Source organism: Pseudomonas sp. CG7 (genome assembly GCF_023701885.1).
Classification (GTDB): domain Bacteria; phylum Pseudomonadota; class Gammaproteobacteria; order Pseudomonadales; family Pseudomonadaceae; genus Aquipseudomonas; species Aquipseudomonas zanjanensis.
This window is the reverse complement of sequence record NZ_JABAEE010000002.1, coordinates 140,402-198,072: the sequence shown is the minus strand read 5'-3', so window position 1 is coordinate 198,072 and position 57,671 is coordinate 140,402. Positions and strand designations below refer to the sequence as shown.

The window sequence follows — 57,671 nt, the reverse complement described above, 5'->3', positions numbered from 1 at the left end:
TATGTGGAGGGCTTCGGCCTGCCATTGGTAGAGGCCATGCAACGCGGCTTGCCAGCGATGGGCAGCGACATTGAAGTGTTTCGGGAAATCGGCGGTGATTTCATGGCCTACTTCGATCTCGACGACCCCCAAAGCCTGGCGAACCTGGTCATCGACATGGAGCGCACCGGGCTATTCCCGGCCAAGCGCAACCTGGATCAATGGCAATGGCTGAGCTGGCGCCAGGCCAGTGAGCAATTGGTGGAGCGAATCGAGGGCCACATTATTGATGAAGCGATCGTCGACAGGGAAACAACATGCGGATAGCCCTCAACGCACGGATTCTCCAGGCGCCCCGCACCGGCATCGGCCACTACGTAGCGGAACTGGCGACTGCCTTGGCGCGGGAGCCGGACGTACAGTTGTCGTTGTTCCACGGCTGGGGCTGGAGCCCGCAGTTGCCACCAACAGCCAAGCCAGGCTATTCCAAGCTGAGCCCGTTGCTGCGACGGGTTCCGGGCGCCTATCAGGCACGGCGCTGGCTGGAGCAGAAACGCTTCGATCAAGGCCGTTCGAAGGCTATCGACCTGTATCACGAACCCAGCCTGTGGCCGTTGGCTTTCGAAGGGCCGACGGTGATCACTCTCCATGACCTCACGCACCTGCGCTACCCCGAGACGCAGCCCCCGGCACGCCTGAAGGAAATCGAGCGACGGCTCAGCCGCGCGGTGGAACAGGCGCAGCTGATTCTGACCGATTCGCAGTTCATCGCCGATGAAGCCCAACAGTATTTCGGTCTTCCCGCCGAGCGCCTTAGGGTCGCGCCGCTTGGGGTGGCGGCACGTTTCCACCCGCGCGAACCGGAAGCGATCGACAGCGTGCTCAAGGCCCATGGGCTGGAGCACGGCCGATATTTTCTCTGTGTCGGCACCCTGGAGCCACGCAAGAACCTGTCATTGGCCTTGCGCGCCCATGCCGGGCTTCCTGAGTCCATACGTCAGGCTTTTCCTTTGTTCATTGTAGGAATGAGCGGATGGCAACAGGCACAGCTCAATGATGAGTTGAAACGCGCCCTGGCTGATGGTCATGTCTGTCTGGCGGGTTACCTGCCTGATGAACAGGTCGCCCAGTTGTTGGCGGGGGCACGGGCACTGATTTTCCCGTCGTACTACGAAGGTTTTGGCCTGCCGGTACTCGAAGCCATGGCCAGCGGCACGCCGGTGATGACCACCCGCTGCTCGGCGATGCCGGAAGTGGCCGGGGCGGCTGGCATTTATTGCGAGCCCGACGATCCGCAAGGCATGCGCGACGCCATGGCGCGGTTGATTGAAGATCGTCTGCACTGGCAGGCGTGTCGGGAAGCGGGATTACAACAGGCTGCGCTGTTTTCCTGGGAGCGCTGTGCAAAGGTCACGGCCCACGCGTATCGCCAGGTTTTGGGAGGCTGAATGCGAGTCCTGCACTTTTATAAAAGTTATTTGCCTGACTCCATGGGCGGCATTGCACAGGTCATTTTCCAACTGTGCGACAGCACCGACCGGTTGAGTATCGATAACACCGTGTTGGCCCTGAGCGGGCAGCCGGCGCCGGCGCCGATCAAGATCCAACAGCATGTCGTGCACCAAGCCCGAATGGACTTCCAACTGGCGTCCACCGGTTTCTCCTACAGCGTTTTCAAGAAATTCCGTGAGCTGGCCGCCGAAGCGGACATCATTAATTTCCACTTTCCTTGGCCGTTCATGGACCTGGTGCACTTTTGCAGTGCCGTGAAAAAACCCTACGTCGTAACCTACCATTCGGACATCGTTCGCCAGCGGCAACTGCTCAAGCTTTATCGGCCTCTGATGAAACGTTTCCTGGACGGCGCCGATCGCATCGTCGCGGCTTCGCCTAACTATGTGCATACCAGCAATGTGCTCAAGGAATACAGCGCCAAGACCCGGATCATCACCTACGGCCTGAACAAGACGAGTTATCCACAGCCTGATGCCGAGCGCATGGCGGGATGGAAGGCAAAACTGGGCGAACGCTTCTTTTTGTTCGTGGGGGTGATGCGGTACTACAAAGGCCTGCACATTCTGCTCGCCGCCCTCAAAGGTGTGGATTACCCCGTGGTCATCGTGGGTGCCGGGCCTCTGGAAAAACAACTGCATGCCCAAGCCGCGGATCTGGGCTTGCGCAATTTGCATTTCCTCGGCCGCCTCGGGGACGAAGCCAAGGTTGCATTGCTGGAACTGAGTTATGCCATCGTATTCCCTTCGCATCTGCGCTCTGAAGCCTTTGGCATTTCACTGCTTGAAGGCGCGATGTTCGGCAAGCCGATGATCTGCAGCGAAATCGGCACCGGCACCAGCTACATCAATATCCACGACGAAACCGGCCTGGTGGGGCCACCGAGCAACCCAGAGGCCTTCCGCAAGGCGATGCGTACCCTGTGGGAAAACCCGGCGCAGGCCCAGGTAATGGGTGCCAGGGCCGAAGCCCGTTACCGCCAGTTGTTCACGTCCGAAGAAATGGGCCGCAAGTGGGTGCAGTTGTATGAAGAACTGCTGGAGGAAAAGGCGCTTTCCTACGCCTGATCCCCCAACTGGATCCGTGTCTTTACCGGGACATGACCCACTCTGTGGCGAGGGAGCTTGCTCCCGCTGGGCTGCGCAGCAGCCCCAGAACCGACACCGCAGCCATGCCAGGCACACCGCGCGCCCTTTTCAAGGGGTTGCTTCGCAACCCAGCGGGAGCAAGCTCCCTCGCCACAAGGTTACCCACTTGTCGTTTCAGGCGTGCTTTTGCAACCCGACAACCGTACGCGGCATGCCCACGAACCCGGGCAAGGCTTCGATCCGCGCCAGCCAGGCCCGCACATTGGCATAGTCCTCTAGCGACACATTGCCTTCCGGTGCGTGGGCGATGTAACTGTAGCCGGCGATGTCCGCGACGGTCGCCGCGTCACCCGCCAGGAAAGCACGGTCACTCAATTCCTGATCAATGACGCTCAACACAGTGTGAGACCGGGCAATCACGTCCTCAGCGTTGTAGGCCGCGCCAAACACCGTGATCAGGCGCGCCGTGGCCGGCCCCGCATGGATCGGCCCGGCCGCCGCCGACAACCAGCGCTGCACCCGCGCGGCGCCGACTGGGTCGGTGGGCAGCCAGCGTCCCTTGCCATATTTTTGCGCCAGGTACACAAGGATCGCGTTGGAGTCCGCCAGCACCACACCGTCATCATCGATGACCGGTACTTGGCCAAACGCATTGAGCGCAAGGAAATCCGCCTGTTTGTGCGCGCCCTTGGCCAAGTCGACAAAGATCTCCTCGACCGGCAGTTCGAGTAACGACAGCATCAGTTGAACGCGATGGGAATGGCCGGAAAGCGGGAAGTGATAATGCTTGATCGGGTTCATGGTCGACTCCGCTGGAAGTGACGCCATCAGCACAACGGCGTCGATGGGGTCATCTTCCGCCCAAGGCAAAAACAAGAGAATCACCTGCAGAGGCAATCCATTGTTTCAGCCAGAGAAACAATGCTTCAGCCGCTCAAGGCTGGATGTTCGCGCAATGCACTGACAACAAAATCAACAAAACTGCGGACCCGCGCCGGCGCATTGCGCCCGCCTTGGTACACCACATGGATCGGCAGCGGCGGCAATTCGAAATCGGCCAGGACGATTTCCAGCTCACCGGCGGCCACGTTGCCCGCCACCTGATAAGACAGGATTCGCGTCATCCCCAGCCCCTGACAAGCGGCGGTAATCGCCGCCTGGTTGGCCGTCACTACCAACCGCGGCACGGGCCGGACGGCCAACGGTTGGCCTGAATCGATGAAGGTCCAGCTTTTGACCTGGCCAATGGCCGATGACGCCACCACGGGCATTCGCTCCAGGTCATCCGGATGCCGGGGCCGCCCGTGGCGCACGAAGAAATCCGGGGAGCCGCACACCACCCGCCGCACTTCACCGACCCGCACGGCGTGCAGGTTGCTATCCGGCAGCTCGCCAATGCGCAGGGCAACGTCGATGCCCTCCTCTACCAGACTGACCGTGCGGTCCAACAACAAGGCGTTGATGCTGACCTCGGGGAATCGGTTCAGGTAATCCACCAGCAGCGGCGTGACGAACAATTGCCCGAACAGGACCGGCGCGGTAATCGTCAACTGCCCGCGGGGCTGGACGTGACTGCCAGCCGCCGAATCCTCGGCCTCCTGCAAATCGTTCAGGATCCGCCGACAGTCCTCGAGAAAGCGCTGGCCGGCTTCGCTCAGGTACACGTTGCGAGTGGTACGGACCAGCAGTGGCGTGCCGATGCGTTGCTCCAACGCCGCCACCGCCCGCGTAACGCTGGCCGCCGACAGGCCCAGGCGCCGCGCCGCCGACGAAAACCCCGACGCCTGGGCCACGGCGAGAAAAACCTGCATTTCCTGGAACCTGTCCATCCATCCCCCGATGAGAAATCCTGATACAAGTTTTCTGCGCGCCTCAAAGCAACGCGACACGGCCATTGTAGGGGCCTGCGCCAGTGAACCACAGCGTAGCGCAGCCGGACACCGGGCCATTGGCCCGGCCAGGGGCGACGGGCCTTGCTACCATCTCTTTTCATGACAGTTTCATGACGAAACGAAGAACCCCTGTGGGAGCGAGCTTGCTCGCGATAGCGGTGCGTCAGTCCTTATAAACACGGCTGACCTGACGTTATCGCGAGCAAGCTCGCTCCCACAGGGTAGGTGTGTTGTTCAATGGATTGGCTTCAACTGAAAGGCCTGCTGCTTGTGAATATTATTTATCGCGCTTCAACCCATCCCCGCGCCTCGCTCATCGCCCTGATTGGCTGCGTATTGATGGTCCCCATTGGCCTGCGTCTCGCCCTGGGTTGGTCCGACCCGTTGGGTTATCTCTCGGACCTGGGTATCGGCGGGTTGTTGATCGTGCTGCTCCATCGCCGTCCCGGGTGGCTGGCATTCCCGGTATTGCTGGCCTGGAGCGCATTGACCCTGGCCAGCATCGAGCTGGTCAGTGCGGTCGGACGGATGCCCAGTCCTTCGGATATTCATTACCTGACCGACCCGCAGTTCGTTGAAAACTCCACCAGCGGCGGCTTCGCCCATCCGTGGCTGGCTGCGATCCAGTTGGCAGCACTGGCGTTGTGGCTGGTGAGCCAATGGACCTGCCGCCCCCACCATGCGCCACGCTTGCCGCGCCGCGCCTGGGCCGTGCCGGTGTTGCTCCTGCTGAGCCACGGCGCACTGCAAGCCTGGCGCCCCAGTGAGGCGGATCAATGGAATGTGTTCAACCTGCCCCACCAACTCGTCACGGCGGGGATCGCCGCCGGGCAGGACCAGGCCCGGCAATGGCTCGATGGCGACACCGTTGACCCACTCCCGCCCATGGAAGGGCTGACCCGCCTGGACCTCGATGGCCGCAAATTGCTGGCCGAACCGGGGCGTGCGCGCAACGTGCTGGTTATCGCCCTGGAAGGCATTCCCGGCGCCTATGTGAGTGCCAATCGCCAGGCCTTGAAAAGCAGCTACCAGGAAAACCTGATGCCACACCTCAGCGCCTGGGCCGAGCGCGGCATGAACACCCCCGATTACGTCCTGCACAGTCACCAGACCATTCGTGGCTTGTACGCGATGCTGTGTGGCGATTACGACAAGCTCGACGACGGCACGCCCAAAGGCGTCGAAATGCTCAACCAGACCCAGCGCAACCAAGCCTGCCTGCCGGCCCAGTTGCGCCAGAACGGCTTTTCCACGCATTTCCTGCAAGGCGCAGGCCTGCGCTTCATGGCCAAGGACCGGATCATGCCGCACATCGGCTTCGACACGACCCTGGGCATGGAGTGGTTTACGCGCCCCGCCTATCTGGAATTTCCTTGGGGCAAGGACGACAAGACGTTCTTCGAAGGCGCGCTGGACTACGTCGGGCAACTGCAACAGGCGGACAAGCCCTGGATGCTGACTCTGCTGACCGTGGGCACGCACCAACCCTACTCCGCGCCGGACGACTACCTGCAACGCTACGACACGGCCAAGCAGGCGGCGGTGGGTTACCTGGACGACGCACTGGCGAACTTCCTGGCGGGCCTGGAACGCCAGGGCATCCTGGATAACACCCTGGTGGTCATCACCTCGGACGAATCCCATGGCATCGACGATGTGCGGCTGGCCTCGTCCTGGGGGTTCAACCTGACGCTGGCGCCGGAACCATTACCCCGGATCAAGTCAGGCACCTACGGGCATGTGGACCTGACCGCCTCGATCCTCGATTACTTCGGCTTTGCGGTGCCCAAATCGTTGTCCGGCCGCTCGATGTTCAGGGATTACCCGACGGGTCGGGAAATCATGTCGTTCACCAACGGCAAGCTGCGCTACCACGATGGCAAGCGCACGTTTACCGAATGCGATTTCCTCCAGCATTGCCGTGACTACACCAGCGAAGGCTTCATCGCCGACCGCGCCATCTATGGCGGGCAATACAGCGGCCAGCGCGCCCGATTGATCAGCGCCCGGGCCACCGCCCTGGACCAGACACTGCTGCGCACGCCCTTGAACCAGCATTATCAGTTCGGCAGCGCCGATAAAATCCCACTGCCGGCCCAGGTCATCGACGACTGGGCCGACAACCTGATCGGTGCCCAGTACCTGGAAATGCCCAAGGGCTCGCAGACCCGTGTCAGCCTGACCATCCGAGCCGTGGAAGCTGACCATGCCGCCTACATTTCCCTCAAGGCCAAGGAGTTCGAGCAGGATGTACCGATGGACCTGCCGACCGAGGTGGCGGTGACACCCGACCAGCCGCTGGTGATGAACATCAGCTTCGACAACCCGCAGCAGCGCAAGGCGTTTTCCTTCCATCTGCTCGGTCATGGGGTCGGCGCCATCGAGATCAGCGACTTCAGCGTCGTGACCGAACTGCCGGATCAGGCAGGCCAGACGGACCAGCCGCAATACCTGGACGATATGCAGGAAGACAGCGAGGCCCAATCCAGCTGAACAAAAAACGCGCAGCCATGGAGCATGGCTGCGCATTTTATGCTCAGGATCCGGCTTGATCATCGCAGGGTTTTGAATGCGTTCTACCCTCTATCGCGAAAAGGCCCGGGGCTAATCCAGCAACCGATGCAGCTTGGCGTACTGCAACAGCATGATGGTCTTGCCGTCGCAAATCTCTCCGGTCTCGATCATGCCCAAAGCCTGGTCGAGGGACAGCTCCAACACTTCGATCTCCTCGCCTTCGGCTTCCAGGCCACCGCCTTCGTGCTGCTTGGCTTCGTCGAAATATTCGCCGACGAAAAAATGCACCCGCTCAGTCACTGAACCCGGGCTCATGAAGGCGTCGACCACCTTGCGCACGTCCTGGATGATATAGCCGGTTTCCTCCTGGGTTTCCTTGCGGATGCAGGTGTGTGGATCGTCGTTGTCCAACAGGCCGGCGCAGGTTTCTATCAGCAGGTCATCGTGCCCGTTGACGAAGGCCGGGAAACGGAATTGCCGGGTCAACACCACCGTTTGCTTGGCCTTGCTGTACAGCAGGATGGTGGCGCCGTTGCCGCGGTCATAGGTTTCGCGCGTCAGTTCGCGCCATTGGCCATTGCGGCCGAGGTAGTCATAGGTGGTCTTGCGCAGCACGTACCAGTCGTCCGAGAGGACTTCGACGTGCTTGATGCGTACACGGTCCTTGATGCCGATTGCCTGTGTCATTTACCCACTCCGTTCAAGGTCAAAGGTCCCATTAAAACCCTATTACAACGATGCAGGGGCGCGTGGCAATGCTCGTTTGTGGGCTGTCTTGAGGTAGGCGCCTTCAATGATCTGTCGCGCCTGCGACGACACCTCTTCGCCCATCAGGTACGCATCGATTTCCTCATAGCTACAGCCATACGCCACTTCATCCAACTTACCGGGTGCCAGGTCTTCCAAATCCGCGGTCGGCGCCTTGCGCACCAGGTGCGCGGGGGCACCCATCGCGTCCGCCAACCATCTCACCTGGGTTTTCGTCAGCCCGGACAGCGGTGCCAGGTCGCACGCGCCGTCGCCGAACTTGGTGAAGAAACCCATTACCGCCTCCGCCCCATGATCGGTTCCCACCACCAATCCGTTGCTCAAGTTGGCAATGGCGTATTGCGCCAGCATCCGTGCCCGGGCCTTGGCGTTGCCTTTGGTAAAGTCGGTGAGTTCGGCCGAAGGCTGCAAGCCGTCGATGGCGATACTGCCCATCAGCCCGTCGACACACGCGGCGATGTTGCTGGTGGTGATCGCGTCCGGTCGGATGAAGTCCAGGGAAGCCTGGGCGTCCTGCTCATCGGCCTGGGCCTTGTACGGCAGTCGGACGGCGATAAACCGCGCCGAGTAGTCCTCCCCTCGCAGTTGCTCCACCGCCAACTGGCACAGGCGGCCGGCGGTGAGCGAGTCGACGCCGCCGCTGATCCCCAGCACTAGGGACTGGCAGCCCGACTCGCGCAGGATTTGCTTGATGAACCCGACCCGACGGGCAATCTCAGTGGCTTCGCCACCCCGAGTAAGTTGGCGGTCGATGCCCAGTTCCCGGGCAATGCGTTCTTGCGCGAGCGTAGTCATATCAGGCTCCCATTTGTGGATTGATCAGGGCGACGTTGAACACTTGGGCGGCGTACCGCAGGAACGAAGCATCCTCGCAGACGTTCTTGATCGGATCGTCGGAGAACTTCACCACCGGTTCGCCGTGGACCCGCACCAGTTTCATGACAATGCTCAGCGGTTCGACACCGTCGACATCACAGGCCAGGCTGGTGCCCATGCCAAAACCGAACTTGGCCTTGCCGCGAACATGACGCAGGATCGGCAGGCACTTCTCGAAATTGAGGCCATCGGAGAACATCAGGTCCTTGGTGCGCGGGTCGATGCCCAGCTCCTGGTAACGCCCCAGCACCTTGTCCGCCCAGACGATCGGGTCACCGGAATCCTGGCGCAGGCCGTCATAGAGCTTGGCAAAGTACAGGTCGAAATCCTTGAGAAAAAAATCGGTGCTGATGCAGTCCGTCAAGGCGATACCGAGCCGGCCGCGATACTCGCGCACCCAGTTTTCCAACGCCGCGTTCTGGCTCTCGCGCAAACGCCCGAGTTGCTGGTGCACCATCAGCCATTGGTGGGCCATGGTGCCGATCAGTGGGAGATCGAACTCGTAAGCCAAGTGCGCGTTACTGGTGCCGACAAAGACGCCAGGGAAATCGCTGCGCATGACGTTCACCACTTCACGCTGGGCCCTGAACGACAGCCGCCGCCGGGTGGAGAAGTCTGAAACGCGAAACTCGGCGAGCTCTTCGCGGCTGGCATGCTTCTCCAGCCATTCGAACTTCTGGTACAGCTTGCGAGTGACGTCGGCCAACTCGACTTCGGGGTACTTCTCGCGGTTGCGCAGTTCGCTGACCATCGCCAATACCGGTTGCTCGAACATGATGCAGTGCAGCATCGGCCCACGGACGCGGATGTGCAGCTGGCCGTCGACTTCCGAAACGTGGATGTAGCGCAAATTGAAGCGAAACAGGCCGAGAAACTGCTCGAAGTCCGGTGTCAGGTACTCACGGAAACGCTTGTTGAACAAAAACCGCTGCTCTCCCTCACGCAGTTGCAAACCGGCGAGTTTTTCCAGTTCGACACGAATGTCCGGGATCAGGTGACCGAGCCGCTCCTTGGAACGCACGATGAACTGGTATTCCACCTCGACATTCGGGTGCTGGTGCAAGACCGCCTGCATCATGGTGAAGGTGTAGTAGTCGGTATCCAGAAGACTCTGGATGGTGCCGCTGTTTGTATCGAATGCACTGTCCATGTCTGTTCCTTATGCGTTTGCCAGGCGGAGGATGTCTTCGCGTGTCGCGGCGACCAAGATGCCCGCTTGCTGCATGTCGGCAGTGGCTTGAACGGCCCCCTGCTCACTGATGGCCCGGCAGGCCGGAAGGTGAACGATCACCTTGAAGCCAGCGGCGGCCAGTTGCAGCGCGGTGGTCTTGACGCAGAAGTCCAGCGCCAGCCCGCCAACGATGACCTGCTCCACAGCCTGGCCTTTGAGGTACTCGATCACCCCGGTGGACAGCTTGCCGTGCAAGTCGTGGTAGCAGGCGCCGTACGGGTGCAAATCCGGCTCGACGCCCTTCCAGACGAAATAGTCGTAGTCGTAGGGGATCGGCAGTTGGTCCAGCAAGGCGAAACCTTCGGTGCCGGGAACGCAGTGGCTGACCCAGGTTATGTCGGCGTGCTCCAGCCCGGTCGGCACGAACATCTGTGCGTGATCGGCGACCACCCAAGGGGCTTTGGGCGAATGGGCGTCCTTGCTGCCGATGCGGAGGCTGGCCAGGGACGCGATGAAATTCAGCTCACCGGCAATCTGGTCACCGCCCGGCACCGGAAGCTCATCGGGGCATAGCGGCGTGAAGCTCTTTTGCGCATCGACATCGAAGGAAGCGGTTTTCCGGGTCAGGCTGTTCATGCTGGGTTTCTCCTCTTCATGGCCACGAGAGTACATAAGGTGTACTTTCATAACAAGCCATTCGGAGAAATATTTTTGATGAGTCATTCTTGACCAATTAAGTTTAGCGAGCAAAAGCAGGTTTTCATCAGAAAGACTTTGCTGCTAGAGTACATATCATGTACCAAAAGAGGATAAGCCATGTTCGAGATTGCCCTGTATGGCGGCGCCTTCAATCCCCCTCACGCCGGCCACGCCCAAGTGATGATCGAGGCCTCACGCCAGGCCAGGCGCGTTCTGGTGGTCCCCAGCTTCCGGCATCCTTATGGCAAGCCAATGGTCGACTATGAGGTGCGCCTGAACTGGCTGGAATCGATCGTCGAGAACGTGCAGCCGCTGTGTTGCGCCGAAGTACGTGCAAGCCGGGTGGAGCAAGTCGTGGCCCGTGGCGTGGAAGGCGCTATCTACAGCTACACCCTGCTCGCCCACCTCGCCGACAGCCTGGCCCTGAACGGCAAGCGGATCGCGTTGGTGGTGGGCCAGGATGTCGCGGATTCGCTGCCGACCTTCTATCGCGGCCAGGAATTGCTGGAGCGGTTTTCCATCCTTCGCGTGGAGGAAAAGATCCACGTGCGCAGCACGGGGGTTCGCGAACGCCTGGCCTTGGGCAAGCCGCTTCCCACCGACTGGATGGCACCCGGCATGAACCCGTTAAACTATGACCTTTACGCTACCCACGGAAATCGACATGCCCACTAGCACAGCCCCTGCGCGCGGTTATCTGCACACTATCGACCTCTGTGTGCTGCGCTTCTGCCGGGAAACCCAGGCGCTGGAAATCCTCCTGAACAGACGGGAAGCCGAGCCGTTCGCCGGCCATTGGGCGCTGCCCGGGATCGTGGTCAACGGGGACGTCGAAGACCTCACGCTGAACGACGCCGTGGAGCGCCTGCGCAATTCAAACAAGGTCGGCATGCCGCTGGCGTGGATCGAACAGGTCGGCACCGTCGGCGACGCGTTCCGCGATCCGCGCTGCTGGTCGTCCTCGACGTTCTACCTGGCGATTGTCAGCGAAGCGGTCCAGCTCGCTGAACACCAGGGCTTTCTCCCATTCAAGGACGTCGCGAACGCCTCGATCAAACTTCCTTTCGATCACAACAGCCTGGTGGCGGCGGTACAGGAGCGATTGTTGTCCAAAGCCCTCTACAGCAGCCTGCCGCTGATGTTCCTGGGCCCGGAATTCAGCGCGCCGGAAGCGGTGAACATCTTCTCCGTAGTACTCGACCGCCCGGTGCTCAAGACCAGCATGCGCCAGCGTTTGCTGAAGATGGCCGAGGCGGGCTATTTGCAGGAAACCGGCCGCAAAAAAGCCGGCGACGGCGGACGCCCGCAACGCACGGTGGAAAATCTCAAACCGGCCAGCGTTTATCTTTTTGATCGGTGTTTTCTGGAGTGACTTGTGCGTGCGGCCAGCACACCTTCCTGACCCCGACACCAAAGGCTATGGGGTCTCTGCCGGATTCGAGAACAGCCTAGGAGAGGCCTTCGAGCAATCCGGCCTCACCCAGCAGATCCACGATGACATGCTCATCAACCGCGTAGACACCACGAGAGGCTTTCCAGACCAGCTTCTTTTCCTGAAGGGCAATGAGTGCTTGCTGAACACCCGGTACTTCGACCTTTATATCGCGCTCTGCGATACCGGCCTGCTCCATCGCTTTCGCGTAGAGCTCCATGGTAGGAGCCTCGAAAGGCGCATAGTTATCGCCTTTGGCGCTCATGACGCGGATAACGGCGGACTGGATAGGGGTCAAGCTATGAATAATTTTCTTAAGGTTTGCGTTGAGCTCGTCAGCTTGTGCCCGAACCAACACTGCGAATCGCTCGGGGATGGTTGCAGGATCCAACGCAAAATCGAACCTGATCTCATCGGCGGCGGCACCTAGCAACTCAGGTCGGTAACCACTCTCCTTGAACAACTCGAACACATTAGAGGGATCGAGCGGATAGGCGAGATCGATATTCGCGCAGAACCAGTTTATGAAATCCTGATCCAGGGTTGGAAATTGAACCATGGAGGCCCCAAAGAAAGCTTGGTCCTTACTGTTTCGGAGCATGGCGAGCTTGTCACGGTTCGATCCGGTGCACACGATGCGAAGACCGTGGTGCTTCGAACTGTTTAGCTCGTCCCTTGCCGCTTTCAGTGCGAAAAGCGCCGCAACGCCTTCATCCGTGGTGATCGCATGTTGAGCTTCGTCGATCATCAGGACGATGATCTTTTTCGACTCATCCGAAAGCGCCGCGAGCGCGGTGGTCAAGTCGATATCCCTGCCCAGCCCAATCTTGTCCAGACTGAAACTCAGGCCACCGACAGTCACCTTCTCCATACCAGCACTTTTCGCCAGACGGGTCACGAATCCCTCGCTCTGGCCAACGGCTTCTCGGACAGCCTCTACGATGACCAAGCCAGGATCTTTCGTCAGGTCTTTCCAAAGATCGGCATACAGTACGATCGCTCCCGCTGCCTCCAATGCTGGCCGCAAATCTTCTCGAGCGAAGGTCGACTTTCCCGTACGCCGAGGAGCAGCCAGAAAGACGCCCGAACTGGCAGCGCTACCAATGGCAACCTGCATGATCAGTTTTGAAAGGCGGGCAGCCAAAACGGGACGGTGATAAACGATCTCGACCATTGGGTACCTCTGGCGGGATTCTATAGAAAATTATAGAGCGACTATAGACCAATTATTTCGGCTTCTCCTTGGGAATTATAGACAATTATAGAGCGACTATAGACTGTTCCCCTGAACCTTCCCAGCGCCAGTTTTTTCTGATTCTAAAGCTGTTGACACTTGCAGCGCTGTCGCTTCATTCATGTAATTTCTCTTGCAAGGCCTCGTATCGCTGCCAGCCATCGGCCACCAGTTGCAATGAACGCTGTTGTTCTAGCGCTTTCCAGCTCTCGGTGAATGTCGGTCAGATCATCATATGAAAGTATTTTTTCATAATTGCGGGAATAATCGAGAAATACCTTCAGTCACTCCAGCCCACCAGTAAAGACCTTGCCAGGATTCATCAGCCCCGCCGGGTCCAGCGTGAGCGCTGATCCAAATCGCCAGAGCGTTTAGCTGCGCCCATAAAAAACCCCCTGGACTCAGGGGGTTAGTTTGGCCAGAAAGCTAGCCACAAACCGTCGAGCTGGGAGGTGGTTACCAACAACATAGTTTGACACAGCCCCTCAAGTAAACCGGGGCCTGTAGGATGATCCGGGGTCCATACAACAGCAACATAGACTGACACAGACGCGTCACATTTCAAATACGATGCTCGATTGGTAACAACATAGATTGACACAACAGCGACGGCGTTCATTCATGCCGAAACGCTATGCGAGCGCGACTTGCCACTCACCTGTGTGGGAGTGAGTTTTTCAGCACAGGCTCAGTGCGATGTCTAAATCTGTACGCAACCTTCGACCGGCCCCCATCAGCACATAAACTGTGTTTTTTGTTGGAAACAGGCAGTTGTGGGTGAAAGAAACACCCAGTGTTGTTTTGACCCAATCACCAGGTGCGAAGCGACCTTTACTATCTTGGATAACGGTCGAAGCGTAAACGAGAGCAGGAATTAGCTCCCTGTCCTTAATGGCTTTCAGCTGAGTTGTTGTGACGTCGAGATCCAATATTGCCCAATCAGCAACAAGACAATAGGCACGGGAAGGGAAATGCAGGCGGGCGAGCGCTACAGCATCTGGTGTGGTGAGTTGGCATCCGTCTATTTTCTCACCATCAGAAAGCACTGAAATATAATCTGCCAAATTCATGACTACCTCCTGCCGATCAAAAAATCCGATTCGAACGAGAAGCATCACTCAGCTTAGCTGCTAGCGGATCACCAGGTTCCGATGCCGACGGATAGCAGCAGGGTGACCTCATGGCTGTTTCGTCTTCTCCCTTCATCTCACTGAACGGGATGATTTCTATCGAGCTGCCACCCGATAAAGTGGTTTGCGCCAGTACCCAGCTATGCCATTGCCGTGCGTGTATCTTTCTCAACGGTACGTGCCGATGTGAGTGAAACCTAGTGCTTCAATGGATGCCCGTGGATGCCGTATCGGCAAGGCGACGCCGGTATAGGCGCCTGAAATCCATGTTACTCAAGGAGCGGTAGACGCCGTTTGGCTGCGGCTGAATCAAAATGACATGCCCTCCGACACTTGAATCAGCATTTCTTCGACTAGATGTGTGCCAAAGGTTGTAGCAACCATCGACGATGGGCTTTCTCCCAAAAAGCGGGCTTTGGGTTTGGAAAGCCATTGTTTGGCCTTAACTTTGTCACCGAAGATCACCTCGGCCATGGCGGTAATATGTACAAACCGGAAAAGGCGATCGCTCTCAGGCAGGGTTAAGAGCTGATTGGCTGACAGTTTTGTTTTTAGCGTTTTGGGTTGAATGATTCTGTCGCGCTCTTCGTCGCTTAAGGTTCCATCATCACAAAGCATTTTGATCAGGCTGACCGAGAAGCCAGCTACTATCATGTCGTGAATGTCCAGATCCGAGGCATTGACAGAGATATGAAGAAGCCTCTCCAGACGCATGCGGTAAGCATGATAGACATCCTGACGCAGGACGCCAGAAACCATGGGCCGCAATGATGTTGCGTTGTGCACGGGCGTAAGCACTAGTGTGCCATTCGCTACGGTTAGCTCCAGGTCGTCCCCAACACCTAACCTCATTTGGTCAAGCAACTCTTGAGGCAGATCGATGATGATGTCGCCAGTACCGTCCTCAGTTTTTTGGCACTTGACTATCCAACGCTCGGTTTCACTCATGATCGTCCGGCCCTCATCCGCCATCAGAATGACACACATCATTATGCCTGGGCGCAGAGCTGACCAAAGGAATGGGCAACCGCTGACAGACAGGCACTGCCGCTGCTCGAACGCCGGATAACGAGTGAAAGGGCAAAAAATGGGTCAACGGCTATACCTGCCTTTCCACCTTCACATGGCTAAGAGCCTGAGCGTAATCAGGTAACTACACGAAAGGATATGACATGCACCCTGATGAGCTTTATGTTTCCGTCGACGTCGAGACTTCTGGGCCTATACCAGGCGAATACAGTCTGCTTTCCATTGGAGCTTGTCTTGTAGCCCAACCTGAAACGTCCATCTATCTTGAACTGCGGCCTGACAGTCCGAAACACGACCCCGAAGCGCTGGCAGTATCGGGGCTGAGTCTGGAGAAGCTGGAGAGCGAGGGCCTCGCTCCGCAACAGGCGATGCTGACATTTGATCAGTGGCTGAAATCGTCCTGCCAAACGGGACAAAAAGTCATTTTCGTAGGACTCAATGCACCGTTTGACTGGTCATTCGTCAATTACTACTTCCACAAATACCTGGAAACCAACCCCTTTGGTTTTACAGCTATCGACATGAAGGCCTACTTCATGGGAGCTGTAGGGTGCAGCTGGCAGGAAACAAAATCATCCAAGATGACCGCTGCGCTGAAGCCACTCAGCGAACCGAACCATAACGCATTGGATGATGCCCGCTTTCAGGCAGAGCTCTTCGCACTAATGCTAGCGGGTAAAGGTAAACGCTGACCTGCGTTCCACCGCACGGACTTGAAGCTCATCTGACCCAGGTTGCCTCAACATATCTGCCGTCCCTGAACGACCACGCCTTGATACCTTCTGGTTTTTCGGACTTGCCGACAATAATGGCTATTGGGTGCGGCAGATCCTGCGTGTAACGTGCAGCAAATTTGGAGAAGCTTCCGATGTCTGCCGGAGAGATCACCGGAACGGATTGGGGGTGCGTATGCCAATAGCCCACCAGACGTAACCCTTGTTCGTTGGCAGCCTGGATCTCCTGACGGCACCGCTCCGCATCCAACTCTAGCCAAGACCAGCCTGACCGATCGGCGCGATGAGGCAACGTGGCCAAGGCCAGCAGCAACCCTTTCGGATCAACCGGGTTGACGAATAACTGTCCCCCTCGCTCCACGCCAAAAAGGCCCTGCCGATGGCTATCCAAGATGTCCGCGACAGCTTGGGACACCAACAGCTCGGAATTCACCTCCGGCCATCGCCAGCGCCATGCGATATCCGTCATACCGTTTCGTCCTTATCTTCCGGCCATCCGCGCTCGAGTAGGATCTGCTGCGCCCCCTCTGGCAGCTTGGGCCCATGGTATTGGCCTCCTAGGCTCAGCACATCTTCAGGTCTGTAAATGCTGCTGACCCAAGATGCAGTGGCGATGTTGCCGGTCAATGCGCGTAAGGCCGTGTGCGACACCATGGAGGCGATATTGGTCATTCCCAGCGAGCCGCCTGGGATAAAGCTCTCGCCACACGCGGGCAGTGGAACAACACCGCCTCCCGGCCACTCTGTAAATCTATGCAGAAAATCGCCGACGTCCGTGAACAACTGACGGCCATCAAAGGTGCCGGCTGGTGCGAATAGAGCATGGCCTACCTGTGTATACGGTTCGCTCCAGGCTTGTAAAAGCCCCCAAGGAGCGCCGCTTGATTTGGCTCGCCATACAGTGACCTCCGACTGCCAGTCTGCTGTCGTGATCACCACCAGATCTGCGTTATCAAACACTTCTGGTTTGCTGCTCATCACCACTTCGGCAAAAGTCGCATAAGCGGTACATTCTGTCGTCGGAAGATCTAACAGAATCTTGTCCCTCAACGCTAAGGCTTTCAGTCTCCCTAGGCTATCCGCTCCCAGTACGTGCCTCCCCAGATTGGCTGACACCAAAGTGTCAGGATCGATGAGGGTTAGGTGGCCGACACCGGATCGTGCCAATTGTATTGCCACCGCACTGCCTAATGAGCCAACGCCAACAAAAACGACTCGAGCATTTTCAAGATGCTGTGCAGTGCCACTTATATCGCGGGACAGAATGGACGCTCGATCAAGCACGTCCAGGGCAGTTGCTCGGACGAGCGCCGGAGGATGTGCATTTGCGATAGCTGGCCGACGGCGCGCTGTACGCAAGCCAAACTTTGCGCCCCGCTCCTGCTGTACGCCGAGCGACCGAACATTGAGGCAATATGTTGGAGCATCTGCCCCTCCTGGAAGCTCCAGAACAATCCATCGACTCGGCAACGTTCCATGCAGCTCAAACCATGCCAGCAATTGCTCGGCATCGTCTGGTTGAAGGTGTGGCGTGAGCCAGAGCAATAAATCTTCGGGATCCGGGGTGCGTATGTCCGGATAAGTCTGAAGCTTGACGTAAAAACCGGGAGTTTCGGCCGCGCGAATGACAGCGGAGCGCCCGACAACCCGTCGGTAATGCCCTTTGAGTGCAGCTACGTTCGATGCTAACCAAACCGTTTCCTGACCGGATGGCACAGCTCGGCGCGGATCGCTGAGCGCAAACAACTGCGAGGCAGTCTGAGGTCGATCCAACAGTAAGAGGTTCTGGAATGACTGACCATGCTGAAACGACCAGTAGGTAGTGATCTCATTCTGAAATTCGATATCGCGCGTTGCCTGGCTTGATCCCATCTTGGACAACGAAACGATTTGGGCCAAGCGAGCAAGGCTGTCCTCTACCACGACCTCCGGGGAGCCCATGATGGGGCGTTCCTGAAAGCCATGAAGGCAAAGCCCCGACTTGGTGGCATGCGGCCAAACCAGCCATGGAGAGGGTTCGACGTTTAGGCGCAAGAGCCCACGGGGAAAGTTGGAGGGGAAACCAATACGCAGTCGCCGCTCCTGCCCCGTGTAATCGATGGGCAAGGGGAAGTGAAAGCACGCCGCTTCGTCAGCCCGCATGGGTGCGGGCTGGAGCAATGCATCGGCAGCATCCTGACCTAGGGTGTTTCGCAGTGCGGCGATTCCGCGCTGCAATGGCGTCTTAATAGGATCAGCCAAGGCGTCCAACTGGCTTTACGCTCGACTGAGAGGTTCCGCCACCGCTGGCCCCTCCGAAGAGCGAACCCATCGAAGCAGAGTTTCGAGTAGTGCCATCTGGTCGGCCGGGCATCGTCCAATTCGCAGGGATTTCATTGTTCACTGCCGTGATGAATGCCGGTGCTATACCGAAATTCTTTTTCACTGCCTCGGCAAAGGAATCATTGGATTCAAAACTTTCCAAACCTAATGACACAGACGCACTGGCGTCCGCATGCCACTTGGCGAATGCCTGACGATAGCCTTGCCCCTCGCCCGGTCGATTCCACTTCTCTGCAAAGTTTTCGCCGTTATCGGCAGGGTTGCAGACATAGCAGTCGCTACCTCTATGCGCGATGTGCTGCGGCATTCTGCGAACGATTTCCAAAATTGCATCGAGCGGAGCCAGAGGCTTCGACTGCGATTCCTTTACGACATCCAGGTATGCGTGAGTAGCCAAAGTGGTAATGACCGCAGATATGGGGCGAGTATCAGCGCTCCTTGTGTTGATGGCCCATTCATCGCGATGCCGCTTGAGCAGCTTGATGGTCGCACGCAGGGGATCTTGATCGATGTAATCCTGATAATGCGGCAATGGATCTTGTGTCGCGGCATCGAGCATCCGCTGGTTTTTGGCAACTACCAAGCTTTCCAGAGAGATTTCCTGGGCAGAAGCAACCTGCAACCAGTTCGAGTAAGGGATAGGGCTGCTTGCTTTCCACCCTGTGACCCGATCCGGAACCTCCAGCTTACCCTCGCCGTTTGCTTCGCCATTTCCGTTGATCGCGCGGGCAGGCGTGACATCAATGTGGAAACCTGGATTTTCGTCGGCATAAACGATCCGGATGCCACGACGTAATTGCTTAACTTCTTCCTGAACGCGGGAGCCTTCCCTAAAACGCTGCTCAATCGCTTCTAGAACTTCCTTCGCACCAGCGCCTTGAGCGTGAGGGAGCCAGATAATCGCGTCCGCATCAATGGTGTCCAGATCCGCAGGCGCGCCGGGGATTGGCTTGATGGTCGTTTTCAGCCGCATCGAGCCTTGAACGAAAATATGGGCCTCAGCGAGCAGCGGGTTGTCGGAAGCCGAGAGGATTTTTTCCAGTTGGGAGTAGCGGGCATTAATTTTTTCGTACTGCGCTTCCGACAGCGAGATTTCCCGCGCGGCGCGAAGCAGAAAATATTCCCAACTGCTGCGCTTGGTCTGTTCGTTGCTCAAAAGCATTTACCTAGCCTCCTGGGCCACCGAGCCCAATTGCAGTGTTTGCGTAAACCGATCTTGGTTTTCTTTGTCCCGATCGAAGATCAGGTACGTATGTTGATGCTGCGTAGTGAGCAACGCGCCAAACTCGATGGCCAATGCCGCAGGAATAGCGGCGAAGACGTGAATAGGGTCAGGAGTCAAAGCTTCAAGCTGGCTCAGTCGTATTTGAAGTGCGTCACGAAAGGCATGAATCACCCGACGGTTTTGTACCATCGCATAGCTTGGCTCTGGGATCGACAGCTCTGCAATACGTGCACCGGGCAGAGCGTCGGTCACGTCGCGAACTGGAACTTGCGCAGAAATGGAGAGCACAAGCGCAAGTGGCCCGTCGCCGTCGGAGGGAGGTGTAAACAAAAAAGCGGGCGGCTCAGCGGACTGATCGGGCCAGCGCAAAAGATGCTCGCGGTGAAAGGAGAAGATCAAGCGTTTGGAACGGTCGCCGATACTTTGGCCCAACATCATCAAGGCCGGAATGTCGGCCAAGCCGACTACCGCCAGCGCGGGCGAGTCTCCATAGGTGCCGCCGCGACGCTTGAGTTGCTGCTCCAGCTCATACTGGACACTGTCTTTGATGTTCTGCCAATAGGTCGCGTCCCTACCTCGCGGTCCGGGTGCAGGGAAAGTGATTTTGATGCCTTGATCGAAGGCGATAAATCCCTCAGCAGACATCGCAGTCAACAGATCGCGAACGGGAATATCGGTGACAGTCTGGAAATGCTGACTCTGGACGATGAGAGGAATGGCTCTGCCACCATCGGGGGTCGTTGCGGCGAGTCGGATGCGTTCCATGTACGCTTGGTGTAAACCACTCAAATCATTTTCAGGGTAACCATCTGCGTCACGATCAATTTTGTCATGACAGCCTGGGCACAGGAGCATCAGGTTAGCGGTATCGTTGGTATGCGCCTCAGCGTCATGATCTGCGCGGCCCCGAGGCCCCTTCGGACTGGCGGGTAGGATATGCGCCACTTCGCCCCATTTCATCGGTTTGCCGGCACGATAGTCGAACGTTAGATCTGTACCACACAGTTCACAATGACCAGCGGCCTGTATCCACACGATCCGCTTCGTCTCATCATTCGTGTTAAAGCGCCCGCTCGCGACTTTAGCGTCTTCTTGCTCTGCCATTTCGACCTACCCCCGAGAAACATCCATGAAAAAAACGATGATGGCCAGATAAAATCATCTTAAGGTCATTCACCCCAAATACAAGAAAGATCTGAGAGTGGCGGAGGCTGAATCGTCTTAAGCACCAAGGTCGTATTTGACCCCAACGGAAGGGGGAATGGCGGCGCCGTTTTATGGTAAATGCGACTTATTAAGAGCGCTGACCACAGCGTATGTACTGAAATTAGCGAGTTTATGTGAAAGAGATAAACTCGCTAATTTGCGTACACGTCTCTTCAGTGATCGCACAATTCCTGTCTTAAGCTTGTCTGCTCCGTCTTAGAATATACCGAAGAGGTGATCTCGTACCCTCGAGCCCCATAGCTAGGAAAAGCGAAGCAGCCGGTATGCGCGCCGTTTGAAAATGCATCAGTCGCTCTTTCCGGCCGTTCAGAGATGTCAGCCAATGGCTGTAAGCATGAAGCTTAGGCATTGGTCGAGTAACGATTTGAGCCGTTCCCAGCCATGGATAAGCTTAGATGATTTCGTATCTAGTACGTACATGTCGCTCGGGGAGGACTCGTCGCTAGCCGCTGGCAAGCCATGGTTCGTGTCCCTCCCACCTACGAAGTAAGCGTAATACATTCTGGATTACCAACAGGCTCCCACCTCACCGCGAATACAGCCACCCACGTATTGGCTCGGCGGACATCATTAGCTTCGCAGTTGCGTCAAAAAAGGCGTTTCGTTGGACCGATACGATCTGAGCGCAGATTGCGTGTGAATACCCGGTGCGCTGCGGATCATAAGGCTCCCATGAACGTTAAGGTAGCAAACAAGATCTGCACATCAGCTGACACGCGCTCCAAATAAAGGCAATTTTAAAAAAGCAGATTTACATTACAAAATTGTAATTTTCTGATCATGTCCACGTTATCTCCAGATTGCAACGATACAGCTCGGCGACGATGCGGGAGGCACATCCTGCTTTCTGTAAACAATAATTCCAGCCGAAGAGCTTTCTAGTTCTGCCGAACCTAAGGAGTGATGTATGAATAACAACACGAAATTTTCGATGGCCGCGTTGGCGATCGTTGTCAGTTCTGGCCCGTCCACGGTATTTGCGGAAGAAAAGGCCGAAGGATTTGTGGAAGGCAGCAGCCTTACTGTTCTCAACCGAAACAATTACTTCAATCGTGATCATCGCAACGGCCAATCGAGTGCAACGGGCAACGGTTACTCCGAGGCCTGGGCACATGCCATCATTAGTAAATTCGAGTCCGGGTTTACTCAGGGCACTGTGGGTGTCGGTGTTGACGCGTTCGCCATGATCGGATTGAAACTCGACTCAGGTGACGGGCGTAATGGTGGCCGTAGTTCGTTCGATGTACTACCGGTCAATAGTGATGGGCAGGCTAGAGACGAATATACTAAAATTGGAGGTGCAGCAAAAATTCGCGCCTTTGACACGGTAGTAAAGGTCGGCGACGTATTCCCATCTAACCCAGTCGTTGCCGCTGGTGACTCCAGACTTCTACCAGAAAGTTTCACAGGCGTAACGGCGACAAACACCAGCTTTGACGGATTGACTGTTCAGGCGGGCCGCCTTCACGCTATGAGCCAGCCAACTTCCAGCAATATGCGCGACAATTTCGCGACATTTTATGCCGGACCTGTTAATTCACCGTGGGTCGGCTACTTTGGCGGTGACTACAATCTGAACAAGAATGTGATCGTTAGCCTCTACTCCAGCCGCCTTAAAGACGCCTGGAATCAATATTATGCCGGCACGGGATTAAACTATTCGCTTTCGGATGAACTCTCCGTATTCGGCGGCTTGAACTACTACAAAGCCGTCGACGAAGGCAAAAAATTGCTAGGTGAATTCAACAATAATATTTGGAGTGCTAAAGTCGGCGTGAAGTATGGCGCACACTCTGTCGCATTGTCTCACCAACGAAACAATGGTAACGACGACTTCGACTACCTCCGCCAATCGGATTCCATTTTTCTCGACAACTCAATCCAATACAGCGATTTCAACTCGCCTAAAGAGCGTTCATGGATGGTCCGATACGACTTGGATATGACGACATATGGCGTGCCAGGACTGTCGTTTATGACACGTTACGCCCGTGGCACCGATGCCGATTACTCCAACGCTAATGGAACCTACATGCGACGGGATGCAGAGGGAAATCCGCTGACCGATCAGAAACGCTGGGAACGCGATATTGAGGTGAAATATGTCGTTCAGACCGGATCTTTGAAGGACATGTCTTTCCGCCTGCGCCAAGCAAACACTCGTGCTACAGCGTTTGAATCTGACCTTGATGAAGTACGTGTGATTGTTGAGTATCCATTAGCTGTCATGTGACATCGAACGGGATGACTCGCTGTGCGAGCGTCCCGTCCTTCGAAAAGTTACAGAAATGTCATTTTTCAATCATCTTCACGTTAGGTTATGTTTTTTATACTTATCGTGAGTTGATAGAATCTTAGCTAGCGCATCTGGCTGGGGTTCTATGGATGAGTAGCTAGATTGTGAAAATCCAAACTCAATGCTGTTCAGTTGTCATATCCATTCACCTTTGGAAGCTCCTTTGCTCCTTTGGTAAGGTGAATTTTGAGACGCCCTTCGGGGCGTCTTTTTTTGCCTTTCAGAACTCGAACAAACAAAAACGCCCGACACCTTTGACTAACGAAGCGGGTCGCGCGTTTAATTGTCATATGACAGCGCAGGTATTAACCGCCTCGCCTACGGCAGTCTCCAGCTACAGTGTAAGTGATCGTGTTTAGTTGCCCTACGGAGTCTTCATAAGTCATTGCGGCCGGCACTACTGCGCAGATTTTCGCAGGCCGCACCACACTGATCACCTTTACCACATCCACCTTCATTCCATATTCATATCGCTTCGGTACCGGCGCGCTTTTTCCTTGGCTGACTGCGTACTTCTCCATAGCTTTGGTGTTGGCAGCCATCATTTTTTCGAAAGCCTTATCTCCTCCCCCCTCTGCAAACACGCTTGACGAGACAGCTAAAACTCCGAACAAAGCTAAAATGTTGATAGATTTCATATTCAGCACCTCAACTAATACAGTCAAGATAATATCAGGCTAATGATTGCGACCGGGTGGCGCTAAAATTACAAGTATGTAATCAAACCGGCAAAAAAAACCCGCCACTAGGAGCCTAGGGGCGGGCTGATTCCAAACTGCATGGCTACGCTTACTTAGCCTTCTCATTCTTTTCGTCACTTGACACCACTGAGGCATTTTTTCCTTGTTTCGCCACATACTTCTCCATTGCCAGATCTTTTGCCGCCATCATCTTCTCGAATGTTCTGTCTCCACCGCCTTCCGCCATAGCGAATGAAGAAAGGGCCAAAGCGCCCGCAACAGCAAAGATTTTAGTAAGTTTCATTCTGACACCTCATATAGATAACGCTATTAGGGTATCAATGCGAACCTATCATCACGGTGGCGCTCAGATTACATATTCGTAATCGTTCCTGGTATAAAAAACCCGCTGATGAACAACCGCAGCGGGCTCAAAACCAAAAGAACTATTGGGTTGTTATTCTCCCTTCTGCGGGTTCATCTTCATCGTGGCGGTGCACCCATTGATAGAGCGCAGGCAGTATTAACAGCGTTAATGCAGTCGAGGACAGGATGCCCCCAATCACAACGGTGGCCAGTGGTCGTTGAACCTCTGCCCCGGTGCCAGTGGCCAGAGCCATAGGTATAAAGCCGAGGGAAGCCACCAAAGCTGTCATCAATACCGGACGAAGCCGCGTGAGGGCTCCTTCATTGATAGCAGAATTTAACGAATACCCCCGCTCTCGAAGATTGCGAATGAACGCTATCATCACCAAACCGTTCAGCACCGCAACCCCCGACAAAGCAATGAAACCAACACCCGCCGAGATCGATAGCGGGATGTCACGTAGCCACAAAGCCATGACCCCTCCAGTCAACGCGAATGGAATACCGGTGAATACCAGGAGGCCGTCCTTGAGATTGTTGAACATCATGAAAAGCAGGGCAAATACAAGGAGCAGGGCCACCGGGACAACGATATGGAGACGTTTCGCAGCCGACTGGAGTTGCTCAAATTGCCCACCCCAGTTAGTCCAATAACCAGCCGGCACCTGTACCTCTCGATCAATAGCGCTGCTGGCCTCTTGAACAAAAGAGCCTATATCCCGACCTCGCACGTTAGCGCTTACGATTACCAGACGCTTACCATTTTCGCGACTGACCTGGTTCGGCCCAAGCACCAGATCGAGAGTTGCCACTTCTGAGAGGGCAATAAAACCAATCTGTTCTGCATTGCCATTGACCAGCGCCGGTACTGGAATCAGCAACGTAGACAACCCTTCAATGTCCTTGCGCATGGCATCGGATAAACGCACAACCATATCGAAACGACGGTCTCCTTCATACATCGTACCCGCTTGGCGACCACCAACCGCTACCGCTATGGTGTCCTGTACATCACCAACATTCAGGCCATAACGCGCGGCCTTGTCACGGTCGATGTTAATGGTAAGTACTGGTAGCCCTGTGGTCTGCTCGACTTTGACCTCTGAAGCTCCTTCGACCTTCTGCATAGAGGCAGCGATTTTCGCAGCTGTGCTGTTAAGCACTACCATGTCATCACCGAAGACCTTAACGGCTACGTCACTGCGCACGCCTGATATCAGCTCGTTGAAACGCAATTGAATTGGCTGCGAAAGCTCATAGTTGCTGCCGGGCATCGCGGCCGTAGCCTTTTGAATATCCGCGACTAACTCATCCCGGGATTTGTTCGGGTCAGGCCATTGATCCTTAGGCTTAAGCATCACATAGCTGTCAGAGATATTCGGCGGCATTGGATCGGAGGCAATCTCTGCGGTACCGGTACGAGCAAAAACTCGCTCGACTTCAGGCACTTTTGCCAGCACTAGCTTTTCCAAACGCTGCTGCATTTCTACCGATTGCGTCAGACTGGTGCCCGGCACGCGTAGTGCTTGCAGGGCAAAATCCCCTTCGCTGAGGCTCGGTACAAACTCACTTCCCATTCGACTGGCGACAACCCCGCACACTGCAATGAGGCCTAGTGCCATGGCAAAGGCTACTGATCGGTGGTTCATGACCCAATCCAGCGCAGGTGCATACATCCGACGCGCGCCACGCATGATCACGTTCTCTTGTTCCTTGACCTTGCCAGTTACGAACATGGCAATCGCCGCAGGAACAAAGGTAACGGACAGCAGCATGGCGCCCAGCAGGGCAATTACGACTGTAAACGCCATGGGGTGGAACATTTTCCCTTCAACACCGGTCAGGGCAAAAATCGGGAGATACACGACCATGATGATCAACTGACCGAAAATCAATGGGCGGCGCGCTTCCTTTGCCGCTGCAAACACTTCATGCATCCGTTCGGAACGTGTGAGGATACGTCCATGGTGCTGTTGTGCATGAGCCAAGCGCCGGATCGCGTTTTCGACAATCACCACCGCTCCGTCAACAATGATGCCGAAGTCCAACGCGCCGAGACTCATCAGGTTGGCGCTGACTTTGTTGGTGAACATACCGGTGAATGTGAACAGCATGGCCAAAGGAATAACCATGGCAGTGATCAATGCGGCGCGAATGTTGCCCAAGAACAGGAACAGAATTGCGATGACCAGGATCGCACCTTCAATCAGGTTCTTTTTGACCGTGGCAATCGCCTTGTCCACGAGATTGGTACGGTCGTATACCGTGACCGCCACCACCCCCTCAGGTAGTGACCGATTGACTTGCTCCAGTTTGGCGGCAACGGCCTGAGAGACGGTTCGGCTATTTTCACCGATCAACATGAACACAGTGCCAAGCACGACTTCACGACCGTTTTCGGTAGCGGCCCCCGTGCGCAGCTCACGGCCGATATCAACTGTTGCCACATTCTTGATGCGGATCGGCGTGCCATCGACGTTGGCCATCACGATGTTGGCAATGTCGTCGGTGGTTGCCACCTGCCCGGGAGCACGAATCAGGAGTTGTTCACCACTGCGTTCAATGTATCCGGCACCGACGTTGGCATTATTCCGTTCCAGCGCCGTCACAAGATCAGTCAGAGTCAGCTTGTACGCCGCCAAGCGTTTTGGATCGGGAGCAATTTGATATTCTTTGGCGAAACCACCAATGGTGTTGCTTTCGGCGACGCCGGGAACGTTGCGCAACTGAGGTTTGATAATCCAATCCTGGATCACCCTCAAGTCGGTCGGGGTGTAAGGGCTGCCGTCCTCTTTAACGGCGCCTTCTTTTGCCTCGACTGTCCAGAGGAAAATCTCACCCAGGCCGGTAGAGAGCGGCCCCATGACCGCTTCCACGCCCTCGGGTAATTGCTCCTTGGCCACCTGCAGTCGCTCATTGACCAATTGCCGGGCGAAAAACAGGTCGGTGCCTTCCTTGAATATCACGGTGACTTGCGACAGACCTGAGCGTGAGAGCGAACGCGTTTGCTCAAGAGCTGGCAAGCCGGCCATGGCGGTTTCGATGGGGAAGGTGATTCGCTGTTCTGTCTCCAGTGGCGAGAAACCTGCGGCACCCGTGTTGATCTGCACCTGGACGTTTGTAATGTCGGGTACTGCGTCGATCGGAAGTTTCTGATAGCTGGCGATGCCGAGGCCAGCCATGAGAAGAACCGCGAGCAGCACGATGATGCGTTGCTCGATTGCAAATTGGATCAGGCGTTCGAACATAAGAACCTTCTCGTGGAAATGGCGGATCAGTGGGAGTGTTCAGCCGAGGCTTTACCCAGCTCTGATTTCAGAATGAAGCTGCCGGCAGCAGCGACTTGAACACCGGGCTCCAGGCCCTCTGTGATCTCAACCAGACCCGCCGCACGACTGCCTATTTCCACCGGCTGCGCCTTAAATCCGTCATCAGTTCGAACGAAAACTGTCGGTTTATCCTCGACCGTCTGGATCGCCACTTCTGGCACCGCGACTTTCGTCTGCCGGGTATCGGTATCTACCAGCACGGTAACGAACAGTCCGGGACGCCAGGCGCCTTTCGGATTGGGTAGGGTCACGCGGACCGTGGCGGTACGGGTCTGCTCGCCCAACAAACTTCCTACGTAGGCCACGGTGCCGGTGACTTCGGCACTTAACTCTGGGGCATTGACGGTGACGGACTTGCCCACCAGCACCTTGTTCAAATCCTTGGGGGAGACGCCAAAAGTTACCCACACACGCGACAAGTCTGAGAGAGTGAAGGCATTGGTGGTTTCACTGACAACCTCACCAAGGCCCAAGTGTTTCTCAACCACGACGCCATCGAACGGCGCACGCAGCTCATACCGGTTGCCGCCGCTGGCTACCGAGCTGCCACTGAGTACGCTGATTTTTTGACGGGCATTGCTGAGGGCGATTTCAGCTTCTTGCAGAGCCTGACGGGCTTGAAGGAAATCTTGTTCGGCAGAGATTTTGTCTTGCCATAACTGTCGCTCACGCTCGTAGGTGGTACGCGCCAACTCCAGACGACGTTGCGCTGCGGCTTGCTCACTACGCTGATCAGAAATTTGCTGGCTGGCGATCACGGCTAGTAGCTGGCCTTTTTTCACCGGCTGGCCAAGATTGACATGTACCGACTCGACGACGCCAGGCACTCGGGGCACGACATGGGAAGTCCGGTCGTCATCGAACCGGACTTCTCCTGGGAAGGGCAATGACAGGCTGATGCTGTGTGCCTTTGCTTCGGCCAACTGGATGCCAGCCGCGCTAATCTGCTCCTCGCTAAGTGTCAGGTGACCTTCCTCCTCTTCGCCCTCGGCATGTTCGCCTACAGCTGTTGACCCACCGGCATCCTTGTTGCCGTCGTCATCGTGGCCATGCTCCTCATGAGGCTGAGCTTCGGCGGACGGTGCAGACGTTTTACCAACCCAGAATGAGCCGATTCCCATGCCCACCGTCAGGGTCAGCGCGATCACAAAGATTTGTTTTTTATCCATGGAAACTCCCTACGCAGCTCAATCGGGCAGTCACGGATTAGCGTGACAATGCAGTGCTGAGCAGCGGTACAAAAGCGTTATATGAAATTCACTGGGAACGAGTTAATTGAGTGACATCACCGAAAACTCGCTCAATGCGCACCCAGGCGTCTGTTGCCTCTGCAATGGCCTGGATGTATTGGTTACGTGCGCTGATCAACGTGCGCTGTGCATCGAGCACATCCAGGAAGTTGAACTTGCCCATTTCGAAACCTCGGGTCGCGGTGTCGACGGCATTTTGGGCGGCAGGCAGGATGGTTTGATTGAAAGAGGTAACTTCGGTGTTCGCCGTCATCCACTGATCCAGAGCGATCTGAATTTCTGTACGCAGGCGTAACTCGCTTGAATTGCGAAGGTCGCGGGCCTGATCGGCTCGGCGGGCTGCTGCCAGTACATTGCCTTGATTACGATTGAACAACGGAATGGGCATCGACAGCCCCACAACGTTCACACGCTCGCGTTCTCGTTCATCGTATTGACTGCCCACACTTACGGTGAGATCTGGAACACGCTGAGACTTCTCCAGATCAAGAGAAGCTTCACGCTGATCAATTTGTAGTTTTGCCAATCGTAATTCGGCAGTTTCACCGATGCGGTTGAGCAGCAGTGACGGTTCCGGAACGTTGGGCATTGGCCGGTCTGACTCACCGACGGATTTAAACGAAGGCAACGGTGCGCCCATTACGCGCGCAAGCTGCTGATAGGCATTTGCTTCGTCGCGCTCAGCACGCCGCAGTTCTAGGCGCACTTCAGATAACTGTACCTCTGCTCGTGTACCTTCGATGGGGGATGATTTACCACTATTAATCCGTCCTTGAGCAACACGAACACCGCGCTCGGCAAGCACAAGGGATTGACGCGATAAGAGCAATCTCTGCTGGGCCGTCGAGGCGCTAGAAAAGGCCTGGATGACTTCTGCACGTAGAATATTGCGTTTACGCTCCAATTCAATACTAGCCGCGTCTTGGGCTCGACTGGCAACGTCTATCCTAGCTCCGCGCTTGCCGCCAAGCTCAATCGGTTGGTTGATCATTACCGTCGTAGTGCGCGAGCTCCGTCGGGTATCTTCAGCTTCCCAAGAAAGCTCGGGGTTGGGAATCAAACCCGCTTGTTTTCGATCTCCTTGGCTGATACCAATTTCCCATTGTGCTGCCGCCAAATCGGGATTGTTAGCAAAGGCCGATTCCAGTGCCTGATCCATGGTCAGCGTCTGAGAAGACGAAACTGCGGCAAAACTGGTGTCTGCCATTAAGAACATACAACTCAAGCCTACAACTAGTAAGGACTTTTGTATGTTCAAGGGTGCAGTTAACTTTCTATGCGGACGCAATTTCATAGTTCCTTCAACGCCTATTCTCTATACGTAAATGTAAAGTTTTGCACTTATCAGCAAGGTGACTGAAAAATTACAAATACGTTATCCAACGATGCAGCTATTTTTTTTGCACTAGCATAGGAGGAATGAAAGATTCGAACGTGGGGGCAGCAATATGCCGAAACAAATACCAACCTGGTATCTGCCGAACAGCACTTGTCGATTTTGGTTAACCATGTGTGGCGCTTGCCCAGTGTTCGATTCAACGGTCAAAGTGCGACACGTTGTCGCAAGGAGTCGCTGTGATGGCTCAAGACCGGGGGTTTAAGCTTGACCCTGTAGCGGCTACAGGCTTTAAGATCATTATTTAATATCTAATGCCGGATATCGGTAAGCGCAAAAAATTAAATGGTTTCGAATTATATAATTCTTCTCAGAAAATAAAACAATAACACTTCTGACCCAACTGACTTCCTATTGAAGAGGGCGAAATATCATGCGAATCCTTGTAATTGAGGACGAGCCTAAAACTGCCGAATACTTGCATCAAGGGCTGACAGAAAGTGGCTATATAGTCGACCGTGCGGTAACCGGAGCAGATGGACTTCATCTTGCACGTCAACATGTCTATGATTTGGTGATACTCGACGTTAATCTTCCAGAACTTGATGGCTGGGGTGTTCTTGAACATCTGCGCCAAAGCAGCAATACCAGGGTGATGATGTTGACGGCCCGGGGACGGCTTGCGGACAAAATTCGCGGGCTCGATCTGGGTGCTGATGACTATCTGGTTAAACCGTTTGAGTTCCCAGAGCTGCTTGCCCGAGTACGAACCCTTATGCGTCGAAGTGAACACATTCCTGTACCGCAGGTACTCAAAGTAGCCGATCTGGAGCTCGATCAAGGGCGCCACCGTGCCTTTCGTGGCGCGCAGCGTATAGATTTGACGACCAAGGAGTTCGCGCTTCTGCATCTACTGATGCGTCAGACTGGAGAGGTACTCTCACGAACCCAAATCATCTCCTTAGTGTGGGATATGAATTTTGACTGCGACACCAACGTTGTAGAGGTTTCAATCCGTAGATTGAGGGCCAAAATTGACGATCCCTTTGATAACAAATTGATCCACACCCTTCGCGGGGTTGGTTATGTATTGGAGGCACGCGAATGAAGCCGGCGAGCCTGTCAATGCGACTAGGTTTGACGGTGAGTATCTTGGGGGCCTTGTTAGTGGTGTTTCTGGCTATATTGGCCTTTTTCGCGCTTACGCATGAGCTGGATAAATTGGCGAAACATAGTCTGGAAAAGAAAATGGAGCAGGTGGAACACAGCCTCTCATTTTACGAGGATATGGCGGAGGTGAACTCGAAACCGCACTCCTTGCTGGATCAAGTCATGGGGCACGACAATCTAAATTTGTCCATTTATGACCTGACAAACCTCAGGACGCCAGTACTAAAATTCGGAACTGGTTTATCGGATCCACGAATCGAATTGAAAGCTGCTAATGCCGCCATCGACAATCTCTCATATTCTTCAAATTCCGATAGTGAGGGTCGACACTTCCTCACCGCATACAAACTCATCCGATTGAAGAATGGTAAAAATGTCGCCGTTTTGCTGTCCATGGATAGTGCGAACGATGAAGCATTGCTCAGCGCGTATCTTCGATCGACGATCATTGCTCTACCGCTTTTACTGATACTCATTGGAATTAGCGCTTGGGCTGTGGTGCAACGAGGGCTCTCTCCCCTCAGAGAATTTCGAAAGGTCGCCGCCATGATCTCGGCCCAAGATCTCAGTCATCGTCTTTCAGTGGTCAAAATGCCTCAGGAACTGAGTGAACTGGCCCATGGTATCAATTTCATGCTCCCCCGACTCGACAGTGGTATTCAGCAGCTGTCGCAGTTTTCCGATGACTTGGCCCACGAATTACGTTCCCCAATCACCAATTTGATGGGGAAGGCACAAGTGACACTATCTCGGGAGCGACCTGCAGAAGAGTACAAAGCGGTGTGGGAGTCTTGCACCGAAGAGTTGGGCCGAGTCACCCGGATCGTCTCGGATATGCTCTTCCTCGCTCAAGTCAGTCATCCAGCGGCGCTCGTCCCGTTCGAGCCAATTACGTTAGAAGATGAAGCATTGAAGGTCGTCGATCTGTTTTCGCTGTCGGCGGAAGAAAAGCGCATCAGCCTAAGCGTCGCCGGAAACGGCAAGACCATTGGCGACAGGCTGATGATTCAGCGAGCAATATCGAATCTGCTGTCGAACGCTATACGCCACTGCCCGGCCGGCCAATCTATTTCAATTGTTATCGAAAGCCATGCCGAACGAGTCTCGCTACTTGTAGGCAATCCAGGCGCAGGAATCGAACCTCAGCATCTGACGCACTTGTTCGACCGTTTTTATAGAGTCGACACCAGTCGCTCCCGTGCGGAAGGTGGGACTGGTCTTGGCTTGGCGATTGTCAGATCGATCATGAGTCTTCATCAGGGAACAGCGGAGGTTCAGAGCATGCCTGGTAGCATTACTGTTTTCAGGCTGAACTTTCCAAACCTCGAGGGACAAACTTCCTGGCAGCAGGCAAGACGGGTTCAGGGGTGAGTTTCAATATCAAGCTTGCATAATCCGCACTCAAATCCCCCCATACCTCTAGAAATACTCTGGTGGTGTAGGGGGCTTCCCCTTACGTGCCCTACCATTGACATGGGCTGTTCGCGACGTATCTTACTAGTGCTGCATACCTTCGCTTTCTTCGAGCCCTTCATGAAATCGCGAATCCTCTAATTGAAGCGTCGTATGGCTAATATGGAACGCTTCGCTCATAAGGTGCGTTACTTCAGCTAATATTTCCTGCTCGGTGCGGGAGAAACGTTGGACGACAAGGTGTGCACTCATGACATTCTTGCCGCTGGTCAAAGCCCAGATATGCAAATCATGAATATCTTCAACGCCTTCAACCGCCCTTATTCTTAGCTCCACTTCAGCGATATCGATGCCCTCTGGAACCCCTTGCAACAGGATATTCATGCTTTCTTTAAGCAAGATCCAAGTTCTGGGAAGGACCCATAACCCAATAGCTGCGGCAACGATCGCGTCAACCCAAATCCATCCGGTAAAGCGAATGATCAATGCGGCTCCTATCACGCCTATGGAGCCTAGCATGTCACTCCAAACCTCCAGATAAGCACCTTTGACGTTAAGACTTTCGTCACTGGCAGACATCAGCAAGCGCATTGAGACAAGGTTCACAACTAGCCCAATCACTGCCACGATCAGCATGCCTATCGATTCTATTTCTGTCGGAGTTTTAAACCGCTGGTAGGCCTCGTATAGGATGTACACCGCCACCATGAACAACAGAATCGCGTTGAAAGCAGCTGCGAGAATCTCAAATCGTGCATATCCGAATGTCCTTTTTTTATCCGCAGCGCGCTTGGCGATCTGAATAGCGACCAATGAAATAGCTAATGCAGTGGAATCGGTCAGCATATGAGCTGCGTCCGATAACAACGCCAAGCTGCCGGTAATGAAAGCCCCAATGACCTCTGAAATCATAAAACTCGTCGTTAACGCTAGAGCGATCCACAGTTTTTTCTCATGTCCTGCACGTGCTTGACCGTGACTATGACCAGCGCTCATATGTCTCTCCATGGGTGTAAGCGGATGCGACAACGACTCAGACCGCGCATGAGGATCAATCTTCATTCAGAAGAGTTTCCAGCTCTTGAGAAAGAGGCATCACCTGAAAAGAACTGACCCGGGCACGACCAGCATTCCCCGAAGGCACTCATACTTTAGAAAATAGCAGTGCAGCGATAACTCGTGTTATTTGTCCCAGGATCTCCCGAGGATCATGTGTCTTGACGCCCACGTACAGCATCAAGACGTGTGACTTTGCACGTAGCAAAGTGCGGCGTTGTGAGAGGATGTGGGTACGTTCAAGCCAATAGTAAGCGCGCCCATAATCTCGGGACAGAATCGCCACCCGAGCTTCGTCGAAGCCCTCAAGAATTGCCCTATGCAAAATCTCTTTCAGCTTGGGCTCCAACTATTTTCAGGGTAACCATCTGCGTCACGATCAATTCTGTCATGACAGCCTGGGCAGAGGAGCATCAGGTTGGCAGTATCGTTTGTGTGCGCCTCAGCATCATGATCCGCACGTCCCCGAGGCCCCTTGGGACTGGCGGGTAGGATATGCGCCACTTCGCCCCATTTCATTGGCTTGCCGGCACGATAGTCGAACGTTAGATCTGCGCCGCACAGTTCACAATGACCAGCGGTCTGTGTCCATACGATCCGCTTCGTCTCATCATTCGTATTAAAGCGCCCACTCGCAGGCTTTGCGTCTTCTTGTTCTGCCATTCCGACCTACCCCCCGAGAAACATCCATGATCGAAAACGATGACGGCAAGATAAGATCATATTAAGGTCATTTGCCTCAATTTCAAGAGAGATATCAGGGTGACGAATGCTAAGTCGGCTTTGAGCAGGGTGCTTTTTTTGGCTCATCGAAACGCAGTGATGGAAGCGGGCGTTTTTCTAGCAAGTGCTGGTGGGGAATGGCACTGACCACAGCGTATGTATCGAAATTAGCGAGTTTATGCAAAATACATAAACTCGCTAATTTCGATACATACCGCGCGTAGAACTGATGACAACGAGATGTGCAACTCAAACGAGGCTGCAAGCGCAGCCCCTTTTGCACATTTTTTCCGCGTTAGTGCCTGCCAGGCTCAGCGGATAGGCGTCGACGGCGCATGAGGTGATAGGCCGCCGGAATGACGAACAGCGACAGCAACGGCGCCGTGACCATACCGCCAATCATCGGGGCGGCAATGCGGCTCATCACCTCGCTGCCGGCACCACCTCCTAAAAGTATTGGTAACAAACCAGCGATAACCACCGCAACGGTCATGGCCTTGGGGCGAACGCGCTGCACAGCGCCTTCACGAATCGCGGCCATCAACCCGCGTTCTGTGTTGTCACCGAGCTCTTGACGCTCGGCCCAGGCATTTTTCAGGTAGAGCAGCATGATCACGCCAAATTCGGCAGAAACTCCAGCCAGGGCGATAAAGCCGACCCCGGTGGCAACCGACAGCTTGAATCCCAACAGATAGAGAAACCATGCTCCGCCCGTGAGAGCGAATGGCAGCGTGGCCATAATCAGCAAAGCCTCATCAAAGCGTGCAAATGTCAGGTAAAGCAGGACGAAGATGATCAGCAGCGTGGCGGGGACCACCAGATTTAGTCGTGCATTTGCCCTCTCAAGAAACTCGAACTGACCTGAGTAGCTCAGGCTCATGCCGGGCTGCAACTTGACCTGCTCGCTGACGAGCCGACGTAGATCGGCGACTACCGATGCAATGTCCCGGCCACGCACGTCGATGTACACCCAGCCTGAAGGCCGTGCGTTATCACTTTTGAGCATCGGCGGCCCGTCGTTGACCTTGATCTTCGCCACTGTGCCAAGGGTGATCTGGCTGCCTAGCGGGGTGTAGATTGGCAACTGCTCCAAAGCGCTAAGCGAATCCCGCCACTCCCGAGGGTAACGGACGTTGATTGGGAAGCGTGCAAGCCCTTCAATGGTTTCACCGACATTTTCCCCGCCGATAGCGCCGGCCACGATCGACTGCACATCGGCGATATTCAGTCCGTATCGGGCGGCGGCTTGTCGGTCGATATCCACGTCGATGTAACGTCCACCGGTTAATCGCTCGGCCAGAGCCGAACTGACACCGGCTACGCCCTTGGCCACTCGCTCGACCGCCTGAGTCGCCGAATCGATTTCCGTCAGGTTGGTGCCGGCAATCTTTACACCAATAGGACTTTTGATCCCCGTAGCCAGCATGTCTATTCGGTTGCGAATCGGTGGTATCCAGATATTCGTCAGCCCAGGAACTCGCACCACTCGGTCCAGCTCCTCCACCAGTTTTTCCGGAGTCCTGCCTGGTCGCCATTGCTGCTGTGGCTTGAACTGGATGGTGGTTTCGAACATCTCCAGCGGCGCCGGGTCGGTGGCAGTTTCGGCACGTCCCGCTTTACAGAAGACATGTTCGACCTCTGGCACGGTCTTGATCAGGCGGTCGGTCTGTTGCAGCAGTTGCGCCGCTTTCTGTGCGGACAATCCGGGCAGCGCCGAAGGCATATAGAGCAGGTCGCCCTCATTCAAAGGCGGAAGAAACTCGCCCCCCAAGCGCGACATTGGCCATAGCGCACTAAAAAACACCAACGCCGCCACAAGCAGCGTGATCCTCGGTCGCCGCAGCACTGCATCCAGAGCCGGCTGGTAGATCCGGATGAGCCAGCGGCTCAGCGGGTTGTTTTTTTCATTAGGAATCCGTCCCCGAATCCAGTAGCCCATCAAAACCGGCACCAAGGTCACTGACAATCCCGCTGCTGCAGCCATGGCGTAGGTCTTGGTGAAAGCCAGCGGGCCGAACAGCCGACCCTCTTGCGCTTGCAGGGTGAACACCGGAATGAACGAAAGAGTGATGATCAACAAACAGAAGAATAGGGCTGGTCCAACTTCAGTCGCCGCTTCGGTCATTACCTGCCAATGACGTTCACCATTCAGTTCCTCACCTGGATTGGCCACGTGCCATGCCTCAACTTTCTTGTGTGCGTTTTCGATCATCACCACAGCAGCATCGACCATGGCGCCGATGGCGATGGCTATCCCACCCAGGGACATGATGTTGGCGTTGAGCCCTTGGTAGCGCATGACAATAAAGGCCATCAGTACACCGACCGGCTGGGAAATACTAGCCACCAGAGAGGAGCGCAGGTGCCAAAGAAAGATCCCGCAAACCAATGCGACAACGATGAACTCTTCGATGAGCTTGGGGCTGAGGTTTTCAACAGCGCGGTCAATCAGTTTCCCACGGTCGTAGGTGGTGACAATTTCCACTCCGGCCGGAAGGCTGCTTTTCAACTCGTCGAGTTTGGTCTTGACCGCCGCAATGGTCTCGCGAGCATTCTTACCGCTGCGCAAAATCACCACGCCGCCAACCGTCTCGCCTTCGCCGTCGAGTTCGGTGATGCCACGGCGCATCTCCGGCCCCAACTGGATCGTGGCGACATCGCCCAAGTTCACCGGCACACCGCCCGATCCCAGCTTGAGGGGGATCGCCCGAAAATCATTGAGCGTCTTCAGGTAGCCGGATGCACGCACGATGAACTCGGTCTCTGCCATCTCCAGCACCGCGCCACCCGTTTCCTGATTGGCCTTGCCGATCGCTTCGGTCACCTCGGCCTGCGTAATACCAAGACTGGCCAGTTTGAGCGGATCAAGCTGCACTTGGTACTGCTTGACCATGCCGCCCACAGTGGCCACTTCCGCCACATTGGGCAGGGTCTTGAGTTCAAACTTGAGGAACCAGTCCTGAAGTGCGCGTAGCTGCGCCAGATCATGCCCGCCAGTGCGATCCACCAGCGCGTACTGGAAGATCCATCCTACGCCTGTCGCATCTGGCCCCAACGCTGGCTTGGCGCTGGCCGGCAAGCGGCTTTGTACTTGGCTCAAGTACTCCAACACCCGCGAGCGAGCCCAGTACAAGTCAGTGCCGTCTTCGAACAGCACATAGACAAAGCTGTCACCGAAAAAGGAATAACCACGCACCGTCTTGGCACCTGGTACTGAGAGCATGGTGGTGGCCAACGGATAGGTGACCTGGTTCTCGACAATCTGGGGTGCTTGTCCAGGATACGGGGTGCGGATGATCACCTGCACATCGGACAAGTCTGGTAGCGCATCAATGGGCGTGCTCTGCACCGACCAAATGCCCCACGCCGTGATAAACAGCGTCGCCAGTAGCACCAGGAATCGGTTGGTTACGGACCAACGAATCAGGGCTGCAATCATGGCTGGCCCCCTGATTTGTCCAGACGCTCAACACGCAAGCCGTCGTCGGTCTGATTCACACCTATCCGGACCTTGTCGCCCGTTTTAAGACCCTGCATCAGAGCGGGATTGGCGAGCGGGAACGTCATCGTCATGCCAGGCATGCCCAGCGTCTTAAAAGGGCCGTGAGCGAGAGTGACTTCTTTATCGTTGATCTCAACGATTTGCCCATCCGCTTCATGCAAACCGGCGGCGGCTGCACTGGTGGGTGAAGGTTCCTCTGATTTGGCAACGATGCCTTTAAGACTGGCCTCTGAGTCGAGCAGGAACTGGCCAGAGCTAACCACTTTTTGGCCCTCTTCCAACCCTTTCAATATCGCCGTCTTGCCATCGCTTTCCTGCCCAAGTTGCACCTCCACGGGACGATAGCGACCGGCGTCTTCAGCGAGCATCACCAGGGCACGTAGACCGGTGCGAATGACCGCCTCGCTCGGCACCCACAGCACACTTTGCTCCGTCGCGCGATTAAGGCTCACGCGTGCGGTCATACCCGGCCTGAGACGGCCTTGCGGGTTAGGCAATTCGACGCGCACGCGAAGGGTGCGACTATCGGGATTGGTTTCTGGAAGAATCGCGCTTACCACGCCGTTGAGCACGACGCCTGGGAACGCGGGCAAACGCGCCTCAGCCACTTGTCCCAGCTGTATCGACCCGAATTCAGTCTCCGGGACCGCCAGAGCCAGCCAGACGTTACTCAACCCATTCACGCGTGCCAGTGTTTGGCCGGCAGCCACTGTCATACCTTCGCGCACATCGAGTTCTTGCAACACCCCACTGATAGGGCTGGTGAGGGTCAGGTTCGGTTGGACTTTGCCACTGCGCTCTACTTGAGTAATCGATGCCGCCGGCATCCCGGTAAGCCGCAAACGCTGGCGAGCCGCTGCCAGCAAGCCCGCATCGCCGCTACGCTTAAGTGCGAGAAACTCCTCCTGAGCCGCAGACCACTCCGGGACAAGAATATCCGCCAAGGCGGCGTTGGCTTTGATCACATCGCCAGGAGCATGGGCATACACGCGCTCGACGAAACCCGCCGTACGGGCCTGGATGACGGCGACGTCACGCTCGTTGAAGGTCAATACACCTACAACGTCCAGACTCGAAGCAAACACACCTCGATTGACCGTAGCCAGTCGCACACCAAGATTCTGGGTCAGGCTTGGATCAATGCGAACAGTGGCGCTGTCCCCCTTGCTATCCGCGTACTGAGGGACCATCTCCATGTCCATGAAGGGCGACTTACCCGGCTTATCGAATTTCTGTTGTGGGTACATGGGGTCGTACCAATACAGAACCTTGCGATCGACTGAGGACTCCGGCTTCGGCTCCGATGCTGCATCCGGTACTGCGCTCACCCTCGGTTGAGCCAACCAGTAACCACCGGCGACTCCCAAAGCAATTGAGATGCTGACAACAAAAACCCCTTTCCATGTTCGAGAGATCATTGAGCGGACTCCCCATAGGCGAAATACAGGCGAGCGCTGGTGAGAGCACGCTGCTCTTCAACATCAATCTGCTTGAGACGGGCTTCGATAAGCTCGCGCCGAGCGGCCACGACGGAGTTCAGATCGCCTTTGCCGGCGCGATAGCTGGCCATAGTGAGCTCGACCTTTTCCTTAGCCAAAGGGAGCAGGCTGGTCTGGGCTCGATGAACGGCGCGGTTCAGGCGCTCATAGTCCGCTAAGTCATCCTCCAATTGCTGGGTGTGCTCGCGTGAAAGGACCTCACGCTCAGCCTCAAGCTGACTGAGTTCCGCATGCTTGGCTGCGATTTTTGGGTTTTGTCGCGAGTCAGGAAACAGTGGTAGATCCCATGAAAACTGCACGCTGACCATGTCGCCGAACTCTCGGCCGCGATGCTGATAGTCGACTTCCCAGCTCCAATCAGACCGCTTTTCCGCTTCGGCCTCGCGCACCTTGGCCTGCGCTTCGCGGGTCATTGGGGCAAACGCTGCCAATTCTGGGTGATGTTGAACGTTGTGAGAGTACCCAGAGGCTTCTACAGGCCATTCAGGCAAGCTGCCCACAGGTTTATCGTTTGCGGCTGGTCCAATCCAGCTCTTCAAAGCTGCTCGGGCTTGCGATCTCTGGCGAATCAGATCGTCCTGCTGCTCTTCCAGTTGTGCCGCCTCCTGTTTGGGCGTGACGGCATCAGCAGGTTGAGCGCGGCCACCGGCAATCTGCGCGCGGACGGTATCGGCCAGCAGGCGGTTTTCCCTATAGAAGTCCTGGAACAGCGCGTCTTTACGCTCAACGGAATAGCTGCTGATCCAGGCCAGCGCCGTGGCCTGACGAACCTTTAGACGTTCGACCAGACGCTCAGCGGCAGCGCGGTCAATGGCTGCATCAGCAACCTCGATTCGGGCTTTTCGTTTGGCGCTGTTCGGCATTTCCTGACTGACACCGACCATTTGCATGGTCATGAAGTCCTGATCGATGCTCCAGCGATCCGGCCCCCCAATGGGATAGTTCTGTATACCTACCAGCAACTTGGGATCGGGTAGTTCCCCGGCTGGGATGGCTGCACTAGTGGCGGCACGAATTTTTGCATCTTGTGCAGTCAGCGACGGCGCATTGGTTTCAGCCAGCTGCAAAGCATCATCGAGTGTCAACGCAGCAGCGAAACTCGGCGTGGCCAATACGCTTGCCGCCAAGATGGCCACGAGGGGCCGCCCTGTGCAATAGCACTTGGATTTCATGTTCACGATTCCTGTGATGATCCACTGCGTGCTTCATGAGAGATGCACGCAGATATCCCATACCGCCTGACGCGGAATGAGGCTCAGTGTGGTACAGGAATCAAATGCGGGGAGGTCGCCATACCCCTGATGGAGTTTGGACAGGATGGGAATCTATGGAGATGGACGCTGCGAGGGGGCTCGACAGGGTCACCGGAGGCTTGATGATGGAGACTTGCAGCATGCCGCCGGTCTTGCACTCCTGGCCCGGCTTACAGGGTTTACCGTGCTCGGTTGGGCTTTTCATGTCATGGCAGCAGTCTTGGCCCATGCCGTCCATCATCGCCATGCCCATGGTTTGCATCGGGCACGGCTCTGTCGGCGCCTGAACACCCGCCATCCCGCTGAAGGGAAGCGCCAGGCTAATCAGGAAAATCAGGCAAAGCCGTAGATAGCGTGTCATGGGCTGAAGTGTAGCCAGTAGAAATGGTGCTAACAATCACGTTCTAGGCTTCTTGGTTAGCTGCCAGAAACCTCTATTGCGCGCTCATTTCCATTTCAGGACTTAGCGTGCCTAACCATGCGACAAGACAGATGATGAGGATTGCCATCAGGAATTCGAATTTCATGCTGCGGCGCAAGGCATTGACCGCTACAGAGTATTGACCATTGCGAACCGAGCGCTCCAATAGCGGGCTTAAGTGAAAGCGGTTCAGCGTCGCTAAAACGATCATCCCGGCAAAGAGCAGGATCTTCAAAAACAGCAACTGGCCATAGGTACTGAGCATGACCTCATCAAGGTTGGGACCGACGATGAAAAGGTAATTTACTACTCCCGTAACGCTTATGATCGCAACAATCACACCGCCGGCCGACTCAAAGCCAGTCAGCACGCGGGCAAGAATACGTGCTTCCTCCTCACCCTTCAGCGATTTCAACCGCAGCAGTAGAGCGAAGGCCGCTAGAGCACCCAACCAGCCACCTGCCGCTAATAAATCGAAAATGTCGCAGAGAAAATGCCAGTAGCGGCGGCTGCCTTCGTCCATGGCACCATGCCCTGTCCAGGCTAGCGTGGCCAACGCGATTGCTCCACAGGCGGTGACGATCCAGAGGCTGGGTGTCGGATATCGTTTATTCAACGCGACGCCCAGAATTGCCCCCACCAAGGCGGCTATCCGAACCATCCAGGTCAACCCAACATCGGTGCCCATGATGACCATTTCAAAAATGTGGTGATGTAGCTCCATAAGCTCCGATACACCGCTCATTGCTTTTGCAAGCAACAACATCGCAGCAAGGGACAGAGCTACACCTGCAATAGAAGTACCGTAAAGAAGCGACTCAAAGTTCAAGACCGTGCCCGATACCCTTTCCTTTCCCCTGAGACTGTACAAGCCGAATATGGCCAGTCCAAATAACAACATCAGGTCAAAATAGAGAGCAAAGCGAACCACGATATTTAATGAGTCGCTCATGGATCATTTCACTTTGAATGAAAAGTTGCCGGTGATCGGGTGGGTGTCCGAAGACACTGCACGCCATTCAACTTTGTAGGTACCGGTGGTCAGCGGTGCAGCCGGCGTAATCACCATCGTTTTCGGATCACCACCAGCAGCGACAGCGGCCTTTACACCCATGGGGGAGTTAGGCATGCCAGGCATGTCGGTCATGATCAGCTTTGCACCGGAAAACTGAGTGGTGAGATTCTCAGAAAAATGCAGTTCGATTTTCGACGGAGCCGCCGCATCCGAGCCTTCTGCCGGAGTGGAAGAAAGAAGTTTTGGATGTGCCTGGGCCACTGCACTCAGAAGCAAACCAGCAGTGATTGCAACGGCCACGGACGTAGTTTTAAGGAATGACATGCAAGACTCCTCACAGCAAGCGCTGTTGATTCGAGGTTTTTTGGGAGGAACTAGTTTTTAATTTCTTTAAAAACCACTGTTGATTAACTCGGAGCCCCCGTCCTCTTCGCCAGGTTGAACAGGAGAAACTCGCTAGCCCTAACGTCACAGTGCGAGAACACGATGCCACACGATCACAAACTGTTCGATTACATTTCAGTCAGCTTGATCCGATGTTTGGCATCTAATCGTTGAGCGTAGCAAGGCCTGAAAAGAGACGGCGTACCGCAGGACCGGGGAGCTCAATCACTCTGAAAAATCCGCAGAGGCGTAGCTAAACGCACAACGCCAAGACGCCGTTGGTCCCAAATGTTTTGTCGCTCAGCTAACCGTCGAATCGACGGCCGGAAACTCAAGATGAAAAGCCGTTTTCCCGTCGCCTGACGTACACCAGATCTTGCCATCGTGCGCTTCGACAATTGATCGGGTAATCGACAGACCTAGCCCTGCGTTGCTTGGACTTCCTTCTCGCCGCGCTGGGTCCACGCGATAAAAACGATCAAACAGCTTTTCAAGGTGTTCGGGGGCAATGGGCTCACCATGGTTTTCCACGACAACCGTTACCGACGCATCCTTGTGCTGAATATCGACACTGATTGACGTCCCTTCATAGGTGTAGCGCAGCGCATTTGAGAGCAGATTGGAAATCGCTCGGTGGAGCATAAGAACATCACCTCGCACGCTCCCCCGTCCTGAAACCTTGAGCTCGATCCCTCGTTCATCAGCCAACAGGCGGTAGTACTCAAGCAATTTTTCCACGACAGCCACCAGGTCTATTGGCTTGCTCTCGTGCGTAATTAGACCATTGTCAGATTTCGCCAGAAAAAGCATGTCATCAATCATCCGGCTCATGCGCTTCAAGTCATCAAGATTGGAGTACAAATTGTCTTCGTAGTCCTCGATGTTTCTTTTTCTCGAAAGCACCACTTCAGTGTGGGTCATCAAGTTGCTCACGGGGGTCCGTAGTTCGTGGGCAATGTCTGCCGAAAAGTTGGATAACCGGACAAATGCATCGTCGAGCCTGGATAACATGGCGTTGAACGACAACACCATCTGTTGAAGCTCTTTCGGAACGGGTGCCAGGGGAATACGCTCCTTGAGTGATTTTGCTGACATGGAGGCAGCAACCCGTGTGACCTGGCGGATAGGCCGCATGCCACTGCTAGCTACCATCCAGCCGAGTGCAGCACTGACCAATGCGCTGATCACCAACCCTATCCAAAACCATCGTTCGAGCGTCTCGAAAAAGGACATATGCTGCGTAACGTCAAAAATCAACATGACAGTTAATGGCCTTTCTTGTCCCGTCACTACGGATTGCGCAGTCACACCACGGAACATCTGCTCTTGCTCCCGCCATTCCCAGCCGGTTGTGTTTGTGGTTGTTCGAAACGCGTTCGGAACGTCGACCGGGCCGGGATCCGCACACAGCACCTTGCCGTCGCCATCGATGATAAGCGCAGTCAAATCACGGTGTGCGCCCAGCAGCGCTTCTAACTCCGGTTTAGCCTCGCTGAATTGATCGATGTTGCTCAGCCCGGACAAGATCCGCTGGGTCGAGTGGAGTTTTTCGTACAATGCCTGCTGATCCAGCATCTTGAAATGATGCCGGCTGAGGTTATTGAAACTGAGTCCGGCGACCGTGAGCACGGCCGTTACCGCGAGCATAAACATCAGACTCATACGAGTCGTCAGGGACATCCGGTTCATCACGACTCCGAATCTGGTGCATCGAGCATGTAACCCATTCCCCTTGAGGTATGAATCAACTTGACCTCAAAATCGTCGTCTATCTTGGCCCTGAGCCGTCTCACTGCAACCTCGATAACGTTGGTATCGCTGTCGAAGTTCATATCCCAAACCTGGGAGGCGATAAGAGACTTTGGCAGCACCTCCCCTCGACGACGCAGCAGAAGCTCAAGCAACGCAAACTCTTTGGCCGTAAGGTCTATGCGTTTGCCTCCTCGGATGGCTCGACGCTTGAGCAGGTCCACTTCAAGGTCAGCCAGTTTCATAAAGGTTTGCGAAGGTGCGCTGCTACCGCGACGCAGCAACGTTCTGACTCGAGCAAGCAATTCAGAAAACGCGAAGGGTTTGATCAGATAGTCATCCGCACCGAGTTCAAGTCCCTTCACTCGGTCTTCAACGCGGTCTCTGGCGGTGAGAAAAAGCACCGGGACGTCTTTCCCGGAAGCGCGAACCTTCTGCAGGACTTCCCAGCCATCCAAACCCGGCATCATGACGTCGAGAATCAGCAGATCATAGGCTTCGCTCAAAGCGTGCTGAAGCGCCTCTTTTCCATTCGTGAAACGGTCGACATTGAACCCGGCCTCGTTGAGCCCTTGCTGCAAATAGATACCTATTTTTGGTTCGTCTTCAGCGACAAGAAGTCTCATGAGGTCGTTCTCAGATAAAGGTTAAGCGGAGTCTGCAACGAAAACTGGCAGCCAACCAGCAACTGACAGAAAAGTAATCTTGGCTTCAGGTAGATGTCAGCGAGTGCTGGCTAGGGTTCAGACATGAGTACTTCATTGGTGCTCGACCGACCTCTGAGCGATGAATCGTATGGAAGTCGGATTCCCTCATGAGGAGCTACCCCTATGAACCGCCTGAAAATGCTGTTTTTTGTAAGCTCGATACTGGTCTCGGCTTCTGTGTGGGCTGAAAGCGGCGGAGATCGAGTCATTGAGCGTATGGAAGGTTTGCGCGACAAGGCCGAAGCCACGTTGATGAAAGCTGAACAAGCCCCTGAAGGAGAGCGTCACGTCCACATGGCAGAACACATGAAGATGCTTGGGGACATCATGAGCCAGCTCCACAACGCTCACCCAGATGCCTCAATGTCACCCCAAGAGCATCTAGCCTGGATGGAGAAGCACGACAAAATCGTTGATGACGTTTTGCGCCAGATGCAGCGCGAGCACAAATTGATGCTTTCAGAAAACCATCAATAAACGCCCCCTGGATAAGTACTTGTCAGCATCTTGTTGCGGCGTCAATTGGACGCCGTATCTATTTAGAAAACTGACAAAGAAGTAATGCCCAAGTCAGTTAGCCGGCAGCTGAGCATCATTAGCATAGCCAATGTTCCCACGTATTCCTGAGGTCACCATGAAAACTACGCTCGCTACTCCGTTCATCGCAGCAATGACCCTTTTTTTCGCTGCTACGGCTATGGCTAATGCTGGGCATGGACAAGACGACATAGGCCAGCCTGGTGTGGCCTCTGACGTTACCCGCACTGTAGAGGTCGAGATGGGCGACATTTTTTTCAAGCCTAAAAGCATTGACGTAAAACCTGGTGAAACAATCCGCTTTGTCCTTCGCAACGAGGGTTCGCTGCTGCATGAGTTCAACATCGGCAAAGCCGCTGCTCATGCAGCACACCAGAAAGAAATGGCAAGCATGTTCAAGAACGGAACACTAAGCCCTACCGGTACCGGGAAGATGAGCGGCATGAGCCACGGCATGGGCGGAATGAAGATGGTCGCAATGGAGCATGACGACCCTAACAGTGTCCTGATTGAGCCTGGCTCAACCCAAGAGCTGATCTGGACCTTCAACGACAGTGCAGGGCTGCAGTTTGCCTGCAACGTGCCGGGGCATTACCAATCGGGAATGGTCGGCGAGTTTGATCTGAAATAAACCGGAGTCGGCTGTTTCTGCCGGCCCGACGCAAGAGTTGGCTACGCTAAGTCAAGTAACATAGCAACGCTTACTCAGCCGGGGTCCGTGCGGAAACATCACCGCACCACTGTGGAGCCGCAAATAATCGTTGTACTGAATATGCTCATTTCTAGTAGCACCTTACAAGGGGAATAGACATGCCTACCACCTCTGGCCATCACGACCATAATCACACCCATGCTGCTTCCCGGGATGATGCTGATCTACATGACCCGGTGTGTGGAATGGCAGTCACTTCGTCGAGTAAATTTGCTGAGACTTACCAGGGACAGACGTATCGGTTCTGTAGCCTGAAATGCCAGGAGAAGTTTCGAGCGGACCCTGAGCGCTACAGTGGCCACGTGGTGCGCGACGAGTCAGGCAGCACAACGCCGGAGTCTGCGGTACAAACGGGCGCTGAATTTACGTGCCCGATGCATCCTGAAATACGGCAGACCGGACCCGGTAACTGTCCTAAATGTGGCATGGCACTAGAGCCTGTCATGCCGGCACTTGATGAAGAAGAAAATCCTGAACTCCGGGATTTCAATCGCCGCTTCTGGTGGTCGCTGCCCTTAACCGTGGTCGTAACCGTGCTCGCGATGGCGGGTCACTCGTTACAACTTCTTCATGGTTCAGCTCAAAACTGGATCGAGTTCGCTCTGGCGACACCCGTGACCTTATGGGCAGGGTGGCCTTTTATTGTAAGGGGACTGGCCTCGGTTAAAAATCGCAGTCCCAACATGTGGACTCTGATTGGGTTGGGCACTGCCGCAGCTTATCTGTACAGCGTCATAGCAACAATCTTCCCCCAAAGTTTTCCCGCCAATTTCATGCAAGATGGACGTATCGGCGTTTACTTCGAAGCGGCAGCGGTCATCATCTCGCTCACGTTGCTTGGCCAGATCCTTGAGCTCAAAGCCCGATCACAAACTTCCGCCGCCATTAAGTCTCTTCTCGGCCTTTCGCCCAAAACTGCACGTCGGATCAATGCCGATGGCCATGAGGAAGACATTCCTCTCACCCATGTGCACCTGGGAGACCACTTACGGGTCAGACCAGGTGAGAAGGTGCCAGTTGATGGTTCAGTACTTGAGGGTGAAAGTGCGGTGGATGAGTCGATGCTCACTGGCGAGCCAGTCCCGGTAATGAAGAAAGCTGGAGATAGCCTGATCGGCGCCACGCTGAATACGCATGGAAGCTTGGTAATGGAGGCGCAGAAGGTCGGTGCCGAAACCATGCTGTCCCAGATCGTACAGATGGTCGCGAGAGCTCAGCGTTCCAAGGCTCCGATGCAACGAATGGCCGACTCGATTGCCGGCTACTTCGTGATGGGTGTTATCACGATTGCGATAATGACATTTATCGGTTGGGGGCTTTTCGGCCCTGAGCCCAGTTGGGTGTTTGGTCTAATCAACGCTGTCGCCGTGCTGATCATCGCTTGTCCCTGTGCGTTGGGACTTGCTACGCCTATGTCGATCATGGTGTCGACAGGTAAAGCAGCAAGCATGGGTGTTTTGTTCAGAGATGCCAGTGCGATTGAGAGCCTTTGCAGAATCGACACGCTGGTTGTCGACAAGACAGGCACCCTAACAGAGGGACGGCCCGTGTTTCACAGCGTGGAGGCCACTCCCACCTTCAATCCCGACGACGTCCTTCACCTGGCTGCCAGCCTTGATCAGGGCAGCGAGCATCCTTTAGCACATGCGATCGTCGATCACGCCCGAGCCGTGAACATCAAGCTCACCAAGCCGGAATCCTTTGAGTCTGATTCGGGTATCGGGGTCAGTGGCGTTGTCGATGGCAAGAAGCTTCAGCTGGGGAACTCAGCGTTGATGGAAGCCGCAGGCGTGAGCACCAACTCCCTACAAGAGCGCGCTGAGGTGTTGCGACTTGACGGCATCAGTATTATCTACCTCGCAGTCGACGGCGCATTGGCAGGTTTGTTGGCCGTATCAGATCCGATCAAGCCAACCTCAAAAGAGGCCGTCACCAAGCTTAAGGCTCACAACGTGAAAATCATCATGGCTACTGGGGACGGGCTTACTACCGCTCGGGCTGTCGCCAGGGAGATGGGGATTGAAGAGGTTCACGGTGAAGTCAAACCCCAAGACAAGGAGCGCTTGGTGGCAGACCTACAGCAACACGGGCGAAAAGTGGCCATGGCAGGTGACGGTATCAACGATGCTCCGGCCCTAGCGCGAGCAGATGTGGGGATAGCCATGGGAACGGGGACTGACCTGGCGATGAATAGCGCGCAACTCACGCTGGTAAAAGGTGACCTGATGGGGATCTTACGAGCACGAGCTCTTTCGGTCGCCACAGTTAAAAACATGCGCCAGAATTTGGGCTTCGCTTTTCTCTACAACTCAATGGGTATACCTCTTGCCGCTGGTTTGCTCTATCCATTGACGGGGCACCTCCTGTCGCCAATGATCGCTGCCATAGCCATGAGCGTCAGTTCTGCATCTGTAGTTTTCAATGCATTGAGGTTGAGGAATAGTCGAATTGACTGAGCGTCGATGACGCTCACGACCTTGATCAGATAATCGTTGACCTTGCCATGGTGTCAACGTCGATGCTGTCGCTGCGGGGAAAAGACACCGCTCAGCACGAGGGTAATTTACATGGTCGTCTTAGATGTATCAGGCATTGGTTGCGGCAGCTGCGTCGGCAAAATCACAAGAGCGATCCAGGCACTGGACGGCAACTCTACGGTCTCAGTCGATCGATCAACCGGTAAGGTGAGTGTTGAAAGTAGCGAAAACGCGGAACAGCTTCGTAAAGCTGTGGAGGCGGTTGGCTTTCCTTCCAAGATCAGCCATTGAACGGAGACTCCTGCTCCTGAGTAGAGCGCCGTCTGGAGGAGAATACCTCTGAATCTAGGAGTACTTAAGCTGCTGTGTCGGTCCAAATGGGCTCGCATGCGCCTGCGCTGCTAGTCACCGCGCAGAGCTTTGAGCAAACCCTTGAATGCTCCATTCAACCGAGTAAAAGCCGCGTTGAAACGTATTGCGTTTTCTGTGTATTTGGCGACCTCGACCTGCTGATCGACAGTATTTTGGTCCAAGGCAGGCTGAGCCGGCGTGCTGTAAAACAAGTCGCGCCCGTATATAGCCACCGCCGATTCTTTCTTAAGAAAATGCTTTGCGTTTGTTGTTTTCAAAGAAAACGCAGTGGTAGCAGGTTCTTTGGTTTGGCTGGCGAGCACAGTAGAAAAATCCAAGTCTTGGGCTTTGAAGTTCGGAGTGTCAGCGTTCGCGATATTGTTACTCAAGATCTCAGCTCTTTGGCCACGATAAACTAATGCTCTTTCTGCGGAGCCTAATGCTTTCTCAAAATTAATACTCACAATTAATCACCCTCGGTGGCATTACTATCTTCTTTGATCATTGAACTCAGCTGTTGCAGCAGCGCATTCAAGTCTCCTATTAATTTTAATGGAGAGACCTAGAACATCGCCTCCGTGAGAATTAATGGAACCCAAAGCAATGATTACACTTCAATCTTATATTCAATAAAAGTCGCGCAATGCGAAAAGATGGAGACCATACGTATTAAATAGCGTGTACTTCAAGAAAAATATCCAAAACTGACACAACTGTAATATTGGCCTAAGCTTCCTGACAGGGGGTGTCTCTTATAGTCCAACTGAGTCTTTTGCTCACCCCCAAAGAGTCCAATCCATGATGTGATTCAGAGGGGATATTTTCACACATCTGAGGTAGCCCATATGAACACCATCAAAACCTTGTTCGTCGCCGCAGCGCTGACTGTTTCCACTCTGGCCATGGCTGAAGGCGGTGGTGACCGGACTTTCGCACGTATGGAAGTGGCCAGGACGAATTCGATGGAATCGTACCAGGTAGCTCAAACGCAGAGCGCTCAACCGCCTGTCGCTGAAAGCAAAGCCAAAGCGATGGACCATAAAAACTGCTGAACGCTCAGGCACGCGGCCAAGCTGACAGAAATGTAATCACGAAGGTGGTTTAGATGTGGCACTTTCTGAGCTCGCTTGCAATGAAAAATTCGTCTTTTTTTCGGTAAGCGAAGCTCATCTTGCCAACTCACGGGTTGATTTGAACGGCTCCCTTTTGACTGATTGGAAATAAACGGCATGCATTCCAAAACCTCTAGACGGACATTCGTTAAAGGCCTGGCCGCCGGCGGCATCCTTGGCGGCCTTGGTCTGTGGCGCACTCCTGTATGGGCAGTGACCAGTCCAGGTCTGCCGAGCGTCCTCACCGGCAACGAATTTGATCTGTTTATTGGTGAAACGCCGGTAAACATCACTGGCTCGCCGCGCACAGCCATGACCATCAATGGCTCGTTGCCGGGGCCTTTGCTGCGTTGGCGCGAAGGAGAGACGGTCACTCTGCGCGTGAAAAACCGTCTGGAGCAAGACACCTCCATTCACTGGCACGGCATCATTTTGCCTGCCAACATGGATGGGGTACCGGGTTTGAGTTTCCACGGCATCGCGCCGGACGGCATGTACGAGTACAAGTTCAACGTGCATCAAAACGGCACGTACTGGTACCACAGCCACTCCGGGTTACAAGAGCAGGCAGGCGTTTACGGGCCAATCGTAATCGATTCGAAAGAGCCTGAGCCGTTTCAATACGATCGCGACTATGTGGTGATGCTGACTGATTGGACCGATGAGGATCCTGGTCGCGTCATGGCCAAACTCAAGAAACAATCGGACTACTACAACCACCACAAACGTACCGTGGGCGACTTCATCGACGACGTCAGCAAGCAAGGTTGGTCTGCTGCCGTCGCCGACCGAAAGATGTGGGCAGAAATGAAAATGAACCCCACTGACCTCGCAGACGTCAGTGGAGATACTTACACCTACCTCATGAATGGCCAGGCGCCCAACGGTAACTGGACCGGTATTTTCAAACCGGGTGAGAAGCTGCGCCTTCGTTTTATTAACGGCTCGGCGATGAGCTATTTCGACGTTCGAATTCCTGGCTTGAAAATGACCGTTGTGGCCGCCGATGGCCAACACGTCAAACCGGTCAGCGTCGACGAATTCCGCATCGCCGTAGCTGAAACGTATGACGTGATAGTTGAACCCGCCAGTGAAGAGGCTTACACCATCTTCGCCCAGTCTATGGACAGAACCGGGTATGCACGCGGAACCCTCGCAGTTCGCGAAGGATTAAAGGCACAAGTGCCTGCGATCGACCCTAGGCCTCTTTTGTCCATGGATGACATGGGAATGGGCGGTATGGCTGGTATGGACCATGGCAGCATGGCTGGTATGGGCAGCGGCGACATGTCCGGCATGGCTGGCATGGATCACAGCAAGATGGCGGGCATGGACCAAAGTGACATGACCGGGATGACCGGCATGGACGGCGGTGATATGACTAGCATGGCTGGTATGGATCACAGCAAGATGGCTGGTATGGACAAAGGCGACATGGCCAACATGGCTGGCATGGACCATAGCAAGATGGCGGGCATGGACAAAGGCGATATGTCCAACATGGCCGGCATGGACCACAGCAAGATGGCTGGCATGGGCGGTATGGGTGGAGAAATGCAGACTCACCCAGCCTCCGAAACCAACAACCCCTTGGTTGATATGCAAGCCATGACCCCGACGCCAAAGCTAAACGATCCAGGCATCGGTTTGCGGAACAATGGTCGTCGAGTCCTCACCTATTCAGACCTGAAAAGCACTTTCCAGGACCCTGATGGCCGCGAGCCCAATCGCACCATTGAGCTGCATCTGACCGGTCACATGGAAAAGTTTTCCTGGTCCTTCAACGGCATCAAATTTTCTGACGCTGAGCCCCTTCGTCTCAAGTATGGGGAGCGTCTTCGCATCACCTTGGTAAACGACACCATGATGACGCACCCCATTCACCTTCACGGAATGTGGAGCGACCTTGAAGATGAAAACGGCAAGTTCATGGTACGCAAGCACACAATCGACATGCCACCAGGTACCAAGCGCAGCTATCGAGTCACCGCCGATGCTTTAGGGCGCTGGGCCTATCACTGTCACCTGCTTTTCCATATGGAAATGGGCATGTTCCGTGAAGTACGGGTTGATGAGTAAAGGAGACGATCTGTGAGCACACACCTAAATCATAAATCGCTGGTCGGTTGCCTCTTTGCCTTTGGCCTGATGGGTGGATTCTCCTCCGTAGCATTGGCAGTCGAAGAAAGTGGTGATCATTCACCTGTTACTTCTGCAAATGCGACGAACAAGACTGCGACCACGTCAACCGAGGCAACGTCGAATCACGGGACGATGCCTCATACCAAGATGCGCCATGAGTCGATGGATCATGACCAAGAAAACAAAAAGGCGGATTGAGATCATGACCAGGAATTTTTTACGCCCAACGTTGATGGCATTGGCAGTTTCTACGAGTCCTGTGTTCTTAGCCGTGGCTCACGCCGCTGAAGAGATGGATCACTCCAAGATGAACCATGGCTCCGTGGGAGCGATGGACCATAGCAACATGGGGGCTATGGACCACAGCAAGATGAAAATGGATGACGGGCAAATGACCGGAATGGAAAGTATGGGTGGAGGGACTACGACCACCAGTCGAACCCCTGTCCCCGTACTTACCGACGCTGACCGTGCAGCCGCCTTTCCAGACGTCGCTGGTCATGGTGTTCACGACAAAGAAATCAACTCTTTCATGCTGCTGGATAAGTTTGAGTACCAGGATGCAGACAACGGTAGTGCGCTGGCCTGGGATGCGAAAGGATGGATCGGCGGTGACATTGATCGACTGTGGTTGCGCTCGGAAGGCGAACGTACCAATGGCGTGACGGAAAGCGCTGAATTATCCGCGCTCTGGGGGCACTCTATTGGACCGTGGTGGGACGTCGTCACCGGTGTACGACAGGATTTCAAACCAGGGTCCCCTCAAACCTGGGCCGCACTTGGCATTCAGGGCATGGCCCTCTATAACTTCGAGGCCGAAGCGACTGCCTACATCGGTGAGAACGGTCAATCGGCTGCTCGGCTGGAAGGCGATTACGACATTCTGCTGACGAATCGATTGATTTTGCAGCCGACGGCCGAGGTCAATTTTTACGGAAAGAATGACCCTCAGCGCGGCATCGGGTCCGGATTAGCCAACACCGAAGTGGGGCTCCGATTGCGTTATGAGATTGTCCGCCAATTTGCCCCTTATATCGGGGTGAGTTGGAGCCGTTCCTATGGCAATACGGCAGACTTTGCACGTGAGGAAGGTGAAGACGCCAGCGAGGCACGCTTTGTCGCCGGTATTCGGATGTGGTTCTGAGAACCGAGTATGAAAACAACGCTGAAGGCACTGATTGCTGCTGGTCTGGCCACCGTATCATCGGCTGCCGGCGTGGTGTATTTCGGCGTGATCAATGTCGGGGCGGATGATCCGCACTCCGCCCCCGTCTACGCAATACTTTCTATTGCTCGGGATCGCTCGATCGAAGTGCGCTCGCGCAACATTCAGGTCCCCGACCTGAGCCAAGAAGCCCTCATCCGTGAAGGTGCTGGCAACTACAACTCGATGTGTGTCGGTTGCCATTTGGCTCCGGGGCTTGCAGGCACCGAACTGAGTAACAGCCTTTACCCCGCACCTCCGAACCTTTCGAAACTGGGCGTCGATGGGCACCCAGCCGCAGCTTTTTGGATCATCAAGCACGGCATCAAATCCACCGGCATGCCCGCGTGGGGCAAAAGCATGGCCGATCCCTACATATGGGGGATGGTCGCATTTCTCCAGCAACTTCCGTCACTGGATGCAGAGCAATACAAGGCTCTGATCACGAGTAGCGGTGGCCATCAACACGGTGGTGGCGAAAGCGTGATGCACAACCATGAGGGTCAGCATGGAACGACCCAGGGGCAAAGTGGCGCAGGTGCTGCCAACCAAAGGGCGGAAGTCCGCGCTCATGATGACGAGAAAAACACGGCACATGCCCATGGCCCCTCCGCAGCGCCGTCTGCAAATGAGCCTGCTGACCACGCCGATCATAAGGTTAGGGAAGCTTCAGATGATGCGGCCCCGACTCCAACCGTACAGCCCAAATCACATACACATACTGATGGGAAGGAACATACCCATGCGAAATAAATCTCTTCGTCGCAGACGGGCACTTCGTCTCGCTGCTCTCGTGGCTCTGTTCATCAGTTCAGCCAGTCACGCAGCAGAGCCATTGACGATCGATGTACATCGCGACGCTAATTGCGGGTGCTGCAAGAAATGGATCCAGCACCTTGAAGCTAGCGGCTTTACCGTCGTTGATCACGTGGAAACCAACATGAGCGCGATCAAGCGCGGTCTCGGGATTTCTCCTGAGCTCTCGTCTTGTCACACAGCAACCATCAACGGAAAGTTTGTTGAAGGTCACGTGCCCGCCGAGCAAATCATTGCGATGAGCAAACGTGATGACCTGCTCGGGATTGCCGTTCCCGGCATGCCGGCCGGCTCCCCAGGAATGGAAGTGGACGGGAAACATGACGCGTATAAGGTAATCGGCTTGTCAAAGGCAGGCACAGACCACGTCGTTGCTGAGTACCCCGAAAATTGATCTTCTAATCTTGCTCCTGCATGGTGAGGGTCATGGCCGTGCAGAGGAAATAGCTCATTTCGAACGTAAAAAAGGCGCCACTAGGGCGCCTAAACCACCTCCCAAACCAAAGGAAAAACAAGGAGGCGGGATGTATCAGGTGGTCGAGCAATTGTTTACTGTACGTTAGAAACACTTCAACTGACGGACATGATTTCATAAAATGGATAACTTCAGCCTTTCCTGAAAATTACTTCTACGTCAGCGAGCAGTAAGCTAGTTTCGGACAAAGGAGAATTATGCAGTTCTTAAATAATTTTCATTGTCTAGCTTCCATGGGGGCAGTTGTCGGCCATGACCTTATATTCCACGGTGTTAAGCTTGCCCGTAGAGTCTTCATAGGTCATGCGCGAAGGAGCAACCCCACAGGTTTTATTGGCTTGCGTGACACTGACGACCTTCTGGATATCGAGGTTCATACCATATTCATAATGAACAACTTCAGGAGGAGTCTTGCCGTTCCTTGAGGCATATTGTTCCATTGCTTGTTGGTTCTCTTGCATCATTCGACCATACACGCGGTCACCGCCTCCTTCCGCCATGGCTAATGAAGATAAGGTCAAAATCGAAGCGGCGCAAAACGCTTTCACTGCTGTCATTGCTGTCATGATTTTCTCCTAAAGCTCAATTTACTGAGTTAAAGAGTAACAAGTGAAAGCTTTCAGAAAGCTGCCGCGAAGGTTACTAATGTGAAAGGTGGACGCTACCCCGCATTTACGCTTTCAAGCCAGATGGGATTTTTGTTAACACCAAAGGTTGGCAGACGCTGACGGAACAAAGATGCCCTCAAAAGCTTATTTGAACCGGTGGTCCCTCCCAATTCCTCGATACGCCGGTAGACCTGAGCAGGGCCTCCGCGTCGACCCCGGTTCTTGCCAGGCTTTCCAGATCCCACTCAAAGAAACTGGAGAAAACCAGGAAAACCTTGCTTGATACCGCTGAGGTCAATCTTACCGTCGAGTAATTCACGGGGAGCTTCATCCTGATGAGTTCAGAGACAGTCCACACCAAAGTTCTTAGACGGAAATGCCATACTGACTCCTGATGAATCTTGATCTGTTGATAAGTCAGAGGGAACCTCTGCTTGCGTAGATACAGCTCATGAGGTAATGAACCTGGGAGCAGCGATTGCAAATTCCGAATGTTCACTCTCTTCGGATCTTTCGTAACTTTATACAGCTCATCTACGCCCGCTTCGATAAGGGCTGCATAGGCGTCGTCTCTTGAATCGACGGACTTTTCGACCTTAACTGTAGCTTTTTTAGGGGCATGGAGTTTTGCCATTAACCATGCGTTATCATTTTCTAGAATCCATTGCGTAGGTTTGTACGCCTTCTTCCAGAGGTACTCGATATTGGCATCGGTACGCAGCGCTAAAAGCAACTCGATTTTTTGGCGATATCTAGTTTTTTGGCTAAGACGCGATTCTTCGACTTTGGGCGCTCGCGGAGAAACAGCGGCACTCAGCAGGATTGACTCATTCTTCAGAGCCTCTTCAAAGCCATCTGCACTGGAAAACAAATGTAGAGCAATGATCAAATGCCGCGCGAGCGGCATATTTAGCTGACCTTTATCTGATTTGAGCCGGATCCATTGCTCATGCTTTCCGTTGTTGTAGGCTGGATCAATCTGCGCCAAAAGTTCATCGCCGTAAGCGCTTTGGATGCTGTCGAATAGTTTCGCAATACCCGCATTTTTTCCGAAAATGAATCCGCGCTTCTTGCATTGGCGGACGTAGCACGAACTCAATACCGTACTGCCTATCGGAGGAATATTGCGTTGCAAGATATCGTGTGCGAACAGAGCGACTTTCTGTTCCATCTTTGAACCCTTGTGTATTGCTGCGCTGTTTAACGGGCTCCAGCCGCATGCGCATGGCTCAGTCAGATTGGGAAGCAGCTTCAATTTACGGTAGAACGGGCGAGAGCACTCGGGGCAGGCATGGATCAATGCGTCGCCATGACGCCAACAGACGGCAACACCGGGTATCTGGTGAGATCGATGCCAGTAGGCAGAACCCCGCTCAATCAAATCTTCCTGAACGCAGGTTGGACAAAGCTTAGCCTTGCCATGGGAGGACTCTTCTCTGCGGGGCACCCGTACCACCCCGTCATAACCCAGCGGTCCTTCGTTGTTCTCCGGCCCCTGCTTAACCCCAAGAAACGGCCGGTAAGCAGGAAAAGTAGTATTGCTACTGATCAGCTCTGCGAGATTGCTCTCCGATTGCCCCGGCAGCCTGTGCGCGAGCCTCTCGATCTGCTTGGGTACGATGCCACCAATGCAAAAGGGTGTCGATGCGAACAAATCGCGGTAGGTTTCTGTCGCGGTTCTATTGCCTGACAGATAGTGATAGCGGGTGACACGAGAGTGCAGCATTTCATCCGGCATCGACACGGGAAAAAATAATAGATCAGACATCATTTACCAATTAAAGGTAGGGGTCGAAGAGAACGTGCATCCGGGGGCAGTATATATGCAACCCGTAAAATTCTGTATCCGGTCTGGATTTGGAAATGACACAGCCGCTCAACTTTGAATCGTAGTAAATTCATCTGAACCCCGCCGCGCCCGTACTCCTTGAAATACAGAACACGTATCGATAACCCGTGTAGGTCAGCCCATGGCGATTGCAAAACTATTTCGGGTGATCGCGGGTTAGTACGTTTTAGATGATGATTGTGATCATCCAGCGTATGCCGACGCTATTCTGGTGGGTGCAAATTTTCATTAACAGAGAAACAATATGTTCACGGTGAATTGATTTAGAACTTTTTTTAGATGGAGGGAATGCCCGGCTGGATTACAGCGGGGGCCGAATGCTCGCGACCCTGTAGAGCGAAGAACGTGATATAGGCTTGCCCTCCGAGAACAATTGGCGTCTAGCCCATCGCAGACGCCTATCGTGA

At 54.7% G+C, this 57,671-nt stretch carries 52 protein-coding genes and 1 pseudogene (2 of these 53 running past the window's edge); 20 read left to right on the top strand and 33 right to left on the bottom strand.

What is annotated here, in order from left to right:
• The 3 genes in view from HGO40_RS01920 to HGO40_RS01910 are tightly spaced (each overlapping or abutting the next) and all read left to right on the top strand, a layout consistent with a single transcriptional unit that may run on beyond the window.
• Window positions 1–306: the 3' end of a glycosyltransferase family 4 protein gene (locus HGO40_RS01920; RefSeq protein WP_250961635.1), read on the top strand. 1,065 nt of this gene lie to the left of the window's left edge; the window shows 306 of its 1,371 coding nt (coding positions 1,066–1,371); its start codon lies off the left edge, out of view; the stop codon is at window positions 304–306.
• On the top strand, window positions 297–1,427 hold the full coding sequence (locus tag HGO40_RS01915; protein WP_250961634.1) for a glycosyltransferase family 4 protein: 1,131 nt from the start codon (window positions 297–299) through the stop codon (window positions 1,425–1,427). Before HGO40_RS01920 ends, HGO40_RS01915 begins: the two co-directional genes overlap by 10 nt.
• Window positions 1,428–2,558 carry a glycosyltransferase family 4 protein gene (locus HGO40_RS01910; protein ID WP_250961633.1) on the top strand — a complete coding sequence of 377 codons (1,131 nt, stop codon included), beginning with the start codon at window positions 1,428–1,430 and terminating at the stop codon, window positions 2,556–2,558. It begins immediately after the preceding gene.
• A 195-nt stretch (window positions 2,559–2,753) separates the two neighbouring features.
• On the opposite strand, the gene HGO40_RS01905 is transcribed toward HGO40_RS01910, so the two are convergent.
• Together HGO40_RS01905 and HGO40_RS01900 are read right to left on the bottom strand one after the other, a co-directional pair.
• A complete protein-coding gene (locus HGO40_RS01905; protein WP_250961632.1) occupies window positions 2,754–3,380 on the bottom strand; it encodes a glutathione S-transferase family protein in 627 nt (208 codons plus the stop codon).
• Between the two features lie 125 nt (window positions 3,381–3,505).
• Complete coding sequence (locus tag HGO40_RS01900; protein ID WP_250961631.1) at window positions 3,506–4,408, bottom strand: LysR family transcriptional regulator; 903 nt, start codon at window positions 4,406–4,408, stop codon at window positions 3,506–3,508.
• 333 nt (window positions 4,409–4,741) lie between these two features.
• Here HGO40_RS01900 and HGO40_RS01895 point away from each other — a divergent pair, with 333 nt between their 5' ends.
• The gene (locus HGO40_RS01895) at window positions 4,742–6,964 is read left to right on the top strand and encodes an LTA synthase family protein (RefSeq protein ID WP_502943177.1); all 2,223 of its coding nucleotides are present in this window, start codon (window positions 4,742–4,744) and stop codon (window positions 6,962–6,964) included.
• A gap of 111 nt (window positions 6,965–7,075) precedes the next feature.
• Here the strand turns inward: HGO40_RS01895 and HGO40_RS01890 are convergent, their stop codons facing one another.
• The 4 genes from HGO40_RS01890 to HGO40_RS01875 are packed head-to-tail and all read right to left on the bottom strand — an operon-like array spanning window position 7,076 to window position 10,436.
• Window positions 7,076–7,672 (bottom strand): NUDIX domain-containing protein, encoded by a 597-nt coding sequence (locus HGO40_RS01890; RefSeq protein WP_250961629.1) that lies wholly within the window; start codon window positions 7,670–7,672, stop codon window positions 7,076–7,078.
• Window positions 7,673–7,714: 42 nt separating this feature from the next.
• Window positions 7,715–8,548: an NAD(+) synthase gene (nadE, locus tag HGO40_RS01885; protein ID WP_250961628.1), complete on the bottom strand. Its 834-nt coding sequence runs from the start codon at window positions 8,546–8,548 to the stop codon at window positions 7,715–7,717.
• A gap of 1 nt (window position 8,549) precedes the next feature.
• On the bottom strand, window positions 8,550–9,779 hold the full coding sequence (pncB, locus tag HGO40_RS01880; RefSeq protein ID WP_250961627.1) for a nicotinate phosphoribosyltransferase: 1,230 nt from the start codon (window positions 9,777–9,779) through the stop codon (window positions 8,550–8,552).
• A gap of 9 nt (window positions 9,780–9,788) precedes the next feature.
• The gene (locus HGO40_RS01875; RefSeq protein ID WP_250961626.1) at window positions 9,789–10,436 is read right to left on the bottom strand and encodes a nicotinamidase; all 648 of its coding nucleotides are present in this window, start codon (window positions 10,434–10,436) and stop codon (window positions 9,789–9,791) included.
• Between the two features lie 180 nt (window positions 10,437–10,616).
• On the opposite strand from HGO40_RS01875, the gene HGO40_RS01870 reads away from it, so the two are divergent.
• On the top strand, window positions 10,617–11,174 hold the full coding sequence (locus HGO40_RS01870; protein WP_250961625.1) for an adenylyltransferase/cytidyltransferase family protein: 558 nt from the start codon (window positions 10,617–10,619) through the stop codon (window positions 11,172–11,174).
• Entirely contained in the window at window positions 11,164–11,871 is a 708-nt protein-coding gene (locus HGO40_RS01865; RefSeq protein ID WP_250961624.1) for an NUDIX hydrolase, read from the top strand. Before HGO40_RS01870 ends, HGO40_RS01865 begins: the two co-directional genes overlap by 11 nt.
• A gap of 76 nt (window positions 11,872–11,947) precedes the next feature.
• Here HGO40_RS01865 and HGO40_RS01860 read toward each other — a convergent pair whose 3' ends face one another.
• The 3 genes from HGO40_RS01860 to HGO40_RS01850 all read right to left on the bottom strand — a co-directional run bounded on the left by HGO40_RS01860 (window position 11,948) and on the right by HGO40_RS01850 (window position 15,243).
• Window positions 11,948–13,105, bottom strand: coding sequence for an ATP-binding protein (locus HGO40_RS01860; protein ID WP_250961623.1), 1,158 nt, complete (start codon window positions 13,103–13,105; stop codon window positions 11,948–11,950).
• A gap of 737 nt (window positions 13,106–13,842) precedes the next feature.
• Complete coding sequence (locus tag HGO40_RS01855; RefSeq protein ID WP_250961622.1) at window positions 13,843–14,235, bottom strand: DUF6957 family protein; 393 nt, start codon at window positions 14,233–14,235, stop codon at window positions 13,843–13,845.
• A 369-nt stretch (window positions 14,236–14,604) separates the two neighbouring features.
• Window positions 14,605–15,243 (bottom strand): antitoxin Xre/MbcA/ParS toxin-binding domain-containing protein, encoded by a 639-nt coding sequence (locus HGO40_RS01850; protein WP_231740518.1) that lies wholly within the window; start codon window positions 15,241–15,243, stop codon window positions 14,605–14,607.
• Between the two features lie 224 nt (window positions 15,244–15,467).
• Between HGO40_RS01850 and HGO40_RS01845 the strand changes: the two genes are divergently transcribed.
• Window positions 15,468–16,016, top strand: coding sequence for a 3'-5' exonuclease (locus tag HGO40_RS01845; protein ID WP_032901853.1), 549 nt, complete (start codon window positions 15,468–15,470; stop codon window positions 16,014–16,016).
• Window positions 16,017–16,044: 28 nt separating this feature from the next.
• Here HGO40_RS01845 and HGO40_RS01840 read toward each other — a convergent pair whose 3' ends face one another.
• From HGO40_RS01840 to HGO40_RS01825, 4 genes are read right to left on the bottom strand one after another with little or no spacing between them, the layout of a single operon-like run.
• Window positions 16,045–16,527, bottom strand: a complete 483-nt coding sequence (locus tag HGO40_RS01840; RefSeq protein ID WP_032901850.1) for a Mov34/MPN/PAD-1 family protein — start codon at window positions 16,525–16,527, stop codon at window positions 16,045–16,047.
• Window positions 16,524–18,308 (bottom strand): HesA/MoeB/ThiF family protein, encoded by a 1,785-nt coding sequence (locus HGO40_RS01835; RefSeq protein WP_108184650.1) that lies wholly within the window; start codon window positions 18,306–18,308, stop codon window positions 16,524–16,526. The genes HGO40_RS01840 and HGO40_RS01835 overlap by 4 nt, the downstream gene beginning before the upstream one ends.
• Window positions 18,292–19,542, bottom strand: a complete 1,251-nt coding sequence (locus HGO40_RS01830) for a nucleotidyltransferase domain-containing protein (protein WP_250961621.1) — start codon at window positions 19,540–19,542, stop codon at window positions 18,292–18,294. Before HGO40_RS01830 ends, HGO40_RS01835 begins: the two co-directional genes overlap by 17 nt.
• Window positions 19,543–20,709, bottom strand: a complete 1,167-nt coding sequence (locus tag HGO40_RS01825; protein WP_108184652.1) for an SAVED domain-containing protein — start codon at window positions 20,707–20,709, stop codon at window positions 19,543–19,545.
• Between the two features lie 1,030 nt (window positions 20,710–21,739).
• Here HGO40_RS01825 and HGO40_RS01820 point away from each other — a divergent pair.
• Entirely contained in the window at window positions 21,740–23,065 is a 1,326-nt protein-coding gene (locus HGO40_RS01820; protein ID WP_250961620.1) for an OprD family porin, read from the top strand.
• Window positions 23,066–23,433: 368 nt separating this feature from the next.
• Here the strand turns inward: HGO40_RS01820 and HGO40_RS01815 are convergent, their stop codons facing one another.
• The 5 genes from HGO40_RS01815 to HGO40_RS01795 form a co-directional block, all read right to left on the bottom strand.
• Window positions 23,434–23,766, bottom strand: coding sequence for a DUF2790 domain-containing protein (locus HGO40_RS01815; RefSeq protein ID WP_024014895.1), 333 nt, complete (start codon window positions 23,764–23,766; stop codon window positions 23,434–23,436).
• A gap of 151 nt (window positions 23,767–23,917) precedes the next feature.
• Window positions 23,918–24,112 carry a co-regulatory protein PtrA N-terminal domain-containing protein gene (locus HGO40_RS01810; RefSeq protein WP_024014896.1) on the bottom strand — a complete coding sequence of 65 codons (195 nt, stop codon included), beginning with the start codon at window positions 24,110–24,112 and terminating at the stop codon, window positions 23,918–23,920.
• Window positions 24,113–24,254: 142 nt separating this feature from the next.
• Window positions 24,255–27,422 carry a CusA/CzcA family heavy metal efflux RND transporter gene (locus HGO40_RS01805; protein ID WP_250961619.1) on the bottom strand — a complete coding sequence of 1,056 codons (3,168 nt, stop codon included), beginning with the start codon at window positions 27,420–27,422 and terminating at the stop codon, window positions 24,255–24,257.
• Between the two features lie 26 nt (window positions 27,423–27,448).
• Window positions 27,449–28,672 carry an efflux RND transporter periplasmic adaptor subunit gene (locus HGO40_RS01800; RefSeq protein ID WP_024014898.1) on the bottom strand — a complete coding sequence of 408 codons (1,224 nt, stop codon included), beginning with the start codon at window positions 28,670–28,672 and terminating at the stop codon, window positions 27,449–27,451.
• An 88-nt stretch (window positions 28,673–28,760) separates the two neighbouring features.
• Window positions 28,761–29,969, bottom strand: a complete 1,209-nt coding sequence (locus HGO40_RS01795; RefSeq protein ID WP_024014899.1) for a TolC family protein — start codon at window positions 29,967–29,969, stop codon at window positions 28,761–28,763.
• 553 nt (window positions 29,970–30,522) lie between these two features.
• Here HGO40_RS01795 and HGO40_RS01790 point away from each other — a divergent pair.
• Complete coding sequence (locus tag HGO40_RS01790; protein WP_039593197.1) at window positions 30,523–31,197, top strand: heavy metal response regulator transcription factor; 675 nt, start codon at window positions 30,523–30,525, stop codon at window positions 31,195–31,197.
• Complete coding sequence (locus tag HGO40_RS01785) at window positions 31,194–32,630, top strand: heavy metal sensor histidine kinase (RefSeq protein WP_250961618.1); 1,437 nt, start codon at window positions 31,194–31,196, stop codon at window positions 32,628–32,630. Before HGO40_RS01790 ends, HGO40_RS01785 begins: the two co-directional genes overlap by 4 nt.
• Window positions 32,631–32,756: 126 nt before the next feature.
• On the opposite strand, the gene HGO40_RS01780 is transcribed toward HGO40_RS01785, so the two are convergent.
• The 11 genes and pseudogenes from HGO40_RS01780 to HGO40_RS01730 form a co-directional block, all read right to left on the bottom strand.
• On the bottom strand, window positions 32,757–33,668 hold the full coding sequence (locus HGO40_RS01780) for a cation diffusion facilitator family transporter (RefSeq protein ID WP_024014903.1): 912 nt from the start codon (window positions 33,666–33,668) through the stop codon (window positions 32,757–32,759).
• A 55-nt stretch (window positions 33,669–33,723) separates the two neighbouring features.
• Window positions 33,724–34,053, bottom strand: a pseudogene (locus HGO40_RS01775) (DUF3703 domain-containing protein).
• Between the two features lie 8 nt (window positions 34,054–34,061).
• On the bottom strand, window positions 34,062–34,247 hold the full coding sequence (locus HGO40_RS30715) for an HNH endonuclease signature motif containing protein (RefSeq protein WP_230383560.1): 186 nt from the start codon (window positions 34,245–34,247) through the stop codon (window positions 34,062–34,064).
• A 499-nt stretch (window positions 34,248–34,746) separates the two neighbouring features.
• Window positions 34,747–37,890, bottom strand: a complete 3,144-nt coding sequence (locus HGO40_RS01765; protein ID WP_250961617.1) for an efflux RND transporter permease subunit — start codon at window positions 37,888–37,890, stop codon at window positions 34,747–34,749.
• Window positions 37,887–39,371 (bottom strand): efflux RND transporter periplasmic adaptor subunit, encoded by a 1,485-nt coding sequence (locus HGO40_RS01760; RefSeq protein WP_039593196.1) that lies wholly within the window; start codon window positions 39,369–39,371, stop codon window positions 37,887–37,889. The genes HGO40_RS01765 and HGO40_RS01760 overlap by 4 nt, the downstream gene beginning before the upstream one ends.
• Window positions 39,368–40,624: a TolC family protein gene (locus tag HGO40_RS01755; protein ID WP_250961616.1), complete on the bottom strand. Its 1,257-nt coding sequence runs from the start codon at window positions 40,622–40,624 to the stop codon at window positions 39,368–39,370. Before HGO40_RS01755 ends, HGO40_RS01760 begins: the two co-directional genes overlap by 4 nt.
• Window positions 40,625–40,724: 100 nt before the next feature.
• Entirely contained in the window at window positions 40,725–41,066 is a 342-nt protein-coding gene (locus HGO40_RS01750; protein ID WP_080377434.1) for a hypothetical protein, read from the bottom strand.
• 73 nt (window positions 41,067–41,139) lie between these two features.
• Window positions 41,140–42,078 (bottom strand): copper homeostasis membrane protein CopD, encoded by a 939-nt coding sequence (copD, locus tag HGO40_RS01745; RefSeq protein ID WP_250961615.1) that lies wholly within the window; start codon window positions 42,076–42,078, stop codon window positions 41,140–41,142.
• A 3-nt stretch (window positions 42,079–42,081) separates the two neighbouring features.
• A complete protein-coding gene (gene copC, locus HGO40_RS01740) occupies window positions 42,082–42,465 on the bottom strand; it encodes a copper homeostasis periplasmic binding protein CopC (protein ID WP_024014909.1) in 384 nt (127 codons plus the stop codon).
• Between the two features lie 360 nt (window positions 42,466–42,825).
• A complete protein-coding gene (locus HGO40_RS01735; RefSeq protein ID WP_250961614.1) occupies window positions 42,826–44,214 on the bottom strand; it encodes a heavy metal sensor histidine kinase in 1,389 nt (462 codons plus the stop codon).
• Complete coding sequence (locus tag HGO40_RS01730) at window positions 44,214–44,900, bottom strand: heavy metal response regulator transcription factor (protein ID WP_019816984.1); 687 nt, start codon at window positions 44,898–44,900, stop codon at window positions 44,214–44,216. The genes HGO40_RS01735 and HGO40_RS01730 overlap by 1 nt, the downstream gene beginning before the upstream one ends.
• Window positions 44,901–45,104: 204 nt before the next feature.
• Between HGO40_RS01730 and HGO40_RS01725 the strand changes: the two genes are divergently transcribed.
• The 4 genes from HGO40_RS01725 (at window position 45,105) to HGO40_RS01710 (ending at window position 48,998) form a co-directional block, all read left to right on the top strand.
• A complete protein-coding gene (locus tag HGO40_RS01725; RefSeq protein ID WP_250961613.1) occupies window positions 45,105–45,458 on the top strand; it encodes a co-regulatory protein PtrA N-terminal domain-containing protein in 354 nt (117 codons plus the stop codon).
• Window positions 45,459–45,615: 157 nt separating this feature from the next.
• Entirely contained in the window at window positions 45,616–46,149 is a 534-nt protein-coding gene (locus HGO40_RS01720) for a cupredoxin domain-containing protein (protein WP_019816982.1), read from the top strand.
• Window positions 46,150–46,328: 179 nt separating this feature from the next.
• On the top strand, window positions 46,329–48,686 hold the full coding sequence (locus HGO40_RS01715; RefSeq protein WP_250961612.1) for a heavy metal translocating P-type ATPase: 2,358 nt from the start codon (window positions 46,329–46,331) through the stop codon (window positions 48,684–48,686).
• Window positions 48,687–48,797: 111 nt separating this feature from the next.
• Entirely contained in the window at window positions 48,798–48,998 is a 201-nt protein-coding gene (locus HGO40_RS01710) for a heavy-metal-associated domain-containing protein (RefSeq protein ID WP_083293928.1), read from the top strand.
• Between the two features lie 110 nt (window positions 48,999–49,108).
• Here HGO40_RS01710 and flgB read toward each other — a convergent pair whose 3' ends face one another.
• Window positions 49,109–49,522, bottom strand: a complete 414-nt coding sequence (gene flgB, locus HGO40_RS01705) for a flagellar basal body rod protein FlgB (RefSeq protein ID WP_108184654.1) — start codon at window positions 49,520–49,522, stop codon at window positions 49,109–49,111.
• 381 nt (window positions 49,523–49,903) lie between these two features.
• On the opposite strand from flgB, the gene HGO40_RS01700 reads away from it, so the two are divergent.
• From HGO40_RS01700 to HGO40_RS01675, 6 genes are all read left to right on the top strand, one after another.
• Window positions 49,904–50,110, top strand: a complete 207-nt coding sequence (locus tag HGO40_RS01700; protein ID WP_070411944.1) for a co-regulatory protein PtrA N-terminal domain-containing protein — start codon at window positions 49,904–49,906, stop codon at window positions 50,108–50,110.
• 177 nt (window positions 50,111–50,287) lie between these two features.
• Complete coding sequence (locus HGO40_RS01695) at window positions 50,288–52,249, top strand: copper resistance system multicopper oxidase (RefSeq protein ID WP_108184655.1); 1,962 nt, start codon at window positions 50,288–50,290, stop codon at window positions 52,247–52,249.
• 12 nt (window positions 52,250–52,261) lie between these two features.
• A complete protein-coding gene (locus tag HGO40_RS01690) occupies window positions 52,262–52,510 on the top strand; it encodes a hypothetical protein (RefSeq protein ID WP_146225319.1) in 249 nt (82 codons plus the stop codon).
• Entirely contained in the window at window positions 52,482–53,456 is a 975-nt protein-coding gene (locus HGO40_RS01685; protein ID WP_250961611.1) for a copper resistance protein B, read from the top strand. The genes HGO40_RS01690 and HGO40_RS01685 overlap by 29 nt, the downstream gene beginning before the upstream one ends.
• 9 nt (window positions 53,457–53,465) lie before the next feature.
• Complete coding sequence (locus HGO40_RS01680; protein WP_108184496.1) at window positions 53,466–54,269, top strand: c-type cytochrome; 804 nt, start codon at window positions 53,466–53,468, stop codon at window positions 54,267–54,269.
• Window positions 54,259–54,726, top strand: a complete 468-nt coding sequence (locus HGO40_RS01675) for a DUF411 domain-containing protein (RefSeq protein ID WP_070411948.1) — start codon at window positions 54,259–54,261, stop codon at window positions 54,724–54,726. The genes HGO40_RS01680 and HGO40_RS01675 overlap by 11 nt, the downstream gene beginning before the upstream one ends.
• Window positions 54,727–55,031: 305 nt before the next feature.
• On the opposite strand, the gene HGO40_RS01670 is transcribed toward HGO40_RS01675, so the two are convergent.
• From HGO40_RS01670 to HGO40_RS01660, 3 genes are all read right to left on the bottom strand, one after another.
• Window positions 55,032–55,364, bottom strand: coding sequence for a DUF2790 domain-containing protein (locus tag HGO40_RS01670; protein ID WP_039593249.1), 333 nt, complete (start codon window positions 55,362–55,364; stop codon window positions 55,032–55,034).
• A gap of 187 nt (window positions 55,365–55,551) precedes the next feature.
• Window positions 55,552–57,183: a TniQ family protein gene (locus HGO40_RS01665; RefSeq protein WP_236167833.1), complete on the bottom strand. Its 1,632-nt coding sequence runs from the start codon at window positions 57,181–57,183 to the stop codon at window positions 55,552–55,554.
• Between the two features lie 382 nt (window positions 57,184–57,565).
• On the bottom strand, window positions 57,566–57,671 hold the final stretch of the coding sequence (locus HGO40_RS01660; protein WP_108184498.1) for a TnsD family Tn7-like transposition protein. 1,562 nt of this gene lie beyond the right edge of the window; 106 of the gene's 1,668 nt are visible here — the last part of the coding sequence; its start codon lies off the right edge, out of view; its stop codon occupies window positions 57,566–57,568.

Excerpts from the sequence above, each read along its gene's own strand:
- HGO40_RS01915 (WP_250961634.1), top strand. The coding sequence starts at position 297 with ATGCGGATAGCCCTCAACGCACGGATTCTCCAGGCGCCCCGCACCGGC.
- HGO40_RS01910 (WP_250961633.1), top strand. The coding sequence starts at position 1,428 with ATGCGAGTCCTGCACTTTTATAAAAGTTATTTGCCTGACTCCATGGGC.
- HGO40_RS01905 (WP_250961632.1), bottom strand. The coding sequence starts at position 3,380 with ATGAACCCGATCAAGCATTATCACTTCCCGCTTTCCGGCCATTCCCAT.
- HGO40_RS01900 (WP_250961631.1), bottom strand. The coding sequence starts at position 4,408 with ATGGACAGGTTCCAGGAAATGCAGGTTTTTCTCGCCGTGGCCCAGGCG.
- HGO40_RS01890 (WP_250961629.1), bottom strand. The coding sequence starts at position 7,672 with ATGACACAGGCAATCGGCATCAAGGACCGTGTACGCATCAAGCACGTC.
- nadE (WP_250961628.1), bottom strand. The coding sequence starts at position 8,548 with ATGACTACGCTCGCGCAAGAACGCATTGCCCGGGAACTGGGCATCGAC.
- pncB (WP_250961627.1), bottom strand. The coding sequence starts at position 9,779 with ATGGACAGTGCATTCGATACAAACAGCGGCACCATCCAGAGTCTTCTG.
- HGO40_RS01875 (WP_250961626.1), bottom strand. The coding sequence starts at position 10,436 with ATGAACAGCCTGACCCGGAAAACCGCTTCCTTCGATGTCGATGCGCAA.
- HGO40_RS01870 (WP_250961625.1), top strand. The coding sequence starts at position 10,617 with ATGTTCGAGATTGCCCTGTATGGCGGCGCCTTCAATCCCCCTCACGCC.
- HGO40_RS01865 (WP_250961624.1), top strand. The coding sequence starts at position 11,164 with ATGCCCACTAGCACAGCCCCTGCGCGCGGTTATCTGCACACTATCGAC.
- HGO40_RS01860 (WP_250961623.1), bottom strand. The coding sequence starts at position 13,105 with ATGGTCGAGATCGTTTATCACCGTCCCGTTTTGGCTGCCCGCCTTTCA.
- HGO40_RS01855 (WP_250961622.1), bottom strand. The coding sequence starts at position 14,235 with ATGAATTTGGCAGATTATATTTCAGTGCTTTCTGATGGTGAGAAAATA.
- HGO40_RS01850 (WP_231740518.1), bottom strand. The coding sequence starts at position 15,243 with ATGAGTGAAACCGAGCGTTGGATAGTCAAGTGCCAAAAAACTGAGGAC.
- HGO40_RS01845 (WP_032901853.1), top strand. The coding sequence starts at position 15,468 with ATGCACCCTGATGAGCTTTATGTTTCCGTCGACGTCGAGACTTCTGGG.
- HGO40_RS01840 (WP_032901850.1), bottom strand. The coding sequence starts at position 16,527 with ATGACGGATATCGCATGGCGCTGGCGATGGCCGGAGGTGAATTCCGAG.
- HGO40_RS01830 (WP_250961621.1), bottom strand. The coding sequence starts at position 19,542 with ATGCTTTTGAGCAACGAACAGACCAAGCGCAGCAGTTGGGAATATTTT.
- HGO40_RS01825 (WP_108184652.1), bottom strand. The coding sequence starts at position 20,709 with ATGGCAGAGCAAGAAGACGCTAAAGTCGCGAGCGGGCGCTTTAACACG.
- HGO40_RS01820 (WP_250961620.1), top strand. The coding sequence starts at position 21,740 with ATGAATAACAACACGAAATTTTCGATGGCCGCGTTGGCGATCGTTGTC.
- HGO40_RS01815 (WP_024014895.1), bottom strand. The coding sequence starts at position 23,766 with ATGAAATCTATCAACATTTTAGCTTTGTTCGGAGTTTTAGCTGTCTCG.
- HGO40_RS01810 (WP_024014896.1), bottom strand. The coding sequence starts at position 24,112 with ATGAAACTTACTAAAATCTTTGCTGTTGCGGGCGCTTTGGCCCTTTCT.
- HGO40_RS01805 (WP_250961619.1), bottom strand. The coding sequence starts at position 27,422 with ATGTTCGAACGCCTGATCCAATTTGCAATCGAGCAACGCATCATCGTG.
- HGO40_RS01800 (WP_024014898.1), bottom strand. The coding sequence starts at position 28,672 with ATGGATAAAAAACAAATCTTTGTGATCGCGCTGACCCTGACGGTGGGC.
- HGO40_RS01795 (WP_024014899.1), bottom strand. The coding sequence starts at position 29,969 with ATGTTCTTAATGGCAGACACCAGTTTTGCCGCAGTTTCGTCTTCTCAG.
- HGO40_RS01790 (WP_039593197.1), top strand. The coding sequence starts at position 30,523 with ATGCGAATCCTTGTAATTGAGGACGAGCCTAAAACTGCCGAATACTTG.
- HGO40_RS01785 (WP_250961618.1), top strand. The coding sequence starts at position 31,194 with ATGAAGCCGGCGAGCCTGTCAATGCGACTAGGTTTGACGGTGAGTATC.
- HGO40_RS01780 (WP_024014903.1), bottom strand. The coding sequence starts at position 33,668 with ATGAGCGCTGGTCATAGTCACGGTCAAGCACGTGCAGGACATGAGAAA.
- HGO40_RS30715 (WP_230383560.1), bottom strand. The coding sequence starts at position 34,247 with ATGAAATGGGGCGAAGTGGCGCATATCCTACCCGCCAGTCCCAAGGGG.
- HGO40_RS01765 (WP_250961617.1), bottom strand. The coding sequence starts at position 37,890 with ATGATTGCAGCCCTGATTCGTTGGTCCGTAACCAACCGATTCCTGGTG.
- HGO40_RS01760 (WP_039593196.1), bottom strand. The coding sequence starts at position 39,371 with ATGATCTCTCGAACATGGAAAGGGGTTTTTGTTGTCAGCATCTCAATT.
- HGO40_RS01755 (WP_250961616.1), bottom strand. The coding sequence starts at position 40,624 with ATGAAATCCAAGTGCTATTGCACAGGGCGGCCCCTCGTGGCCATCTTG.
- HGO40_RS01750 (WP_080377434.1), bottom strand. The coding sequence starts at position 41,066 with ATGACACGCTATCTACGGCTTTGCCTGATTTTCCTGATTAGCCTGGCG.
- copD (WP_250961615.1), bottom strand. The coding sequence starts at position 42,078 with ATGAGCGACTCATTAAATATCGTGGTTCGCTTTGCTCTCTATTTTGAC.
- copC (WP_024014909.1), bottom strand. The coding sequence starts at position 42,465 with ATGTCATTCCTTAAAACTACGTCCGTGGCCGTTGCAATCACTGCTGGT.
- HGO40_RS01735 (WP_250961614.1), bottom strand. The coding sequence starts at position 44,214 with ATGAACCGGATGTCCCTGACGACTCGTATGAGTCTGATGTTTATGCTC.
- HGO40_RS01730 (WP_019816984.1), bottom strand. The coding sequence starts at position 44,900 with ATGAGACTTCTTGTCGCTGAAGACGAACCAAAAATAGGTATCTATTTG.
- HGO40_RS01725 (WP_250961613.1), top strand. The coding sequence starts at position 45,105 with ATGAACCGCCTGAAAATGCTGTTTTTTGTAAGCTCGATACTGGTCTCG.
- HGO40_RS01720 (WP_019816982.1), top strand. The coding sequence starts at position 45,616 with ATGAAAACTACGCTCGCTACTCCGTTCATCGCAGCAATGACCCTTTTT.
- HGO40_RS01715 (WP_250961612.1), top strand. The coding sequence starts at position 46,329 with ATGCCTACCACCTCTGGCCATCACGACCATAATCACACCCATGCTGCT.
- HGO40_RS01710 (WP_083293928.1), top strand. The coding sequence starts at position 48,798 with ATGGTCGTCTTAGATGTATCAGGCATTGGTTGCGGCAGCTGCGTCGGC.
- HGO40_RS01700 (WP_070411944.1), top strand. The coding sequence starts at position 49,904 with ATGAACACCATCAAAACCTTGTTCGTCGCCGCAGCGCTGACTGTTTCC.
- HGO40_RS01695 (WP_108184655.1), top strand. The coding sequence starts at position 50,288 with ATGCATTCCAAAACCTCTAGACGGACATTCGTTAAAGGCCTGGCCGCC.
- HGO40_RS01685 (WP_250961611.1), top strand. The coding sequence starts at position 52,482 with ATGACCAAGAAAACAAAAAGGCGGATTGAGATCATGACCAGGAATTTT.
- HGO40_RS01680 (WP_108184496.1), top strand. The coding sequence starts at position 53,466 with ATGAAAACAACGCTGAAGGCACTGATTGCTGCTGGTCTGGCCACCGTA.
- HGO40_RS01675 (WP_070411948.1), top strand. The coding sequence starts at position 54,259 with ATGCGAAATAAATCTCTTCGTCGCAGACGGGCACTTCGTCTCGCTGCT.
- HGO40_RS01670 (WP_039593249.1), bottom strand. The coding sequence starts at position 55,364 with ATGACAGCAGTGAAAGCGTTTTGCGCCGCTTCGATTTTGACCTTATCT.
- HGO40_RS01665 (WP_236167833.1), bottom strand. The coding sequence starts at position 57,183 with ATGTCTGATCTATTATTTTTTCCCGTGTCGATGCCGGATGAAATGCTG.